Source organism: Flagellimonas sp., assembly GCF_965233845.1.
Taxonomy (GTDB): Bacteria; Bacteroidota; Bacteroidia; order Flavobacteriales; family Flavobacteriaceae; genus Flagellimonas.
The window spans coordinates 2,827,847-2,884,270 of the sequence record NZ_OZ247584.1; the positions used below are offsets into that span (position 1 = coordinate 2,827,847).

General features: G+C 42.1%; 61 protein-coding genes and 2 tRNA genes (2 of these 63 only partly in view). 42 read left to right on the forward strand and 21 right to left on the reverse strand.

Going from position 1 to position 56,424, the window contains the following annotated elements:
• Positions 1–278: the end of a LytR/AlgR family response regulator transcription factor gene (locus ACO6S0_RS12545; RefSeq protein ID WP_422348705.1), read on the forward strand. The gene continues 472 nt to the left of window position 1, outside the view; the window shows 278 of its 750 coding nt (coding positions 473–750); its start codon lies off the left edge, out of view; the stop codon is at positions 276–278.
• A gap of 122 nt (positions 279–400) precedes the next feature.
• Here the strand turns inward: ACO6S0_RS12545 and ACO6S0_RS12550 are convergent, their stop codons facing one another.
• Together ACO6S0_RS12550 and ACO6S0_RS12555 are read right to left on the reverse strand one after the other, a co-directional pair.
• Positions 401–1,117 carry a carbohydrate-binding family 9-like protein gene (locus ACO6S0_RS12550; RefSeq protein ID WP_422348706.1) on the reverse strand — a complete coding sequence of 239 codons (717 nt, stop codon included), beginning with the start codon at positions 1,115–1,117 and terminating at the stop codon, positions 401–403.
• A 28-nt stretch (positions 1,118–1,145) separates the two neighbouring features.
• Positions 1,146–1,703, reverse strand: coding sequence for a YceI family protein (locus ACO6S0_RS12555; protein WP_422348707.1), 558 nt, complete (start codon positions 1,701–1,703; stop codon positions 1,146–1,148).
• A gap of 631 nt (positions 1,704–2,334) precedes the next feature.
• Here ACO6S0_RS12555 and ACO6S0_RS12560 point away from each other — a divergent pair.
• From ACO6S0_RS12560 to ACO6S0_RS12570, 3 genes are all read left to right on the forward strand, one after another.
• On the forward strand, positions 2,335–2,652 hold the full coding sequence (locus tag ACO6S0_RS12560; RefSeq protein WP_422348708.1) for a DUF6660 family protein: 318 nt from the start codon (positions 2,335–2,337) through the stop codon (positions 2,650–2,652).
• A 61-nt stretch (positions 2,653–2,713) separates the two neighbouring features.
• Entirely contained in the window at positions 2,714–4,894 is a 2,181-nt protein-coding gene (locus tag ACO6S0_RS12565) for a TonB-dependent receptor (RefSeq protein ID WP_422348709.1), read from the forward strand.
• Positions 4,887–5,318, forward strand: coding sequence for a Fur family transcriptional regulator (locus ACO6S0_RS12570; protein WP_422348710.1), 432 nt, complete (start codon positions 4,887–4,889; stop codon positions 5,316–5,318). Before ACO6S0_RS12565 ends, ACO6S0_RS12570 begins: the two co-directional genes overlap by 8 nt.
• 668 nt (positions 5,319–5,986) lie before the next feature.
• On the opposite strand, the gene ACO6S0_RS12575 is transcribed toward ACO6S0_RS12570, so the two are convergent.
• Complete coding sequence (locus ACO6S0_RS12575; protein WP_422348711.1) at positions 5,987–6,964, reverse strand: GlxA family transcriptional regulator; 978 nt, start codon at positions 6,962–6,964, stop codon at positions 5,987–5,989.
• Between the two features lie 262 nt (positions 6,965–7,226).
• On the opposite strand from ACO6S0_RS12575, the gene ACO6S0_RS12580 reads away from it, so the two are divergent.
• The 13 genes from ACO6S0_RS12580 (at position 7,227) to ACO6S0_RS12640 (ending at position 14,506) form a co-directional block, all read left to right on the forward strand.
• Entirely contained in the window at positions 7,227–7,553 is a 327-nt protein-coding gene (locus ACO6S0_RS12580) for a metalloregulator ArsR/SmtB family transcription factor (protein WP_422348712.1), read from the forward strand.
• A complete protein-coding gene (locus ACO6S0_RS12585) occupies positions 7,550–8,050 on the forward strand; it encodes an SRPBCC family protein (RefSeq protein WP_422348713.1) in 501 nt (166 codons plus the stop codon). The genes ACO6S0_RS12580 and ACO6S0_RS12585 overlap by 4 nt, the downstream gene beginning before the upstream one ends.
• Positions 8,051–8,056: 6 nt before the next feature.
• Entirely contained in the window at positions 8,057–8,443 is a 387-nt protein-coding gene (locus tag ACO6S0_RS12590; protein WP_422348714.1) for a DoxX family protein, read from the forward strand.
• Positions 8,444–8,643: 200 nt separating this feature from the next.
• The gene (locus ACO6S0_RS12595) at positions 8,644–9,069 is read left to right on the forward strand and encodes a VOC family protein (protein ID WP_422348715.1); all 426 of its coding nucleotides are present in this window, start codon (positions 8,644–8,646) and stop codon (positions 9,067–9,069) included.
• A gap of 3 nt (positions 9,070–9,072) precedes the next feature.
• Complete coding sequence (locus tag ACO6S0_RS12600; RefSeq protein ID WP_422348716.1) at positions 9,073–9,492, forward strand: SRPBCC family protein; 420 nt, start codon at positions 9,073–9,075, stop codon at positions 9,490–9,492.
• Positions 9,493–9,494: 2 nt separating this feature from the next.
• Positions 9,495–9,941, forward strand: a complete 447-nt coding sequence (locus tag ACO6S0_RS12605) for an SRPBCC family protein (protein ID WP_422348717.1) — start codon at positions 9,495–9,497, stop codon at positions 9,939–9,941.
• A 68-nt stretch (positions 9,942–10,009) separates the two neighbouring features.
• The gene (locus ACO6S0_RS12610; RefSeq protein ID WP_422348718.1) at positions 10,010–10,801 is read left to right on the forward strand and encodes a helix-turn-helix domain-containing protein; all 792 of its coding nucleotides are present in this window, start codon (positions 10,010–10,012) and stop codon (positions 10,799–10,801) included.
• Positions 10,802–10,943: 142 nt separating this feature from the next.
• Positions 10,944–11,303 (forward strand): cupin domain-containing protein, encoded by a 360-nt coding sequence (locus ACO6S0_RS12615; protein ID WP_422348719.1) that lies wholly within the window; start codon positions 10,944–10,946, stop codon positions 11,301–11,303.
• Between the two features lie 269 nt (positions 11,304–11,572).
• Positions 11,573–11,896, forward strand: coding sequence for an ArsR/SmtB family transcription factor (locus tag ACO6S0_RS12620; RefSeq protein WP_422348720.1), 324 nt, complete (start codon positions 11,573–11,575; stop codon positions 11,894–11,896).
• A 6-nt stretch (positions 11,897–11,902) separates the two neighbouring features.
• A complete protein-coding gene (locus ACO6S0_RS12625) occupies positions 11,903–12,388 on the forward strand; it encodes an SRPBCC domain-containing protein (RefSeq protein ID WP_422348721.1) in 486 nt (161 codons plus the stop codon).
• Positions 12,375–12,767 (forward strand): hypothetical protein, encoded by a 393-nt coding sequence (locus ACO6S0_RS12630; RefSeq protein ID WP_422348722.1) that lies wholly within the window; start codon positions 12,375–12,377, stop codon positions 12,765–12,767. Before ACO6S0_RS12625 ends, ACO6S0_RS12630 begins: the two co-directional genes overlap by 14 nt.
• 91 nt (positions 12,768–12,858) lie before the next feature.
• Positions 12,859–13,443, forward strand: coding sequence for a YdeI/OmpD-associated family protein (locus tag ACO6S0_RS12635; protein WP_422348723.1), 585 nt, complete (start codon positions 12,859–12,861; stop codon positions 13,441–13,443).
• A gap of 421 nt (positions 13,444–13,864) precedes the next feature.
• On the forward strand, positions 13,865–14,506 hold the full coding sequence (locus tag ACO6S0_RS12640; protein ID WP_422348724.1) for a hypothetical protein: 642 nt from the start codon (positions 13,865–13,867) through the stop codon (positions 14,504–14,506).
• Between the two features lie 165 nt (positions 14,507–14,671).
• Here ACO6S0_RS12640 and ACO6S0_RS12645 read toward each other — a convergent pair whose 3' ends face one another.
• Together ACO6S0_RS12645 and ACO6S0_RS12650 are read right to left on the reverse strand one after the other, a co-directional pair.
• The gene (locus ACO6S0_RS12645) at positions 14,672–15,778 is read right to left on the reverse strand and encodes an alkaline phosphatase (RefSeq protein ID WP_422348725.1); all 1,107 of its coding nucleotides are present in this window, start codon (positions 15,776–15,778) and stop codon (positions 14,672–14,674) included.
• A gap of 304 nt (positions 15,779–16,082) precedes the next feature.
• Positions 16,083–16,628: a PepSY-associated TM helix domain-containing protein gene (locus ACO6S0_RS12650; RefSeq protein ID WP_422348726.1), complete on the reverse strand. Its 546-nt coding sequence runs from the start codon at positions 16,626–16,628 to the stop codon at positions 16,083–16,085.
• A gap of 203 nt (positions 16,629–16,831) precedes the next feature.
• Between ACO6S0_RS12650 and ACO6S0_RS12655 the strand changes: the two genes are divergently transcribed.
• The gene (locus ACO6S0_RS12655) at positions 16,832–17,968 is read left to right on the forward strand and encodes a serine hydrolase domain-containing protein (protein ID WP_422348727.1); all 1,137 of its coding nucleotides are present in this window, start codon (positions 16,832–16,834) and stop codon (positions 17,966–17,968) included.
• Positions 17,969–17,982: 14 nt separating this feature from the next.
• Here ACO6S0_RS12655 and ACO6S0_RS12660 read toward each other — a convergent pair whose 3' ends face one another.
• The 6 genes from ACO6S0_RS12660 to ACO6S0_RS12685 form a co-directional block, all read right to left on the reverse strand.
• Positions 17,983–18,588: a hypothetical protein gene (locus tag ACO6S0_RS12660; protein WP_422348728.1), complete on the reverse strand. Its 606-nt coding sequence runs from the start codon at positions 18,586–18,588 to the stop codon at positions 17,983–17,985.
• 153 nt (positions 18,589–18,741) lie between these two features.
• The gene (locus tag ACO6S0_RS12665) at positions 18,742–19,017 is read right to left on the reverse strand and encodes an ATP-dependent Clp protease adaptor ClpS (RefSeq protein ID WP_422348729.1); all 276 of its coding nucleotides are present in this window, start codon (positions 19,015–19,017) and stop codon (positions 18,742–18,744) included.
• Between the two features lie 20 nt (positions 19,018–19,037).
• On the reverse strand, positions 19,038–19,868 hold the full coding sequence (gene prmA, locus ACO6S0_RS12670) for a 50S ribosomal protein L11 methyltransferase (RefSeq protein WP_422348730.1): 831 nt from the start codon (positions 19,866–19,868) through the stop codon (positions 19,038–19,040).
• Positions 19,869–19,877: 9 nt separating this feature from the next.
• Entirely contained in the window at positions 19,878–20,627 is a 750-nt protein-coding gene (gene tpiA, locus ACO6S0_RS12675) for a triose-phosphate isomerase (RefSeq protein ID WP_422348731.1), read from the reverse strand.
• A 51-nt stretch (positions 20,628–20,678) separates the two neighbouring features.
• On the reverse strand, positions 20,679–21,776 hold the full coding sequence (locus ACO6S0_RS12680) for a BT_3928 family protein (protein WP_422348732.1): 1,098 nt from the start codon (positions 21,774–21,776) through the stop codon (positions 20,679–20,681).
• 70 nt (positions 21,777–21,846) lie between these two features.
• Positions 21,847–22,392: a DUF1599 domain-containing protein gene (locus tag ACO6S0_RS12685; protein WP_422348733.1), complete on the reverse strand. Its 546-nt coding sequence runs from the start codon at positions 22,390–22,392 to the stop codon at positions 21,847–21,849.
• Positions 22,393–22,486: 94 nt separating this feature from the next.
• On the opposite strand from ACO6S0_RS12685, the gene folP reads away from it, so the two are divergent.
• The 3 genes from folP to ACO6S0_RS12700 are packed head-to-tail and all read left to right on the forward strand — an operon-like array spanning position 22,487 to position 24,918.
• The gene (folP, locus tag ACO6S0_RS12690) at positions 22,487–23,320 is read left to right on the forward strand and encodes a dihydropteroate synthase (RefSeq protein WP_422348734.1); all 834 of its coding nucleotides are present in this window, start codon (positions 22,487–22,489) and stop codon (positions 23,318–23,320) included.
• 44 nt (positions 23,321–23,364) lie between these two features.
• Positions 23,365–24,150 (forward strand): diadenylate cyclase CdaA, encoded by a 786-nt coding sequence (cdaA, locus tag ACO6S0_RS12695; protein WP_422348735.1) that lies wholly within the window; start codon positions 23,365–23,367, stop codon positions 24,148–24,150.
• On the forward strand, positions 24,151–24,918 hold the full coding sequence (locus ACO6S0_RS12700; RefSeq protein ID WP_422348736.1) for a DUF3667 domain-containing protein: 768 nt from the start codon (positions 24,151–24,153) through the stop codon (positions 24,916–24,918).
• Here ACO6S0_RS12700 and ACO6S0_RS12705 read toward each other — a convergent pair.
• Together ACO6S0_RS12705 and truA are read right to left on the reverse strand one after the other, a co-directional pair.
• Positions 24,915–26,690: an ABC transporter ATP-binding protein gene (locus tag ACO6S0_RS12705; protein ID WP_422348737.1), complete on the reverse strand. Its 1,776-nt coding sequence runs from the start codon at positions 26,688–26,690 to the stop codon at positions 24,915–24,917. The genes ACO6S0_RS12700 and ACO6S0_RS12705 overlap by 4 nt on opposite strands.
• Positions 26,677–27,429, reverse strand: coding sequence for a tRNA pseudouridine(38-40) synthase TruA (gene truA, locus ACO6S0_RS12710; RefSeq protein ID WP_422348738.1), 753 nt, complete (start codon positions 27,427–27,429; stop codon positions 26,677–26,679). The genes ACO6S0_RS12705 and truA overlap by 14 nt, the downstream gene beginning before the upstream one ends.
• 89 nt (positions 27,430–27,518) lie before the next feature.
• Between truA and ACO6S0_RS12715 the strand changes: the two genes are divergently transcribed.
• The 3 genes from ACO6S0_RS12715 (at position 27,519) to ACO6S0_RS12725 (ending at position 29,881) form a co-directional block, all read left to right on the forward strand.
• Positions 27,519–28,013 (forward strand): metallophosphoesterase family protein, encoded by a 495-nt coding sequence (locus ACO6S0_RS12715; protein WP_422348739.1) that lies wholly within the window; start codon positions 27,519–27,521, stop codon positions 28,011–28,013.
• Positions 28,014–28,015: 2 nt separating this feature from the next.
• Positions 28,016–28,954 (forward strand): MBL fold metallo-hydrolase, encoded by a 939-nt coding sequence (locus ACO6S0_RS12720; RefSeq protein WP_422348740.1) that lies wholly within the window; start codon positions 28,016–28,018, stop codon positions 28,952–28,954.
• 69 nt (positions 28,955–29,023) lie between these two features.
• The gene (locus ACO6S0_RS12725; RefSeq protein WP_422348741.1) at positions 29,024–29,881 is read left to right on the forward strand and encodes a hypothetical protein; all 858 of its coding nucleotides are present in this window, start codon (positions 29,024–29,026) and stop codon (positions 29,879–29,881) included.
• A gap of 82 nt (positions 29,882–29,963) precedes the next feature.
• On the opposite strand, the gene ACO6S0_RS12730 is transcribed toward ACO6S0_RS12725, so the two are convergent.
• On the reverse strand, positions 29,964–30,374 hold the full coding sequence (locus ACO6S0_RS12730) for a DUF4293 domain-containing protein (RefSeq protein ID WP_422348742.1): 411 nt from the start codon (positions 30,372–30,374) through the stop codon (positions 29,964–29,966).
• A gap of 193 nt (positions 30,375–30,567) precedes the next feature.
• On the opposite strand from ACO6S0_RS12730, the gene rho reads away from it, so the two are divergent.
• The 6 genes from rho (at position 30,568) to ACO6S0_RS12760 (ending at position 38,783) form a co-directional block, all read left to right on the forward strand.
• Positions 30,568–32,142: a transcription termination factor Rho gene (rho, locus tag ACO6S0_RS12735; RefSeq protein WP_422348743.1), complete on the forward strand. Its 1,575-nt coding sequence runs from the start codon at positions 30,568–30,570 to the stop codon at positions 32,140–32,142.
• 143 nt (positions 32,143–32,285) lie between these two features.
• Positions 32,286–32,960: a hypothetical protein gene (locus ACO6S0_RS12740; protein WP_422348744.1), complete on the forward strand. Its 675-nt coding sequence runs from the start codon at positions 32,286–32,288 to the stop codon at positions 32,958–32,960.
• A gap of 5 nt (positions 32,961–32,965) precedes the next feature.
• Positions 32,966–33,655: a hypothetical protein gene (locus ACO6S0_RS12745; protein ID WP_422348745.1), complete on the forward strand. Its 690-nt coding sequence runs from the start codon at positions 32,966–32,968 to the stop codon at positions 33,653–33,655.
• Positions 33,656–33,677: 22 nt separating this feature from the next.
• Positions 33,678–34,367, forward strand: coding sequence for a hypothetical protein (locus ACO6S0_RS12750; protein ID WP_422348746.1), 690 nt, complete (start codon positions 33,678–33,680; stop codon positions 34,365–34,367).
• Between the two features lie 246 nt (positions 34,368–34,613).
• Positions 34,614–36,662, forward strand: a complete 2,049-nt coding sequence (locus tag ACO6S0_RS12755; RefSeq protein WP_422348747.1) for an LruC domain-containing protein — start codon at positions 34,614–34,616, stop codon at positions 36,660–36,662.
• A 201-nt stretch (positions 36,663–36,863) separates the two neighbouring features.
• Entirely contained in the window at positions 36,864–38,783 is a 1,920-nt protein-coding gene (locus ACO6S0_RS12760; RefSeq protein ID WP_422348748.1) for an LruC domain-containing protein, read from the forward strand.
• Between the two features lie 56 nt (positions 38,784–38,839).
• On the opposite strand, the gene rpsT is transcribed toward ACO6S0_RS12760, so the two are convergent.
• The 4 genes from rpsT to proS form a co-directional block, all read right to left on the reverse strand.
• Complete coding sequence (rpsT, locus tag ACO6S0_RS12765; protein WP_073175882.1) at positions 38,840–39,091, reverse strand: 30S ribosomal protein S20; 252 nt, start codon at positions 39,089–39,091, stop codon at positions 38,840–38,842.
• A gap of 86 nt (positions 39,092–39,177) precedes the next feature.
• Positions 39,178–39,249: transfer RNA gene (locus ACO6S0_RS12770), tRNA-Glu, on the reverse strand.
• 87 nt (positions 39,250–39,336) lie between these two features.
• Positions 39,337–39,408 (reverse strand) — tRNA-Glu (locus ACO6S0_RS12775).
• Between the two features lie 119 nt (positions 39,409–39,527).
• A complete protein-coding gene (gene proS / locus ACO6S0_RS12780) occupies positions 39,528–41,003 on the reverse strand; it encodes a proline--tRNA ligase (RefSeq protein WP_422348749.1) in 1,476 nt (491 codons plus the stop codon).
• A 95-nt stretch (positions 41,004–41,098) separates the two neighbouring features.
• Here proS and ACO6S0_RS12785 point away from each other — a divergent pair, with 95 nt between their 5' ends.
• The gene (locus ACO6S0_RS12785; RefSeq protein ID WP_422348750.1) at positions 41,099–42,478 is read left to right on the forward strand and encodes a hypothetical protein; all 1,380 of its coding nucleotides are present in this window, start codon (positions 41,099–41,101) and stop codon (positions 42,476–42,478) included.
• Between the two features lie 38 nt (positions 42,479–42,516).
• Positions 42,517–44,016 carry an OmpP1/FadL family transporter gene (locus ACO6S0_RS12790; RefSeq protein ID WP_422348751.1) on the forward strand — a complete coding sequence of 500 codons (1,500 nt, stop codon included), beginning with the start codon at positions 42,517–42,519 and terminating at the stop codon, positions 44,014–44,016.
• Positions 44,017–44,066: 50 nt separating this feature from the next.
• Here ACO6S0_RS12790 and ACO6S0_RS12795 read toward each other — a convergent pair whose 3' ends face one another.
• Positions 44,067–45,518 (reverse strand): T9SS type B sorting domain-containing protein, encoded by a 1,452-nt coding sequence (locus tag ACO6S0_RS12795; RefSeq protein ID WP_422348752.1) that lies wholly within the window; start codon positions 45,516–45,518, stop codon positions 44,067–44,069.
• A gap of 114 nt (positions 45,519–45,632) precedes the next feature.
• A complete protein-coding gene (locus tag ACO6S0_RS12800) occupies positions 45,633–47,441 on the reverse strand; it encodes a T9SS type B sorting domain-containing protein (protein WP_422348753.1) in 1,809 nt (602 codons plus the stop codon).
• 132 nt (positions 47,442–47,573) lie between these two features.
• Between ACO6S0_RS12800 and folE the strand changes: the two genes are divergently transcribed.
• The 10 genes from folE to ACO6S0_RS12850 all read left to right on the forward strand — a co-directional run bounded on the left by folE (position 47,574) and on the right by ACO6S0_RS12850 (position 54,901).
• Positions 47,574–48,254, forward strand: coding sequence for a GTP cyclohydrolase I FolE (folE, locus tag ACO6S0_RS12805; RefSeq protein ID WP_422348754.1), 681 nt, complete (start codon positions 47,574–47,576; stop codon positions 48,252–48,254).
• A gap of 14 nt (positions 48,255–48,268) precedes the next feature.
• Entirely contained in the window at positions 48,269–49,750 is a 1,482-nt protein-coding gene (gene cysS / locus ACO6S0_RS12810) for a cysteine--tRNA ligase (protein WP_422348755.1), read from the forward strand.
• Positions 49,751–49,769: 19 nt separating this feature from the next.
• Positions 49,770–49,997 carry a membrane protein insertion efficiency factor YidD gene (gene yidD / locus ACO6S0_RS12815; protein ID WP_422348756.1) on the forward strand — a complete coding sequence of 76 codons (228 nt, stop codon included), beginning with the start codon at positions 49,770–49,772 and terminating at the stop codon, positions 49,995–49,997.
• A 272-nt stretch (positions 49,998–50,269) separates the two neighbouring features.
• The gene (gene lgt / locus ACO6S0_RS12820) at positions 50,270–51,205 is read left to right on the forward strand and encodes a prolipoprotein diacylglyceryl transferase (RefSeq protein ID WP_422348757.1); all 936 of its coding nucleotides are present in this window, start codon (positions 50,270–50,272) and stop codon (positions 51,203–51,205) included.
• 9 nt (positions 51,206–51,214) lie between these two features.
• Positions 51,215–51,706 (forward strand): DUF192 domain-containing protein, encoded by a 492-nt coding sequence (locus tag ACO6S0_RS12825; protein ID WP_422348758.1) that lies wholly within the window; start codon positions 51,215–51,217, stop codon positions 51,704–51,706.
• Positions 51,707–52,231, forward strand: coding sequence for a GNAT family N-acetyltransferase (locus ACO6S0_RS12830; protein WP_422348759.1), 525 nt, complete (start codon positions 51,707–51,709; stop codon positions 52,229–52,231).
• Between the two features lie 29 nt (positions 52,232–52,260).
• Entirely contained in the window at positions 52,261–53,505 is a 1,245-nt protein-coding gene (locus tag ACO6S0_RS12835) for an ATP-binding cassette domain-containing protein (RefSeq protein ID WP_422348760.1), read from the forward strand.
• Positions 53,506–53,512: 7 nt separating this feature from the next.
• Positions 53,513–54,052: a DinB family protein gene (locus ACO6S0_RS12840; RefSeq protein WP_422348761.1), complete on the forward strand. Its 540-nt coding sequence runs from the start codon at positions 53,513–53,515 to the stop codon at positions 54,050–54,052.
• Positions 54,049–54,567 carry a GNAT family N-acetyltransferase gene (locus tag ACO6S0_RS12845; protein WP_422348762.1) on the forward strand — a complete coding sequence of 173 codons (519 nt, stop codon included), beginning with the start codon at positions 54,049–54,051 and terminating at the stop codon, positions 54,565–54,567. Before ACO6S0_RS12840 ends, ACO6S0_RS12845 begins: the two co-directional genes overlap by 4 nt.
• A gap of 10 nt (positions 54,568–54,577) precedes the next feature.
• On the forward strand, positions 54,578–54,901 hold the full coding sequence (locus ACO6S0_RS12850; protein WP_422348763.1) for a hypothetical protein: 324 nt from the start codon (positions 54,578–54,580) through the stop codon (positions 54,899–54,901).
• A gap of 50 nt (positions 54,902–54,951) precedes the next feature.
• Here the strand turns inward: ACO6S0_RS12850 and secDF are convergent, their stop codons facing one another.
• On the reverse strand, positions 54,952–56,424 hold the final stretch of the coding sequence (secDF, locus tag ACO6S0_RS12855) for a protein translocase subunit SecDF (protein ID WP_422348764.1). It continues 1,497 nt past the right edge of the window; the window shows 1,473 of its 2,970 coding nt (coding positions 1,498–2,970); its start codon lies beyond the right edge, outside the window; it ends in the stop codon at positions 54,952–54,954.

Genomic DNA, 56,424 nt, shown 5'->3' on the forward strand with positions numbered 1-56,424 from the left:
AAGACTATATTTTGCTTTATACCAAAACCCAAAGACACATTATGTACAAATCCCTTTCTAGCATTGCAGAGGAATTACCCAGTAAAAGCTTTGTCAGGGTCCATAAGTCCTACGTCATTGCTATTGATAAAGTAGTGTCCCTTGAAAGTAATCAAATAACCATCGCCGGACACAATATTCCCATAGGTCGGACCTATAGCAAAATAGTTAAGGAGATGATTTTGTCCGGGAATGTGATCTTGCCAAAAAACTTCAAATCCGATAATCCATCCGAATGAGGATTTCCCGATTAAAAACCAATATCCTTTGCATTGATACCAGAACACGAATCGGGAAGACAGTATCAATTGAAGGTAAAATTCACAACAATTGATCATAGAATTTGAGCAAATATGCCAACTCAATTCAAAACCAAGATTCCAAACCTGTCAGGGACATGGAACTGTGGTATTTGGGTCATGGTGCTGTTCCAACAAGCAAAAGTTGCACTATCAAAGGTACATCGCCATTGTTCGCCTTTTGGCTTATGGTTCTGGATGATCCTATACAGGTTAAATCGATATACATTACCAGATTCGTTTGCAGGATAATCCAATAGTTTTAGCGGCAACTTTAAGTCCCCACTCCATTTGTTATTCCCAATATCCCTGGTCACTTTACGGACAATGCCAGAGACTTCAGGGTCGATTTTTTCACATTTATAGTCCCTGTCGGTTTTGTATCTGTAGGTAACCCTCCCGAAAAAGACAGCACCATTGGGGTTTATCTGAATTTCAAGGTACTGTTCACTTGCCGAGGGCCCTTTGCTTATGAATATTTCAAAGGCCTCCTGGGCCGCCAACATCTTATTATCTTCAGTGATTCGGTTATGGCCAACATAGGGGTCGTCCAGACATTCGAACGAAATGGTCAGGTAGGTATCGTCATATTCCATAGTGACTTTGGTACGTTCCTTAATCTTTCGTCCTCCGACCGAATGGTGAAAATTCGGTTCACTAAAAGTGAACGGAATGTCTTTTTTAAGTACAACCCTGGGTAAATCCAAGTCATTGCCCTGCTGGGCCCTACTAGTTAAGACCGCCACAATGCCCCAAACAATGAACATTCCCCTTTTCATCCTATTTATCTTAAAATAAAAATGGAACCTACTGTTGTACCAATTCAAGATTGATACTCAATTCCACCTCATCGCCAAGACTAGGGGTTTCCCCACCTACTCCAAAATCCAATCTGTTCACAGTCCCTATAAGCTTAAGTCCTGCCTTCAATTTTTGGTTGTTTTGGGTGATGATCCCATTTAGTCTGCCCTCCAACGAAATCGTTTTTGTAACACCATGCATGGTCAAGTCTCCTATAAGTTTGAAGGTTTTATCACCTGTTTTCTCAAAAGTTGTTGTCTTGAAGGTAATGGCAGGAAATTTCCCAACTTCAAAAAAGTCAGGACTGCGTAGATGTTTGTCCCTCCCTTCGTTGTTGGTATCGATACTTTCAGCCCTTATTTCTACCGTAAAATCAGGTTCGTCAAAATCTTTGTCGGCTTGGGCAGTAATCTCAAAATCCCCAAAGTGACCTTCCACTTCCGAGATCATTAAATGGGTAATGGCAAATCCAACTTTTGAGTGGGCACTATCTGATTTCCAAATATCTTGGGCATTGATCTGAACTAGTGCTAGGAAGCTTAAGATTACTGGTATGCATTTCATAATAATTAAATTATTTGGTGTTTCTCAATTTATTATCTCACTTTTAAATAACCACAATTTCGCTAAACTTGAATCTTTACTGATTGGGGGTATCTGAATAGTATCCGCCATTTTTCCATCTACATAGTTGGAAAACCTTAGTGGACATTTTAGGTAGATTAAAATTAAAAACTAGGGCATATCGATGCCAATCTGGTCCTTTAAATTCTGCCAACGACTAGAATTTTTATCTAAACTGCTAAATATTTTAAGGTAGAATCGTGTCAAACCTCCTATTGGTTCGTGTTATTGTAATTCTTCGACTAAAAGTGGACTGAACTTTGTAGTTTCAGTTTGCAATTCTCCATTCAATCTTTCGTTTCTGCTTATTAACGTATAATTTAGGCTCAAAAGTGCCTCTTTTCAATAATCCTCGTAACGCACCAAAAAAACCGAACTATTTTTAATGCCCCAAAATTATACTTATGCAGTTACATAAAATGTAAGTCTGCAAAACAATGAAATAACCGCAATTTGTACGGGAATTGATTTTTCGAGGACCAATGTCCATTTTACTTCAACATGACGGCGTTACAGAGGCTTCTGGTAAATTTGCAACCTGGTTGCACGTCTATTCTTCTATCTTTGTAATGTGAAAATCTTAACAGTCATTTTGTCGTGTTACTTTTTGGTACTCAACGTATTTCCTTGCTCAGATAGTGAGCCGGTTGTCAATTCCGAAAATACGGAAGTCCATGTAGATTTTGACCACGGTCAGCACCATGGTGATTGTGATCAGTGTACACCTTTTTGCCAGTGCCATTGTTGCCATTCCCATACGGTGGACTTCGGTGTTTTTAACTTCCGGACCTTAGTTGATTTTAAACCAAAAAGCGCATTCATCTATTGTGTTGGTCTGGGAACTAACTTTACTCTTTCGCTCCTCCAACCACCTAGAGAAACTGTCTGACTCATAGCGATAGAATTATCGTCATTTACCTCTATATAGACAGTTTAACATCACAATTTATATGAATAAGTACATAATAGGCCTTGCGCTTAAATTGGTGTTTTGTACCTATAGTTATGCACAGAACACAATACAAATTAAAATTTTATCAGACCAAAAAAAGGAGCCCTTGTTGGGAGCCACCGCCTATATCGAATCTCTGGAAAAAGGTGCGATCACAAATTTTGACGGAATTGCACTACTGAAGGACATCCCCAATGGTAGATATGAAGTTCGGATTTCCTACTTGGGTTTCGAAACCATGGTATCTTCAATTACAGTGCCGATAAAAGACGAGCTGTTATTTTATTTAAAGGAAACAGCAAATGCACTGGACGAAGTAATCCTACGGTCAACCCGAAGTACCCGTACCATCAAAAAAATACCGACCAGAATAGAATTCATTGGAGTGGAAGAACTGGGTGAAAAGGCCATTATGAATCCAACGAACATTTCAATGGTCTTACGGGAAAGCACTGGCATCCAAATGCAACAGACCTCTTTGAGCAGTACGAATACCAATATCCGAATTCAGGGCCTCGACGGCCGATATACCCAGTTACTGCGTGACGGTTTTCCGCTTTATGGTGGATTTTCCAGTGGATTAAGCATTCTACAAATCCCACCATTGGACTTGCAGCAATTTGAGATTGTAAAGGGAAGCTCATCCACGCTATATGGCGGCGGCGCTATTGCCGGGCTTGTCAATTTGGTTTCCAAGGTGCCCGAAGAATTTCCTCAAATGGACATCATGCTGACCCAGACCCATGCCCTTGGCAGTACCGCTAACATTTTTTACGCAGAAAGAAAAAACAAATGGGGATGGACACTTTATGGCACCGGGCATCATCAAAAAGCGTATGACCCTGACGATGACGAGTTCAGTAATTTGCCACAGACAAGATCCATCAGCTTCAATCCAAGGTTATTTTATTATCCCTCAGAAAAAACAACCATGTGGTTTGGGATTACGGGTACCTTTGAGGACAGGAAAGGTGGTGATATTACCAAAATCAAACTGGGTGAAAATGGAATACACCAATATTCCGAAGAGAACTTATCCAAACGTTTAAGTACCCAAGTTGTCTATGAGGCCCAATTGGATTCGGCACAATCCATTTCCATAAAAAACAGTGTGGCGTTTTTTGACAGGAGTTTGGAAATACCTGATTTGTCATTTAAGGGAAGGCAGTGGAACACTTTTATTGAAGCAACCTATCAAAAAAAGGTCGAAAGGTCGGATTGGGTTTTTGGGGCAAACCTATATACCACATCATTTGATGAGCGGAACAATTCCCTGGAACGAGACCAAAAAGACCTTACCGTAGGATTGTTCGCAAATAACATCCATGACCTATCCGAGAAATGGATTCTGGAAACAGGTTTGCGTAGTGATTATGCCAATAACTGGGGTTTCTTTGCTTTACCGCGGATTTCCCTGCTATTTAAATCAAACAACAGCTTTTCTAGTAGGCTTGGTGGTGGATTGGGGTATAAAATGCCCGATTTATTCACCGAGGAGGCAGAGTTCATTAACTTTAGAAACATACAACCCATAAATAAAGATGTTCTTGAAGCGGAACGTTCCTATGGCCTTAACTTGGATTTCAATTATCAAACACAACTGTTCGACATCGTTAGTTTCTCGGTAAACCAATTGTTCTATCTGACTGCAATTCGAGATGGGTTGCTCTTGAATCCCATCGATGATGAACAATTTCAATTTGAAAATGCATTGGGTGAAATTCAGAGCAAAGGTGCGGAAACCAACATCAAGTTCAAGTACAAGGATTTTAGATGGTTCCTGAACTACGCATTGATCGATACCCGATTGAACTATTTGCCGGGCAACCCCCAAAAACCATTGACGGCCAAGCATAATGCCGGAAGCGTCCTGATGTATGAATCTGAAAAATGGCGCATTGGGTATGAGACCTATTACACGGGAAAACAATTGCTTTCCAATGGGTTGGAAACAACGGATTTCGTGACCATGGGTTTGCTTGCCATGCGTAACTTTAAGTGGGGAAGTGTCTTTGTGAATTTTGAGAATTTCACGGACCGAATACAAAGTCGCTTTACGCCATTGGTATTGCCTCCCCACGACAACCCGACCTTTCCGGAGATTTATGCCCCAACGGACGGGTTTATACTTAGTTTGGGAGTTGTGCTGAAACCTTTTGGAAATGGACATCATGATTAAAAAAACTATGTCGCAATCAGATAAGTGTTTAGAGAAAAAAGGTGTACGACCAACATCTATGCGTCTTTTGGTCTTCCAGCATCTTTCCATTTCCAAAGCGGCCCGCACCCTTACGGATATAGAAAACGCTTTAGAAAGAGCAGATAGGACCACCATTTTCAGGACCCTCAAAACCTTTGAGCAAAAGGGAATTGTCCATCAAATAGACGACGGTTCCGGAATCACAAAATATGCCCTATGTGAAGAGGGTTGCAACTGTGAGCTAGAGCAGGATTTACACTTGCATTTTCATTGTAATAACTGCACTGAAACCGTTTGTTTGACTGAGTATAAAATTCCATATATCAATCTGCCCCATGGCTATGTGGCAGAAAGTGCGAATTTGGTTTTAAAGGGTTTTTGTAACAAATGTAGTGGGCAATAGATGTATTTCAGTTATTCCATCACCCTCAAAAGTTTGCTGTTGTTAATAAAAATCGAAATCACCGGATGGGTGATGGAATGGAAAATCAATTTGTCAATTTCAAACCATGACTGGGTATGTTATTGTCTCACAAATGCCCACAATCCATTAGTGAAAAGTTGGCCGCAATGATTTTTACTAATCAGTTCTGTTCGTTTGGTCAATTGGCTTATTGAGTGTCAGCCCATCAACTAAACAAGCAAGTCTATCAGGAGTATATACCTATCAAACTGAAAGACTGATATTAATCTATTTGACAGGAATTTTGACTCTCCCAACTATCGGGAAATTGCACAAAGGGAAATCATGGATAATCCTGCCATAAACACAAGAAGGAAACTTCAACCGAATTAAAAAACCTCGCAAGATTGATAATTTGCAAGGTTTAGCTGTTTTTTGGACGATAATACGATTTGCATTGATATGACTCCAAACGTCAACAGTGTTGACAGGATTGTAAATGTTCTTATGCTTTCCTATAAAACATGGACTGCAGAAACCACTTAAAAGGACTAACAGTGGCACATCTTGGGAATGTAAAAATGGTATGGTGAAAAAGTCCCCCAAATGGCCTTTTTTAAGGAAAGTAGAATTGACCATTTGAGCAAAATGTGAATGGAAGGGTCAACTTACACATGATCATCCTTGTTGTACTTGTTTCTATATTCAACCGGGGTCAATCCTGTAATTTTTTTGAAAACATTTCGAAAGGCCTTTGAGTCGGAGTATCCTACATCGAACATAACCCCTGAAATGTTCTTGCGGGTGGATTCAAAACTTCGCTTGGCAGCTTCTATTTTGACCCGCTGCAGGTATTCAATGACCGTATTGCCTGTGGCCTGTTTAAAACGTCTTTCAAAACTTCTTCTACTTACGGCCGCCATCTCGACCAAGTCGTCTACAATTATCTTTTCCTGATAGTTTTCCTCAATATAATACTGGGCCCGTTTTACCTCTTCATCATTATGGTCTTTCTGGCCAGTGAACATCATAAAGGCGGCCTGGCTTTCCCTATCAATGTCGATGGCAAAGTATTTAGAGGCCAATATAGCCGTATCCCTATCCGTATATTTCTCCAAAATATAAAGTAATAGGTTCCAGAATGAATTGGCACCGCCACTTGAATAGATACCGTTCTCTTCGGTAATGACACCACCATCTACGATTTCCACCTCAGAGAACCGTTCTTTGAACTCGTTGTAATATGCCCAATGTGTGGAACATTTTTTACCGTTCAACAAACCTGTAGAGGCCAGCAAAAAAGCACCGACGCATAGTGAGGCCACTTCCGCACCGTTCTTGTATTGGTGTACAATCCAAGGGAGGGTTGCTTCGTTCCTTCGTACAGCTTCCTTCATATCGCCAAAGATTGGCGGTATGACAACCAGATCGGCCTGCCCGGCTTCATCCAAAAGCAAATCGGTGGTAACGGAATAGGCCCCGTCCTGAACCCGTACTTCCTTTTTTTGGCCCACCAGTTGTACATCGAACAGCGGTTCTTTCCCAACAGCCTGTAAAAAATGGTTGGCTGTGGTAAACAGGTATCGTGGCCCGGTCACACCCTCGGCCACAGCGGTTTCAGGCACTAAAGTGTATATCGTTTTCATTTTTCAAATGTAGCGAAATCGTTTGGCGCAATCAACCTCCTTAACCGCCGTTTTCACACCCTTCAATTAAATATCACCCCTTATATTTTTACACCATAGAATTAAAAGTTCATTGAATTTCATGTCGGATTTCTTCTATCGCAACTAGATTTCATTTCCAATCTTTAGATTTTGAAAAATAGTTCAAAAAATAGTTGCGTAGTCATTTGGCTTCATATATTTTTGTAGCCAAATGACTTCACTTTAACAAAACGCAAATACGATGAAATTGAGAAGAGACCCATTTCAGGCAATAGCAGACCCTACACGAAGGGCCATCCTTGTCTTGTTGGCCGCGCAGACCATGACAGCAGGAGCCATTGCCAAGAACTTTAATGCGGCAAGACCCACGATATCGAAACACCTACAAGTGCTGAGCGAATGTGAGCTTATAGGCTCCAATCAAAAGGGAAGGGAGATTCATTATGAGCTAAAGGTCGATAAAATGAAAGAAATCGATAAATGGCTGGAACAGTTCAGACAACTATGGGAAAGCCGTTTTAACCAACTGGATAACCTATTATCAAATATTAAAAATCAAAAAAAATGAAAAACGGATTACAGTTCGACTTTATAGTCGATAAAGAAAAAAACACCATCACAATAAAGCGTGAGTTTGCCGCGGAAAAACAGCTGGTCTGGGATTGCTACACCAAGAGCGAACTACTTGACCAATGGTTTGCGCCAAAACCATTTACAACAAAGACCAAACATATGGACTTCACCGAAGGTGGTTATTGGCACTACTCCATGATAGACCCTGAAGGCCCGGAATATTGGAACAGGATGGACTACTTGAAAATTAATCCCATTGACAGTTATTCGGCACTCGATGGTTTCTGTGACGAAAATGGGGAACTCAATCCGCAAATGCCTCGGGCCAATTGGGATGTTACTTTTTCCGACCTAGGCAAGAATGCCATGGTGCAGACCATTGTAACTTATAAATCACTTGAATCGCTTGAAATGGTAATCCAAATGGGCATGAAAGAAGGTCTTGAGTCCACTTTGGAACGACTTGATGAACTATTACCAACCTTAAAATAAACAATCATGAAAAAAAATAAAATCATCTTTTGGCTAGCAACAATTATCATATTCCTTTTTGAAGGACTAATGCCGTTGGGCACCCTTTTGTTCGCCCCTGAATATGCTACTGCGGGTACCAAACCATTGGGATATCCCAACTACTTTGCCCATGCCCTGATTATCTGTAAAGTATTAGGTGCAACGGCCTTGGTCATACCCAAACTGCACCCAACTCTTAAAGAATGGGCATATGCGGGTCTGACATTCAACTTGGTATTCGCCTTTATCAGCCATGCTGCAGTGGACAAGAACATTGGCAATATGGTAATGCCCATAGTAATCGGTGCCATACTTGCCGTTTCGTACATCTACAATCGTAAAATCAAGAATGGCAGACTACAAAACAATTAATGACTACGATTGGAATACTCCCTGAAGGAGTACAAAAACAGTTTATGACAAGAAACGCATACTATTTTGTTGATTGCCATAAAACTCAACATTAATTAAAAACAAATAACATGAAATGAGCCATAACAAATCTTGATACCCACCGAGATGGTTATTGGCGAATTACATCTGACCTTTGAAAAACAATAAAAAATAAACAGATGAAAGTAAATCCTTATTTAAATTTTGATGGAAACGCAGAAGAGGCGTTCAACTTTTACAAGTCGGTCTTTGGCGGCGAGTTCACTGCAAACCTAAAGATGAGTGGTGCTCCTGGTATGGATGGGCTTTCCAAAGAAGAAAGAAATCGTACCATGCACATTGGCCTGCCCATAGGAAAGGATACCATTTTAATGGCTTCGGATACAATGCCTTCCATGGGGCACATATTACGTAAGGGAAACAACAATTATATTTCGCTACATCCGGAAAGCCGCGAGGAGGCTGACCGCCTGTTCAATGGTCTTTCAAAAGAAGGAGAAATCGAAATGCCCATGGAAGACCAGTTCTGGGGCGATTACTTCGGCAGCTTTATCGATAAGTTCGGAGTTAATTGGATGATCAACTATAATGAACAATATACTTAGCAAATGAAAACAACAAAAATCACTGTAAATACTATCGTCGATGCCAATAGGGAACAAGTTTGGAACTACTGGAATCGACCCGAGCACATTACCCAGTGGAACTTTGTTACCGATGACTGGCACTGCCCCAAGGCAGAGAACGATTTAAAAGTAGGCGGCACATTCAAATATAGGATGGAGGCCAAGGACGGTAGTTTCGGGTTCGATTTTGAGGCCATTTACAACGAAATCGTTGACCAAGAAAAAATTGCCTACACCATGACCGATGGCCGAAAGGCCGTTACCACCTTTAATGACGAGGAGGGTAAGACAAAAATCTCAACCACCTTTGACCCAGAGGAGCAGAACCCCATTGAAATGCAGAGAGATGGCTGGCAGGCTATTATCAATAACTTTAAAAAGCACGTAGAACTAAATCCTTAATAATGAAAACACTGTATTTTGAAGAGACCATCAATGCGCCAGTAGAAAAGGTGTATCGATCAATGCTTGACAAGGAGACTTTTCAAAAATGGACTTCGGAATTCAACCCAACATCAAGATATGAGGGTTCTTGGGAAGAAGGCTCAAAAATTCTCTTTTTGGCCGAAGAGGAAAACGGAAATACCATGGGAATGCTGAGCCGTATCAAAGAAAACAGACCCCATGCCTTTGTTAGTATTGAGCATTTGGGCATAGTTGAAAACGGGAAGGAAATCACCGATGGGGAAAAGGTGGAAGCCTTTGCAGGTGCTCTGGAAGAATACACCTTTGTTCCAAAAAACGGGTCAACCATGATACAAGTACGAATGGATACTAACCTAGAGTGGGAATCCTATTTTAAGACCACCTGGCCAAAGGCATTGGAAAAATTAAAGCATCTTGTAGAATAAATGTATAATGTCCGAATCTTGTGCAGATTCGCCAAGTGGTCCGTTAATTCTTAAACTACACAACATTTATGCTGAGCCTAAAAACCATTAAAGGATACAAAGACATAAATCGCCCCAAAAGGTTGATGAAGTATGTTCTTATCTGGTGTTCGAGTGGGCAAGCCACCATAGTAGTAGATGAAAAAGAATTGACGGTCAAACAAAATTCGGTGTTGACCATTACCTCTGGGCAAATACACTATTTCAAAGATATTAGGGACGCCCAAGGCTATATATTGGAATTTACGCTGGATTTCTTCTGTAAGAACGATAGTGATATTGAACTTATCTTTCAAAATGGCCTTTTTTGCCACTTTGCCATGAACGAGGTAATTCCAGTACGGAACCACACTTTTTTGGATGGGCAATTACGAACTATAGAAAAAGAACTTGCCGAGGAACCCTATCAATACTTGATTTCCGTACACTCTAGAATTGAGCTTATATTGGTAGAAATCAACCGTTCCAAAATTCTTCGGGGTGATGAAATTTGGAAGCCCGATGCCCTGTTTCTGAAATTTTTGGAGTTGGTACGCTCCAACTTTGAGCATAACCATTCGGTGAGCCGTTATGCCGAGTTACTCCACACTACTGAAACTAGACTGAACGAACAGGCCAAATCGCATACGGGCAAAACCGCCCAGAAGGTCATATACGGGCTTATCATTTCCGAAGCTAAGCGATTATTGACCTACGAAAAACTTATTGTCAAGGAGGTGGCCCATAAATTGGGCTTTTCAGACCCGTTCTATTTTTCAAACTTTTTTAAAAAGTATACAGGGCAATCCCCGAAAAGCTATCAATCACGATATGCCTTATGAAGCAAAATTTAGTGAGATAGCCCCACGGTCAAAAATGTTTTTTATTTATTTCAAATCTTACATTCTTTTTCCTAAATCCTCTATTCTTTTGGCTCTGTCCTCCCCATACATTTGTGCCATAACAATTTAAAAACACCATAGTATGAGTACAGACATTAATGACTATATCGTAAATAGTGCGAAACTAGAATGGCAACCCCTTGTTGAGCGGGGAAAACACTATGAAGGGGTATTTGTAAAGTCGCTTCGCTATGACGAGGCCACCAAACGCTCCCCTTCCATACTCTTGAAATTTGAACCTGGGGCTTCTTACCCTTATCACAACCATCCGGGAGGAGAAGGGCTAATGGTATTGAAAGGCAGTTGCCTTGTCAACGAGGCCTATCTGGAAGCAGGCGATTATCTTTATACACCCAAGAATTTCAAGCATGGTGTAAAATCCGAAAAAGGATGTGAATTGATGCTTAACATACCGGAAGAAGTTGAGATTCTAGAACCCTAACTCAATGTCAGATTTGCTGGGCGAAGATGCTCCCAGCAATAAATGAACGCTAACCTGTTGGATATGTTCTTCTTAAATTGGATGGGAAGTCATCACAAATAAATGCTAAGGTTGAAAGAAGCAGGGGAAACAGAAATGTTTCTTATGCAATTGCAGTCTAGAATTGTACTTCTCGTTTTTATGAACGGCCTACCTACTGTTTAAAAAAGAGGTAAAAAAATTGCGCAGTTAAATGACTGCATTTATATTTGCAGCCAAATAGCTGCGCAATGAAGTTAAGAAGAGATGTATTTCAAGCCATAGCCGACCCGACCCGTAGGACCATAATCACTTTGGTCGCTTTTCAAGCGATGACTCCAAGTGCCATTGCGGGAAACTTTGATGCAGCAAGACAAACGATTTCCAAGCACATACAAATCCTTACCGAGTGTAATATTTTGGAGCAAGAACAAATCGGTAGGGAAATTCATTATCGGCTTAACCCAGATGGAATGAAGGAAATAGCTGATTTTATTGAGCCATTTAGAAAGTTTTGGGACGGTCGTTTCAACAGACTTGAATCGGTAATGAAGAGGCATCAATCAAAAAAATAATCAAACATGGAATTAAAGACAAAAGTTCGTGCCGAAGATGGTAAACAGGAAGTATGGATTACCAGGAAATTTGATTTGCCCCTGGATTTGCTTTTCAAGGCCTATGTAGAGCCAGAACTTGTGGAGCAGTGGATGAACACCAAGGTCTTGAAACTCGAAAGTAAAAGGCATGGCAGCTATGAGTTTGAAACCACCGACCCAAAGGGCAACAAGCATGGGTTCAATGGAACCATCCATGAGTTTGTGCCCAACCAAAGAATCGCCCGAACCTTTGAAATGGAGTGTACCCCTTTTCCGGTACAGTTGGAATTTCTTGAGTTTGAAGGCCTTTCCGAGGATTCTAGCAAGCTCACCATGCATATTGTCTATAAATCCCTGGAGGACAGGAACAATATGTTAAAACTACCCTTTGCACAGGGAATCAATATGGCACATAACAGGCTGCAGGAAATCGGGAACCAATCAAAAAACAGGAACGATGAAAAAAATTGAAGATCGAAAAGAGGAAATAGCGGTTTCGTTTTCCAACGGGAATTTTGAAACTACATTTCCTTACCTGTCAGAAAGCATCGTCTGGCACATAGTTGGAGAAAACACTTTTAAAGGAAAGCCCGAAGTAGTTGCCCATTGTAAACAAACCGCCGAATATTTTAAAATGGTACAAACCGAATTCATTACCGACGATGTTATGGTAACCGATAGCAAAATTGTGGTAAGGGGCTCAGCGGAATTTTTCAGGAATGGAAAACAGCTTAACCATATTTTGGCCTGTGATGTGTATGAATTCAACAACAAGAAATTGGAAAGTATCCATTCCTATTGTATTCCCATCAAAAAAAGGGATAAAATGAAAGAAACCAATAGAACGTAACAAGCAATAATTGCTTTTGTAAGAGGAGGCGACCTTGGTAACGGTATTGACCTCCCGAAAGAAAATTAGCGTCTATCAAAAATAAGTGGGCATGAATCCAAAAGTAATAGATAGGTTCCTGGACAGGGCCAAAAAATGGAACGATGAAATGAGGTTATTGCGCAAAATTTGTCTGGATTGTGGGTTGGCAGAAGACTTTAAATGGATGCATCCCTGTTATACTTTTCAGGGAAAAAACATAGTTCTTATCCATGGATTCAAGGAATATTGCGCCTTGTTGTTTCACAAAGGAGCCCTGCTTGGGGACGTTGAAAATATTTTGGTACAACAGACCGAAAATGTGCAGGCGGCCCGTCAAATCCGATTTACAAGTAAACAGCAGATCATAGAACTTGAACGGACCATAAAGGCCTATATTTTTGAAGCGATGGAAGTGGAAAAATCAGGGGCGGAGGTAAAAATGAAAAAGACGTCTGAGTTTGATGTTCCAGAAGAGTTACAAGAAAAGTTTAACGAAGACCCAGACTTTGAGACTGCTTTTAAAAAGTTGACCCCTGGGCGACAGCGAGGCTATCTGCTTCATTTTTCTGGAGCCAAACAATCCAAGACCCGAGAATCGAGGATTGAAAAATGTATCCCAAAAATTTTTAAAGGGAAGGGATTAAATGACCGTTAGGTCTAATTTTTCAAATGCCCCGTAAAGCCACGATTTTTTAATAATAATTTCGATATCACTCTTTGGAAAATATGAACTCTGTCCGTTTGAGGTCGCTTAGGAACATAAAGCTCGCCAAAGGCGGCTTTTTTGTTTTCACCGGCTTTGAACTCGTTCAGGTAGTTAAGTCAAAATAAAAAAACCAATCCCGTGATTGCAACTTTACATTTAGACTAACGAGCTCAAAGGAAAACAACTCCCTGTAACTATCGAAAGAGTCATTCCCGCCTTCGCCAAGATTTCAGCACTGTCACGACCAACTCTTATAGGCATATTATGAAAAGAAGGCAGTCTTGTTGGCCAACATGGATAAGGTCCTGCCATAAAACACTAAATGGTGAAAGAAATCGTTTTCTATTTAGAACCTACTTATTGCACTATAATGAAAAAATCACTTCCGTGTATCGGTATCGGTACGTCAAAGCTTTCCATTTTCCTTTTCTTGGTTTTATTCAACTTGGCCTGTTCTAAATCCGATGAAGAACAGCACAGCCCACTGATTGATCTGGGAATGGATGATGCCGAAGTTGAGTCCAGGCTTACCACCTCTCTAGTGGGAGAATCACCTGATGGTGATGGCAATCCAGAAAATGTATGTGCCAATGGCGAAATGCAATTGATGTCTGAAGATCCTTACTGCGGATACGTTGATGTTGGTGAATATGCAGTAAATCAAATTAACTTTTACAGAGCCAAGCATGGATCACCTCCTTATGTCAGGGCCATTGAATATGAGTTATGCGCTGCACGCGAAGCGCGGTTGGCTGCACAAAATGACACCTTTCATTGGAGTGATGGATGTGATTGGCAATCCCAAGGTGCGGCAGGTGGCGGCAGAGGTGGTGATAATTCTGAAGGTACCGTGGAAAAATCCATTTGGTGGGTCCCAAAATTGTTTTACCAAGAAGGTCCGGAAGGTGGACATTACCATGCCATGATGGAGGAAAGAAGCAGACGGGTTGCTATTGGCTACTTTGCCATTGACAGAGATAGACACGGTATCGTGGTCAACTACTATGATTGATTTTGACAAAGTCAAAGTTAAATCTCCAACGAAGGTGGTTGAATTTACCCAACTTGAATTCTAGTTTGGCTGATATGAACTCCCAACAAAAAAACCTTGCAAAATATATGATTTGCAAGGTTTCATTGTCTTTTGTTCAGTTCTTGTAAGTCCCAAACTTCTAGTTTACTTGTCCGCTTTTAGCAGATCCAAAATTTTATGAAATACTTCAAAATTTGAATAGATCCCATTGAACTCCCCGCTTCCCGGGCCATAAGCAAAAACGGGTATCATGGTGGAAGTATGCCCACCAGTGGAGAAGGTTCCCACCACTTGATCGTAGTTGTTTTTATCGGATGACAAAGCAAATCCTCCCGTTTCATGATCCGCCGTTACAACAACAAGGGTATTTCCATCCTTTTCCGCATAGTCAAGAATGACTCCCAATGCCTTGTCAAAATCCTGCATTTCCGTTATGATGTAATTGGCATCGTTGGCATGCCCTCCCCAATCAATCTGCGAACCTTCAACCATTAAAAAGAAATTCTTCCCATCCCTTGAAAGGTAATCCATGGCCATTTTACTGGCGTTGGGTAAAAAATCGCCACGCCCCTCGGACATTTTGGGCATTCCTTCCTTAGCCAAAAGATAAGCCAACTTTTTGTTTGACTGCTTGGAATCATTCAACTTATAAGAAACCTCAAATCCACTGGTACGCAAGCTGTCACTGTAGTTTAGTCCATCCTGTCTTTCTTCAAAAAACCGTTTTCCGCCCCCAGCAAAGAAATCTATTTTGGATCGGTGCATCCAACTGGCAATATCGTCTTCTTGCTTGCGCCATTTAACGTGCGAAAAATAAGAAGCCGGGGTTGCATGTGTAATAGAGCTTGTAGCCACCAATCCTGTATTCCAATGTTCATCCGGTAATACTTCCACTATATTTTTAACGATAAGGGTGTCACTGTCCATACCAATAGAGCCGTTGTACGTTTTAACCCCACATGCATAGGCCGTTGCCCCCGCGGCCGAATCGGTAATGCGATGGCTGCTGGCATTATTTCTGAGCAGGCCAATATGGTCAAAACGTTCAAAGTTGGACCGATCTTGCCCGCCCAGCTCATATAAAGAGGTGATTTGGGTAAGCCCCATGCCGTCCCCTATTACCATAATAACCTTGTTTGGACCTTGCCGTTCCTGTGCTTTTAATCCCATACATGTTAGTAACATAAACAGTGTCAGCACTGTGTTAAAACCAGAAGGCCGTACTATTTTATGGATGGTTTTTCCAATCATTGTATTCGTTTTTAAAAAGGTTAATTAACTATTTATCATTGTTTTTAAAGCGAATAAAAGTAGTTGAATTTAGTTTGGTGTGACTATTATTACCATAAGGATTTCAATAATTTCACAAAACAAAAGATCTGTAACAAGAGGTAGCCTAAACCAAGGCCGCCCAGGCTGTAAGATTGTATCTTGTGGCAATCTTTTTTCAATTTTCAAACTTAGCGTAAAAACCCAAGTACCCTTAAAAGAGACTGGCTGATGATTTTATACCTCTAGCTGAGCCAGTAAGGCACTTGTTGAAATAAAAAATGAACTAAGCGTAAAGTATCAAAAACAACAAGGGAAATAAAATTCCGGCAACCGCAAATTTCCAGCCTCTACTTTTAAAACCGTTTTTCCCATTAGGAATCAAGATGCCGGTAATGGCAATCACCAACATTGCGGCCCCAAAAATATCTGAATACCAAATCCAAAAGGAATTGGTCGATTTGTGGAGGAACATGGTATGTCCAATAAAAGGCACCTTGCGCTTATACTCCAAAACCCCGTGGCCGGTTTTCGTGTCCACATCCAAAATCACATTGTCTTTGTAATACACGCGAAGTGTATTATCCCGCACCCTATGCCCGTCGTATTCCACATCCCATTCCTTGGAGAAAGCTTCAATATAGTCTTGGGAAATATCTACTGTATTGGCATCCAATACAATGGACACTTCTTCACTTTCATAGGTGTAATCCATGGGATACCAATCCTGTCTGTGATTCAATATGATGCCTGAGAAGGAAAATGCTATAATCAACCCCACATAGAAGTAGGCAAAATCCCTATGCAAATTTCTATTGGTAAACTTGTACATAAACAATTGTCTTTTGGTTTGAATCGAGCGCAAAGTAAGCAATAAACCATCAAAGAAAACCTTCCCCATCATTCTCAACATTGTAATTATCTAATATTCTGTATATTGACTTTCAAACCATCGATCAAAGCCCATTCCCGATGTTACATAATGTACAAAACAAAGCCCTCCACATACTAAGTTTAATATGCCTTATTTGTCAAATGGCCTGTTCTTCCAGTGGCAACGAGGCATCCCCTGATCCAAATGCCAATCCGGATCCCGATCCCAATCCGACACCGGAGCTGACCATAGAAGAAAAACTGCAGGCCATCATTGATGAAAAGGTAGGTACGGATGCCGATAAGCTTGTAGGTGTTTCGGTTTCCATCAGAATTGGTGACCAAGAACATTTAAGCCTAACTGGCGGAATTTCCAAGCTGGGGGTTCCCATAACAGAAGATATGCGATTTGGTGTGGGCAGTATCACCAAAACCGTGGTCGCGGCCACGGTGATGAAACTTGTGGATGAAGGTTTATTCACCCTGGAAGATACGATTGCCGATTGGCTAGAGCTTACTTCCGAAAATGTGGATAGTTCCATAACCATTTATCAGCTCCTTACCCACTCTTCGGGCTTAACGGGCTATATGTACAATGATCTTTGGGCCATGGCAGAGGCGGATTTGGAAACTCCCATTCCACAGGCTACGCTTTTTGGGTTTATAGGTCCTCCGGATACTGAACCAGGGGTTGGCCATAGTTATTCCAATTCCAATTATCTTATTTTGGGTTTGATTATTGAAGCTGCAACAGAAAAGACAGTTGGAGAGGTAATGCGTGAGAAGTTTTGGGCTCCCCTTAACCTAAATGCGATTTACTTTGGAACCAATGAACCCATAGAAGGTACTTGGGCCACTCCTTGGCGGGATGGCGATCACGATGGTGTTTTGGAAGACATTGAAGCCGATTTTGGCCCCGCATTTCACAGTATTTTCTATTGTGCCGCCGATGTGTTCTCCACCGCTTCCGACTTATCGCAATGGGCGCAACACCTGTACAATGGCAATGCCGTTTCCGAAGCATCCAGAACAAATATGATGACCGATCATTACGCCATACCGGATGATATCTTTGTAAGCTATGGACTCGGGACCCGTGAAGTAGTATTCCATGGCCGGTCTACCTACGGGCATACCGGAGGTATGCGCGGTTATGGAGCTTACATGTTTTTTGACCCCATTAGCAAAGTCAGTATAGCCATGTTAAACAACCAAAGCCGATCCGATGATGGACCTTTGTTGAGATACGAGTTGGTGAATGAGCTATTGGAAGAGGTCTTTGCCCATTTTAATATTTAGTTGGAGCGCATATCCTATTTCCTGCCTATGGAATCAATGGTTTTCTGAGCTTGTTCCAAGGCCTCCTCCAGCCGTTGGTTTTCTTCTTGGTAATGGGAACGGAGTGCTTCCATTTTACGCTCAAATTCATCTACGGGAACATAATCCGGTTTTAAAAATGCATTGTTCACCAGACTGAACAGGGTGAACAAAAAACTCACCACTACCGCAGAAATAAGTACTATCAATAGGGTTTTCTCCTTTTTCAGCACAGGTGATTTTTCTTTTCCGATAAATTTTTCCCCTTTGGAACTTTTTTTATCACGGGACAACTGATTCAAAAATGTATCCCATTTTTCCTCTTCAACTACATGCATGTCCATAAACCCACCCTCGTCCAAGAAGTTTTGGGTTTTGGAGGTGGAGGCCAACATAAACATGGCTACCCCATTGCCGGCCATAATATCCAACAATCCGCTGTCGTATTCTTGGATTTCCTTAATCAGTTTATGCACAAAGTCCTGGCTATAGTTGGGGCGAAGGAACTCATCGTAAAGCACCTTAACTTCAAAGTAATCCCTTCGCTTCAGGGCATACTCCAAAAAACGGTCCTTTAGTTCGGCTTTGAAAAATTCGCCCATTTCCGGTACAGGGGTTAAAGGTTTGGTGAATTGATCCTTGGAGTAAATTTAAGGTATAGCCCAATGGTGGACAATAGTTACAATGTAAAGAATAGATGATATTTTATCCCTTAGAACACAAAGTAGAATTCTCGTTAAGTGAATTGGAAACACCTAAACGATTTCGGCACTTAAACCTGCTTGAAGCAAGCGGGTACATCTTGGTTTAAGGTCGTTGTATTCACCGGTTTTTACAGTGCACTTGCCATTGTAGTGCACGATCAGGGAACACTGTTCGGCTTGCTCCGGTGTATGTTCACATACGGCAATCAAGGTTTCAATGACATGATCAAAGGTGTTCACATCATCATTGAACAGGACAATCTCACTCTGCTTTACCACTTCTTCTTCCAGAAGCAGTTCTTCCAAAACTTTTTCCTTGATTCCCATGGAACTGATATTACTACATCCTAATTTACATATTTTGCCGAAACCCAGTTGTTCTTTTCTAAATTTTTAACGAATTCCAATCCGTATCTATCACATTTTGAGGATATTACATCCAAATCCTCCATATAAAAGCCACTTAAGTAAAGTTCCCCTTCCGGATTCAAACACTCACTGTAAATGGGAATATCGGATAAAAGTATGTTTCTGTTGATGTTGGCCAGGATAATATCGTATTTCTTTCCCGGTAAAATGGAACTGTCTCCTTGATAGACTTCAATTTTACAATTGTTGCGTTCCACATTTTCCTTGGAGTTCAAAAAACACCACTCGTCAATATCAATGGCATCCACCTGTGAAGCACCCTTCATTTTAGCCAGAATGGCCAAAACCCCAGTACCACAACCCATGTCAAGAACGGATTTCCCTTCAAATGGGTTTTCCAAAATATGTTGCAGCATCATATGGGTGGTTTCGTGATGCCCAGTCCCAAAGCTCATCTTGGGTTCTATAACAATATCAAATTCCACATTTTCGGATGGATGGAAAGGCGCCCGAACCATGCATTGGTCCCCTACCTTGATGGGATGAAAGTTCCTTTCCCATTCAGCATTCCAGTTCTGCTGTGCTATCTCCTTGGATTTCCAAGTAACATTCACCACATCATTATTGAGGGTGGAAATAGCATCCAAAATGTTTTCCCTCCAATCGCTTTGGAGGATATAGGCCAACAAGAGCCCATCTTCCTCCACAAAACTTTCAAAACCCACCTCACCCAATTCCGCAATCAAAATCTCGGTCCACGGCGTTGCCGGCTGGATCTTAAATTGATATTCGATATAAATCGATGACACCTTGTGGGATTAAATAGCCTTGATAATGGCAATGAAATCGTCTGCTTTTAAGGAGGCACCGCCTATGAGTCCACCATCTACGTCGGGTTTTCCAAAAATATCCCCGGCATTTCCTGGTTTTACGCTTCCTCCATAAAGAATGGATACCTCATCTGCAATGTCGGCACCATAGGAATCGGCAATAGTTTTTCGGATAAATGCGTGCATCTCTTGGGCCTGCTCCGGGCTGGCAGTTTCCCCCGTTCCAATGGCCCAAACCGGCTCGTAGGCCAAAACAATATCCTTCCAAGCTGCGGCATCCAAATCAAACAATGCATTCTTCAGTTGACTTTCCACTACGGAAAAATGGTTGCCCGATTTACGCTCTTCCAATTCTTCTCCAAAACAAAAAATAATGGTCATATCCTTTTCCAAGGCAGCCTGCACTTTTTTGGACAATAGGGCATCATCCTCGCCAAAGTAGGCACGTCTTTCAGAATGTCCCAGGATGACAGTGTCCACATAGATGTTCAATAACATATCAGCCGAGATTTCACCCGTGTACGCTCCATTTTCAGCAAAATGCATATTCTGTGCCGCAACTTTAATGGATGAGGATTGTAAGTTTCTTTGTGCAGCCGCCAAATTTACAAAGGTCGGAGCCACCACCACCTCAGCATGGGTGTCCGGTAGTTTAGCGGAGAGTTCTGAAAGCAAAGCTTCGGTTTGCTCCAGATTATTGTTCATTTTCCAGTTTCCTGCTACTATTTTCTTTCTCATCGTGTTTTTGTTTGTTGGTTTTAATTTATTGTTGGTTGTCAGTAGTTATTTTTAATTGAATTCCAGTTCATCAAAGTCATTGTAATGAACCTTTTGGAGTATGGTACCTCGATTTAATACCAATATGGCCGGATTGGATCGTACTATGGTTTTTAAGGTCGTTTCATCTGTAAAATAAAAATCAAAGTTAAGTCCAAATTTGGATTTAAGCGCCTTGGTCTGGGTATCACTTGAGGCCGACATGCCAATGATTTTATATCCATTGGACATTGCTTCGCCAGTAACCTCCGCAACCTTTTTAAAATAATCCGTGTTACTTTTGGCCAGATCATAGGCAACAACCATGACCAATTTGCCCTCTTCCAAAAGTTCCGCCGCAAAGTCCGTCCCTTGTTGTTCAATGGTAAAATCGTGAATGGGGGGTTCATACCCTTTTTGGATTTCCGTGGTCTCCACATCTACAAATTCCCCATCTACAGAAGGGTATTCCCCATTGGTCACCACAATTTTATCCTCGCCGTTCACCTTAAACCTCCATGCATATTCATAAAGTGGTTTGGGAGCATCTTCAGGAACCGACATTCCTTCTTGAATGTTGGCTCCAATTTTATAAGGTCGGAAGTCAACTGATGGGAGATGGTTCAGCACATGATTGGCAAATAAAATACATGCAAGCAAGGAAGCCCCACCTAAAATCCAATTCACTTTGGAACTGAACAGTGGCTTTATAAAGTTTCTACCAACGAACAATATCAGAATCAATCCCAATAAAATCACATCCTTGGTAAATGATTCCCAAGGGGTTAGTTTTATGGCATCCCCGAAGCAACCACAATCCGTCACTTTGTTGAAATAGGCCGAATAGAAGGTCAGAAATGTAAAAAACACAATCATCAACAGCAGGCTCCAAACGGTAAATTTTGGTTTAAACCCAATGAGGAGCAATATTCCCAAAAGCACCTCAACAATGACCACAAAAATTGAAATGGCCAATACCAAAGGCATTAAAAAAGGCAGATCCAACACCCCTTGGCTAAAATACTCTTCCAGCTTAAAGGAAAAACCGACTGGGTCGTTTAGCTTAATGAGTCCGCTTATTATAAATAAGACCCCAACAACAATCCGGGAAATCCAAACCAAATATTTCATATTTCTTTAAAATAAAAATCCAAATACAAGTTCAAGCTCAAGTTCAAGTTCAAGTTCAAAAGACTTTTAGTTATTTGGAATTTTGATTTAAGTGTATCAACGCAAAAACCGCATAGTTGATTATATCCTGATAATTGGCATCAATCCCTTCACTGACCAAAGTCTCTCCTTGGTTATCCTCAATTTGTTTGACTCGGAGCAGTTTTTGCAAAATTAAATCCGTTAGGGAACTCACCCGCATATCGCGCCAAGCCTCCCCATAATCATGATTTTTGTTTTCCATCAAGGATTTTGTGATCGTCACCTCTTCATCATATAAAGCGATGGCCGAATCTTCATCCAAATCGGGTTGCTCGGCCACACCTTTTTTTAGCTGTATCAAGGCCATAATGGCATAGTTGATGATTCCCACAAATTCCGATTGCTCCCCCTCATCCACTTTGCGTACCTCGTTTTGCTGTAAACTGCGAATGCGCTGCGCCTTAATAAATATTTGATCGGTGAGCGATGGGAGACGCAATATGCGCCATGCGGTTCCGTAATCTTTGGTCTTTTTTAAGAAGAGGTCACGACAGGTGGTGATTACCGCATCGAATTGTTGGGAAGTCTGCTGCATCTATTCTTGCTAATTTGCGTAAATTTCGTCCAAACTTTGGGCATTTAAGAAGCCTTGCCAAAGATAATCAAACCCAACAAAGCACCTATTTTTTATGACGATAAACTGCAAGGGAGAGCTTATTGATCTCAGCCAACCCAAGGTCATGGGAATTCTAAACCTTACCCCCGACTCATTTTATGACGGAGGGAAATACAAGGATGAAAAAACCATATTGCTTCAAGTGGAGCAAATGCTGACTGATGGGGCAACCTTTATAGACATGGGAGCTTATAGTTCACGACCTGGAGCTGAACATGTACCGGAAGACCAAGAACTTCAAAGAATGCTTCCCATTTTGGAGTTGATTCTGAAACACTACCCAAAAACCTTCATTTCCATAGACACCTTTAGCAGTAAGGTTGCCAAACACTGCATTGAGTCAGGAGCCGCTATCATCAATGACATTTCTGCAGGAAATTTGGATGATGGGATGTTCCAAACTGTTGCGGACTACCAGGTTCCGTATGTTATGATGCATTTAAAGGGCACTCCCCAATCCATGCAAAAATTGGCCACCTATGATGATTTGATCCTGGATTTGAGGCTGTATTTTGCACAAAAAATTGAAAAAGCCACAAGTTTGAAAATCAATGACATCATCATTGATCCCGGTTTTGGATTTGCCAAAACCACGTCCCAGAACTACACTTTGCTCAGTCATTTGGATCTGTTTCAAACCTTTGGTTTGCCCCTTTTGATCGGGCTTAGCCGAAAATCCATGATCTATAAAGTTCTGGAATCTTCTTCCAATGAGGCTTTGAACGGAACTACGGCACTACATACGGTGGCTTTGCTAAAGGGCGCCAATATTCTACGTGTCCACGATGTGAAAGAGGCCATGGAATGTGTTACCCTGATTGAGGAACTCAAAGCGAATTCGCTCTAATTTGATGTTCTGCGATTTTTGCTAATTTTACAAAAACACTGCGGTTGGATTTTCTAAATTTTATTGAATTTAAGATTACCGATGTCATAGACATCGTGCTGGTGGCCGCACTACTCTACTATATCTACAAGTTGGTCAAGGGCACCGTGGCCATCAATATCTTTATCGGAATTGTGATTGTTTGGGCACTTTGGAAACTTACAGAGCTGTTGCAGATGAAAATGATCAGTAGTATGGTAGGGGGTTTTATGAACATTGGACTTATTGCCTTGATCATTGTGTTTCAACAAGAAATACGGAAGTTTTTGTTGATGATCGGATCTACCAATTTTGCTTCCAAAAGAAATTTCACCCGTCATTTCAAGTTCTTGAAGCAAGAGGCCCTGCCCACGGATACCAATGTGGATGCCGTAGTGGGTGCCTGTGAAAAAATGGGGATGACCAAAACCGGTGCTATTTTAGTGATGGAGCGCACCAATTCACTCGACTTTTTTAAGTCCTCCGGGGATTCCATGAATATTGAAATCACCCAACCCATATTGGAGAGTATCTTTTTCAAAAACAGTCCGCTGCATGATGGTGCGGTCATTATTCAAGATAACTACATAACCGCCACGCGTGTTATACTTCCGGTTTCCAATGACAGGAACATTCCCCTACGGTTTGGATTGCGACATAGGGCTGCCGTGGGAATCACGGAAAAAACGGATGCCGTTTGTTTAGTGGTGAGCGAAGAAACCGGTTCCATCTCCTATATTAAAAATGGAGAATTTGTTCCGTACAAAGGTCTGGATGCTTTGATTGCCATGATCAAAAAGGATTTGGAATAAATGGTTTGTAAAAATTGTAATCAAGCCCTTGTACAGGAAGATCGTTACTGCCGCAATTGCGGTGCCAAGGTTATCCTAAAAAGACTTACCCTAAAAAATGTTTGGGAGGATGTAGGCACGCAAATCTTTAATCTGGACAACACCTTTCTCAAAACCCTAAAAGGTCTGTTCCTCCACCCCCAATTGGTCATTCTTTCCTACCTCTCGGGCATTAGAAAACGGTACATGAACCCTGTGAGCTACTTTGCCATTGCTGTAACACTCTCAGGTTTGATGTTCTTTATTTTACGAAACGTATACCACGTAAATCTTACCAAAAGTAGTTTTAGTGACACAGAAACTTCAGACTTGAATTTCATGTTTGACTACCAAGGGCTCATGTCCTACCTGATCATGCCTCTTTATGCTTTCATGACTTGGCTGGTATTTTCCAGTAAGAAAAAATTCAACTACACCGAGCACTTGGTGGCCAATGCCTACATTATAGGACAAACATCCTATGTTCAGGTAGTGGCCTACATTATAGGACTAGGGTTATTTCCAATACAATTTGACGTTTTTAATTTTGGCTTCCTCCTTGTAATGATCATTTACCAGTTTTACGTGTTGGGAAAAATGCACCAAACGGGATTTTGGAGCACCTTGTGGAGAGCGTTCGTTTACTTTCTCATGTTGATTATAGTAATGATTGGAATAGGGGTTATTGCCATTGTGATCGCACTTATCACCGGAAAGGCAAGTCTTGCAGATTTTGCTCCCCAATCCTAGGCAACCTCTTCCTCTGCCAAAAATTGCGCTTCATAAAGGTCACTGTAGTAACCCCCTTTTTTCAACAGCTCCTGATGGTTCCCAACTTCCACAATTTGCCCGGCATCCATCACAATGATCTTATCCGCTTTTTTGATGGTGGCCAATCGGTGCGCAATAATAATGGAGGTTCTACCTTCGGTAATCTTGTCCGTGGCTTGTTGGATCAACTGCTCGGAATAGGTATCCACGGAAGAGGTGGCTTCATCCAAAATCAAAATGCTGGGGTTGCTTACATACGCCCTTAAAAATGCAATGAGTTGTCGCTGTCCGCTGGAGAGCATGGTGCCGCGTTCCTTCACATTGTACAAATAGCCCTCGGGTAGACTGGAAATAAAATCATGCACACCAATTTGCTTGGCGGCGTTTTCAATCTGTTCCAAGTTCACTGTTTCATCCCGTAGGGAAATGTTATTGGCTATGGAATCCGCAAACAGAAATACATCCTGAAGCACAATGGCAATATGGGAGCGCAAGGATTTTAGGGTATAGTCCTTAATGTTGTGACCATCCACCAAGATCTCCCCTGAATTGATTTCGTAAAAACGATTAAGAAGATTGATGATCGTGGATTTTCCTGCCCCTGTTGCACCCACAATGGCAACGGTCTCCCCGGCTTCAACCTCAAAGGAAATGCCATGCAGCACCTCCTCATCCTGCAGATATCCAAAACGGACATTGGAAAACCGAATGTTGCCCTTAACATCCGCTTTCTCCAAACTGCCTTGATCGGCAATGCGGCTGTCGGTATCCAAAATTCCGAAGACCCTGTTTGCCGCCACCATTCCCATTTGCAGGGTATTGAACTTATCCGCAATCTGCCTAAGCGGCCTAAACAGTAAATCCATCAAGAAAAAGAAGGCAATGATGGAACCTTTGTTATCCAAGCTTACACTATCAATGTTTTGGATGATACCAAAATAAACAACCAAACCAACCCCTACAGAATTGGAGATTTCAGCAATAGGGAAAAAGATAGAGTTGTACCATACCGTCCTTAACCATGCATTTTGATGTTTTTCATTGATTTTTCTGAACTTTTCCTTTTCAATCTGCTCCCTATTGAATAGCTGTACAATCTTCATCCCCGCAATCCGCTCCTGCACAAAGGAATTTAAATTGGCCACTTGGGCCCTAACATCTATAAAGGCGACTTTCATTGCCTGCTGAAAAAGACGGGTGGCAATTAAGATTATGGGCAGGATCGCAAACACGATCAAGGCCAATCTCCAATTCATTATGAGCATCACACAAGCCGCACATAGCATTTTCAGGATATCGGCCACAATCACAAAAAACCCTTGACTAAAAATCTCACCGATCCGCTGCATATCCGCTACCGCCCTGGTGACCAAAACCCCAATGGAGGAATTGTCAAAATAAGTCATCTTAAAGCCCACCATTCTTTTAAAAAGCTTCACGCGGATATCCTTGATCACGGATTCACCCAAAAGGTTAGCATAATAGTTGAACAATAGCTGACTGATTACCTGGGCAATCAAGGTTCCCAGCATGATCAAGACAACAAACAGCAACTGCTCGCTATCTTTATTCGTCAATGGCTCATCTATGATCAACTTCACCAAAATAGGGACGAGCACGGCAAAAGCGGCCGACAAAACAGCCATTATGGCCACCAACCAAAAGATACCCCTGTAGGGTTTGGTGTGTCCAAAAACGCGCTTGAACAAGCCAAAATCAAATGCTTTTCCTATTTCCTCAGTTTTGCTCATCAAAAATATTTTTTGGGTAGGAGATGGCTGTCAAATATAGTCCTTTTGCGGGTACGGAAACCCCAGCTTTGCTCCTGTTCCTACTCTCAATTATATCGTTTATTTTTTCAGGTTCCATTTTCCCCAGTCCCACATCCAGTAAAGTCCCCACCACGGCCCTGACCATATTCCGAAGAAAACGATCTGCAACAATGGTAAAAACCAGCTTGTCTTCTTTCTTTTCCCAAAATGCTTTGCGGACATCACAATTAAAAGTCTTGACATCTGAATTGGATTTGGAAAAGCTCTCAAAATCAGTGTGGGACAATAAGTAATTGGCGGCCTTGTTCATTGCCTTCACATCCAAAGGTTGAAGAATGCAATGTGCAAAATCAGAATAAAATGGATTTTTATCCTGCACCAACCAGTATTCATAGGTTCGTTCTGTAGCATCAAATCGGGCATGGGCATCCAACTTAACGGCAACCAAATCTTGGATGGCTATGGCTTCGGGAAGGTAAGCATTCAGTCTATAGACCAGTTCCTCACGATTAGCCACCTGATCCACATCAAAATGGGCATACATTTCCTTGGCGTGCACCCCAGCGTCTGTCCTGCCAGCTCCCACTACCTCAATGGGCTGGCGCAAAAGGGTAGACAGTGCCTTCTCCAAAACCTCCTGTACGGTAATGGCATTGGGTTGGTTTTGCCAGCCATGGTAAGCCTTTCCGAAATAAGCAAATCGGATGAAATATCTCAATGGGATTCCCTACTTTTAAAATGTTAAAGATACTTGAATCCCATCCAATAGAAATTCTGCGTTTATTTTTTTAGCATATTTTTAGCGTTATGACCAAAATCCTGTTGCTGTCTGACACCCATGGACATATGGATGACACCATTTTAAAGTATGTTGCGCAAGCAGATGAAGTTTGGCATGCTGGTGATATTGGAAGCTTATCCGTTACAGATAGCATTCAAAAGTTAAAACCTTTAAGGGCCGTACACGGCAATATTGACAACCATGTGATTCAAAAGGAATTTCCCGAACACCAGCGGTTTCTTTGCGAAGAAGTGGACGTGTGGATTACCCATATTGGGGGGTATCCCAACAGATACGATCGAAGGATAAAGGACAAAATCAAAAAACGCCCTCCCCAACTTTTCATCAGTGGACACTCCCATATTTTAAAGGTCATGCATGACAAAAAGTTGAACTTATTGCACATGAATCCAGGGGCTTGCGGCAAGTACGGATTCCATCAAATTAGAACACTATTGCGGTTTGTGATAGATGGGGATAAAATATCGGATTTGGAAGTAGTTGAACTAGGAAAAAGATAGGTATGAGGTATTTGTTGGCTTTAACGGCACTTTTAATGTTGTCTTGTGAAACCAAGGCACAGCAGCCAGAAACGCAAAGTCCAGTTTCCTTAATTGTATTGGGCACCGTACAAGATGGTGGCAGTCCACATATTGGCTGTAAACGAGAGTGTTGTGCCGAATTGTTTAAGAACCCTGATCCTGAACGGAAAGTAGTTTCCTTGGGCATTGTGGATCATGAAAACCAGAAAACCTATTTGTTTGAAGCCACTCCAGACATGTCCAACCAACTCAAAGCCTTAAAATCACATACAGGTCTGGACGCGGAAACACCTAGCGGGATTTTCTTGACCCATGCCCATATTGGGCATTATACAGGACTTATGTATTTGGGACGGGAAGCCTTGGGCGCCCATCATGTTCCAGTCTATGCCATGCCCAAAATGAAAGCTTTTTTAGAAAACAATGGCCCTTGGAGTCAACTGGTTGCTTTGGGAAACATAGATTTAATAGAGATGTCGGACAAGCGAAGTGTGGAACTTACTCCCCACTTGACCGTAACTCCATTTACAGTGCCACACCGGGATGAATTTTCCGAAACCGTGGGCTTTAAAATTATTGGCCCTACCAAAAGTGTCCTTTTTATTCCTGATATCGATAAATGGCGTAAATGGGAAGAAAGCATTACCAAAGAAATACGCAAAGTGGATTTGGCTTTTTTGGATGCCTCATTTTTTGACGGCGAGGAAATCAACAATCGGGATATTGCAGAAATCCCGCATCCTTTTGTAATTGAAAGCATGGAACTATTTGCCTCGTTGCCTACTTCAGAAAAAGAAAAAATACATTTTATCCACTTCAATCACACCAACCCTCTTTTGGATAAAAGCAGTACTGCTAGCCAATCTGTTCGCGACTCGGGTTATAAGGTGGCCCAATTTCATCAAAAAGTGAGTCTATAACCATAACAGCTAGGTAAGTATTCGCATAAAGCTTCGTCTAAGGCATCAAACTATTAGACCATTTAGAAAATGAAAATATCGATTTGGAAGCTTGTTGCCCTTGGCGGACTTGCTTTTTTACTTTCCTGTGGAGAAAAAACAAAACAGCAAAAAGTGGAAGTGGAAACCTCCGTTAAAGAGGTCTCCGAGCCAGTTTATGACACCAGCAATCCCAAAACCATTTTAGCCGCGGTAGCTAACGCACATGGTGGTTGGAACGATCTTTGGAAAAAAGGGGACGTTGAGTACACCTATACGTACCACTATCCTTCAACCGGAAAAACAGACCTCTCCTTGGAGCGTTATATTTTTGGTTCCGAAGAATCCTATGGAAAATACAGCAAACACGAAATCAACAACATGCCCAATGCGGAAGGGGAGTTGATCCAGTATTTTGACGGGGACAAAACCGTTCTGGAACTGAATGGCAACATAGTTGAAGATGCGGAGCATTTGGCCATGGCTGATTTTTTGAGAAGAACCAATTATTATTGGTTTGCCATGCCCTATAAGATCAACGACAAGGCCGTAACCGCCAAGTATTTGGGAACAGAGGAATACAATGGAACCTCCTATGATAAAATTGAAGTTTCCTATAATGCGGAAATGACGGGGAAAGAGCAAAACGATGTGTACATTGTACTGGTTAACCCAGAAACGAAATTGGTGGATCGTTTCTATTTCTCCCTGCCCTTTTTTGGTGTTGAGGAACCCGTTATTGTTGCCAATTATGAGTACGAGGATATTGATGGTCAACTGGTGTCTACAAAACGTACATACTTTATGCCAGGCCCCGATGGCAACTATGCTGAGGAACCCGGAGTTGTTCAGACATTGACCAATGTGAAGTTCAACAACGGATTCACTAAGGAAAATCTGAGGCAATAGGGCTTAATGGTTTTCCGACATAAAACAAAAACCCCGGCCTTGGCCGGGGTTTTCTCGCACTAATACTACTAAGATGTTAGGTTTAACGTAAGCGATCAACAGATTTTACAAGATCTTCATCCTTTTTGATGGCTCTGTTGGCCAGAACCAGAAAAACGATAGAAAATACAGGAATCAGCATCCCAATACCCTTCTCAGAAACCGGGGTTTCTCCGGATAAACTTAGCGACCGGTAAACGAAAAATCCTAGTAAAAAAAGGTTCAATATCATATTCAATCTGTTCAACACAAATTGATTTTGCCGGTTTTTAAACATAAAAATTGCAATCAAGGCCAATAGCGCAGAGGCGTAAAAGGCCAAGCTATATCCCAAGGAATCCTTAGCAAAAATCTCAGTGCCGGTTTCATCCGTCCATAGGTGTACTATAAACGGCAGAGCTCCCGCAATTAGTGCCACCAAGGCTAAGAAAATTGTTTGAATTCTTTGAATCATTGCCAAAATTGATTTTGGAAGGCAAAAATAGGTGTCTTTTCGTTAAATGACCCTGTAATGTTGAAAAATAATTTGTATTATTGTGACGTTATTAGCAAAGCACTCACCTCAGGATTCTTTCCTATCGTAGTACCCCAATAACTTTTACTTCGAGATTATTTACGTTAGACAAGTTTAATTTATTCATTATTTAATGTTCGAGATTTCAGATCTAAAGGCTAAAAAGCTTCCTGAATTGCAAGAAATTGCAAAGGGACTCAGTGTTCCTAAATTTAAGACCTTAAAAAAACTGGACCTGGTCTACCAGATACTGGATGTTCAGGCATCCAACCCCAAGGCGGTTAAGGAAAACGTTCCTGAAGGCCAAGAAAAAACAGCTCCCAAGCCCAGAAGGGCCAGGTTGCCACGACCTCAAAAAAATCAAAAGGAGGTAGCTGTTGCATCTAAAGAGACCACTGTTGAAAATGACGCCAAAGAAGCGGTAGAAAAAACAGAAAACCCAGCTCAGAAAAAGGATCAACAGAAACAACACCAACACCAAAAAAACCAGCACAACAAAAAGCATAACCAGCACCATAGAAATGGGCAGGAAAAAAAGAGCAGCAACTTTGACAAGGATTTAAAAAACAGGTACAAAGAGCCAGAATTTGAATTTGACAGCATCATTGAAAGCGAAGGTGTCCTGGACATTATGCAGGATGGATATGGGTTCTTGCGCTCATCGGATTACAACTACCTCTCCTCCCCTGACGACATTTATGTTTCCCAATCCCAGATTAGATTGTTTGGGCTAAAAACAGGGGATACCGTCCTTGGGAATGTAAGACCTCCAAAAGAAGGTGAAAAATATTTCCCATTGATCAAAGTAACCAAAATCAACGGGCTGGATCCCCAAGTAGTACGAGATCGGGTTTCTTTTGAGCACTTAACCCCCTTGTTCCCCAAGGAAAAATTCAAGTTGGCCGAAAGACAAAGCACCTTATCAACACGTATCATGGATTTGTTCTCTCCCATTGGAAAAGGACAAAGGGGAATGATCGTTTCCCAACCCAAAACGGGTAAGACCATGTTGCTCAAGGACATTGCCAATGCCATTGCCGCCAACCACCCAGAGGTATACCAAATCATTCTTTTGATTGACGAACGTCCAGAGGAGGTTACGGATATGCAGCGTAATGTTCGCGGAGAAGTAGTAGCTTCTACCTTTGACAAAGAAGCCACCGAGCACGTGCGTGTTGCCAATATAGTTCTTGAAAAAGCCAAGCGTTTGGTAGAATGCGGCCATGATGTGGTTATCTTATTGGATTCCATTACACGATTGGCCAGAGCCTACAACACCGTTCAACCTGCTTCTGGTAAGGTATTGAGTGGTGGTGTTGACGCCAACGCCCTGCACAAACCCAAGAGGTTCTTTGGAGCCGCGAGGAACATTGAAAATGGGGGTTCTCTTTCCATCATAGCTACCGCTTTGACAGAGACAGGTTCCAAAATGGACGAGGTTATTTTTGAGGAATTCAAGGGTACCGGTAACATGGAGCTGCAGTTGGATAGAAGAATATCCAACCGTAGAATATTCCCTGCCATTGATTTAGTTACTTCCTCAACACGTCGTGATGACCTCTTGTTGGATGAAACCACCATTCAGCGTATGTGGATCATGCGTAAGTACCTTGCGGATATGAATCCGGTGGAAGCTATGGAATTCATGGAACAGCGAATTAAGCAAACCAAAAACAACGAGGAATTTTTGTTGACCATGAACGAGTAAGATTCGTTCCATACAGCATTTTCCATAATCATATAGAAAACCTTTGGGGCTCTCCCAAAGGTTTTTTTTGTTAAGGCATATTAAAGAAAAGACATATCTTTAGTAAAGTTTCCCCATACTATGAATACTAAAAATCCTTACAAATGAAAAACACACGAAAAGTAGGCCATGTACTTTTGGCAGCGATTTTCCTATTTATGGCATCCTGCAAGCAACAAACCAAATCATCGGAGGCTCCCGAAGAAATGCATCAAGAGGAGGCAGAGCCCGTAAAACCACCAAAAGGGATTATTTCCCTGGAAGAGTCAAAATCCCTATATGACAATTATTCCAGGAACAGGGTAGCTTTAATCCAAGAATTTGAAGCACAAAGAAGTCCTGATGAAAAGTTCGACCCTGCCAGGTATACCTCCTTTGACTATGCTACGATCAAACAATATATGGCCTATATAGAACAGGAAGCCAAAGGTGCCAAGGTGGATATCTCATCCATCAGGTTCTATTTTGCCAACTATCCCAATGAGGAAAAATTTCCTGATGGCGATAAAATTGTACATCCTAGGCAGAATTCCATTTTTATGGTTCCCACTATGAAGGTTGATGGAGAGGACTATGGATTTTACATTGGTGAGGATGGGCAAGCGAAACTTATCAAGGACGCCGTTGGTGCCAACAAAGGAATGGGATCCAACGAAGTCAAGAAAGATAGAGCCTATGCTGGTTTTGTCCCTATCGCTCCAAATCCTGCTTTTCAAAAAGGGGGAAGTCTTAACATGAATCATGGAAGTTCTGGCCCACCGCCCAACAACGATTTCTAGTTACCATGCCCCAAGCTTTATTGAACTTTCTTTCGGAACATTTTTATATTCCTTTATATCTGCTAACGTGGTTAATATCAGTATACGCATATAGAAGGTACTTTGATACCGCATTGAAGTACCTTCCCATACTGATAGCCTATACCTTTTTTACCGAGCTTTTAGGTTTTCTAATTAAAGAGAATTATCAATTTCAGTTTTTTTCCGAATCCAGATATGCATGGCATAATGTGATCATTTATAATATTTATCAGCTCATTTTTTTTCTGTTTTTCTTTAAGGTTTATTCCAAAGTAATTATCAGCAACCAAATTAGAACATGGATCAAGTATGGCAGTTATGCATGTGTATTGGCTTATATTGGCAATTCCATTTTTAAAAACCCCTTGCACAATCAACTGGCTTTTGGCCATGTTGTTGGATCCTTTATTTTGATAGCCATCATTGCAGTCTATTTTAGGCAAAAAGTTGAAGTGGAAAATCCTTATCCCAAATGGAGAAATCTCATGTTTTGGGTCAGTTTGGGCCTGGTTGGTTTTTATGTGCTATTCCCAGTAATTCTTATTGTAAGTCATACCAAATTTGATATTTACACCCAATTCTACTACAGAAACATCTTGATGGCATGTATCATAATGATGTATGCATGCTTCAATATAGGGTTCCTTTTGGCCAAGCGAAAAGCTTTCAGATAAATCTTCCTAACTTAGAAGGTAGATGATTGAAGAAATTCAAAACTTTCTTGCCGAAAGCTATTTCATTCCAATATACCTGGCTACTTGGATTGTGGCCATGTATAGGTATCGTAGATATTTTGATACGGTGATGCGGTTTTTTCCCATCTTCATCATGTATACGTTTTTGACCGAACTTCTGGGATATTTTATCAAATACCATGAAGAATATCAATTTTTTTCTGAACCGGAATATTCATGGCACAACGTAATTATTTACAATATATATTCCATTATCTCTTTCTCTTTTTTCTACTACATCTATTGGACGGTTCTTAAGCAACCCAAACATAGGGACATGGTCAAAAAAGGGGCTTTTGTAAGTTTATCGGGGTATTTGATCAGTGTTTTCTTTCAGGATCCGCTGCACTCCAATCTCTATTATGCCGACCTGATAGCATCCATCATCCTAATTCTCTGTGTTTGGATGTACTTTAAGGAAAAAAGAAGCGAGGAAAGCTCCTATCCCCTGTATCGTAGTCTGTTGTATTGGGTAAGTTTGGGACTGGTTATTTTCCATATTTTCTTTCCCCTCATATTCATTGCTGCCTACGAGATGCCTCAATTTTACTTCGCCTTTCACCTACATCAACTCTTGCTTGTTTTAATTGCAATAATGTACTTCCTTTTTATGGTCGGGTTCTTGATCGGGCAACGAAAAGCCTTTAGGTAAGATTCAAAATTTCCCATTGTTTCAAGCGGTTTTCACAACTTCCATATTCCGTTCATCGATTTTTTTATATGATTTTGTAAGTTTTTTCGTTCAAATTTGAATTGATATAAGCCGTCAGCAATTCATCGATATCATTAAACTATTGGTCGATACAAAATCGCTGGAAGCCTAAGACCTTCCAAAAGATGGTTTGTCAAAAATTAGTTTTACCATAATTGGACTGAAGATCCACCAAATAAAAATAAGATGAGACTGCCCCAAATTAAGTTGTCCTCTGTATGTATTCTATTGGCTTTGTGCTTAAATTCCTGTGTTAAGGATAGCTTGGACAATCCTACCAATCCAACTCCTGAGGGAACATCCCCAACACCTGAAGTTGAAGTCCCCATAGATGAACTTGAAATTACAGAACTTAAGATTCCTGCCAATTTTGATTTCGATACGGAAAAAGAGGTAACCCTGACCATCAATGACAACACTCCGAATGCAAAATACTATGTATATGCATACAATGACCAAGTAGTCTTGGGAGAGGAATTTGTGTTTCTAAATGAAGAGGAAGAGGAAGAAACAGGTGTAGAGGTGTCTGTGGACAATCTCAATCATTTGATTTTTAGCGGTATTCCATCCGGCGGAAGCTTGGAGCAGACTTTTGTGATTCCCGCCTATTATGAAAAACTCTACCTTAAACGAAAGGAAGGCTTTAAATTTTCTTCGGCCATTATAAATATTACGGGCAACGCCTTAACGTATAACTATATCCCAGATACAGGGAAAGGTGCATCGGCCAACAAGGCCATGGTTGAGGATTTTCTATACTGTGTTAATGGAAGTGGAGAAATGTTTCAGGTGGATCCGTTAACAGGTGCCTATACATTTATCTCAGATATGCCCATGGGGAGTTGGACCGCTGCCATAGATCAAGAAAACCAGTTGGTGTATTCCATTGGTCGCAGCAATCCCTATCCATTAATGAAATATGACATTGCCGCCGATTCTTGGACCACGGTGGGCGACTTGGGATTGGGTGGGCCACGACTCGACTACAACAAAAACGATGGCCTATTGTATTTTTCCACTCGGGATAAACTCTACACAGTCGACCCGCAAAACGCCAATATCCTGTCCAATTGGAACATTGTGGGCCTTCATAAGAAAAACGGTGGTGATCTTGCTTTTGCCGCAGATGGAACCATTTTCTTATGCTCTTTTTCAGGCCTTTATAGACTGGACGAAAACGGAAATGGAAATTACGATGCTATTCGGATAAGCGGGGAAGATCTCCCATTTTCACCCACTTCCATGACCTTTGACTCCAATGACGAATTGTGGTTGGCGGACAATGGAGGTAGCAGTAACCTTATTGTAATGGATACCCAAACTGGAGGATGGGAATACCGATATGGCCCTGCTTCCACCTCGGGTGTCAGTTTTGGACGAACCATCAATGACCTAACAACTTTTAGAGTATTTGATGAAGTTGCTGTAGATCCTGATACGGATGGTGATGGAATTACCGATAGCAATGACGATTTTCCCGAGGATGCGGACAAAGCTTTTGAGCAATTTACACCCAGTAAGTATGGATGGGGCACAGTAGCGTTTGAAGACCTTTGGCCCTATCTAGGGGATTACGATTTTAACGACACCGCCGTAAACTATAGGTTTGTCGCCGTTTTGAATTCGGACAATATGGTGGTACAACTCGATATCCATTTTGAGGTGAGCTCAGATGGAGCTGGTTTGACCAACGCCTTTGGAATCGAGTTTGAAAGTATTCCACCAAGCTTGGTTGAATCCGTCACGGGAACGGTTCTGAACGAAGGTTTTATCAACGTAGCTGCAAATGGTTTGGAACAAGGACAGGATCGGGCGGTAGTCATCCTATTTGACAATCATGAAACCATGCTCAATATCCCTAGCAAGGTTACCATCAATTTTACTACCCCAATTACCACCAACCAACTGGGAATAGCTCCTTTTAATCCCTTTTTAATTGTGGACCAGAATCGAGGGCAGGAAATCCATTTGCCCAATAGATTTAGAACAAGCTTGGGGGTTAATGATACCACCGTGGAAGGTGTAAACCTTGACTTGGATGGTAATTACAAAACCGATACAGGTTTACCCTGGGCCATTAACATTGTGCACAACTTTAAGCCTCCCAAAGAAAATGTTCCGGTCAATCAAGCCTACAATTACTTTAATCAATGGGCAAATTCTGGTGGAACGCTCTTTCAAGACTGGTACAAAGATTCCACGGGATATCGAAACGAATCCCAACTTCAGGATTAATTCTTACAGTTAAAAACAACATATAAACGCCCTCTTTTGGGCGTTTTTTGATGCAATGTCCCTTATCCATACCTTGCTAATTTGGGGTGGAAAATTAACTACACCACAGCTTTAACGGGTTTTACAACTTCGCAATGTCATTCATCGATTAAATCAATTGTTTTGTAGGTTTTTTCGTTCATTTAAGGAATGTTATGATGGATGAAAAGACCTAGATTTCTTAACATAATTACCATCTCGTTGGTGGTTCTGCTGAACCAAAGCTGTCTAAAGCAGAAATACGACAAATACCTGGAAGCTCTAGCCAGGGATTCTACCTTGGTAGAGGATCCTGTATTGGCTGAGCTAAAGTTTCCGGACAACTTCGATTTTAAGACGGAAAAAGTGGTGGCCATAAGTATTTCGGACAATACCCCCAATGTTGTTTACGAAGTTTATCCGCTAAGTGAGGAACTAACGGAAAGCTTGGATAGCATTACAGGTCCCTTGCCCCAAAGGTTGTTGGAAAGGGAACCTTTCAATGGCACTATTTTAGAAAACCTTACCGTTCCCTCCTATGTGGATGAATTGTTTTTGGTACGAAAGTCCAATAGTTCTGTGGATGACATAACCATCCAGATTATAGAGAACTCGGCGTCCTTTACTTTCAATGGCATCATAGGAAAAAACGGGAAGTCCAAGTCGCAAGCCAACTCTTCTAAAATGAATACGGACTGTTCCAATGTCTATGGTCAAAAGTTTTACGTTGACCTTGGAAATACGGTAGACACGAATGGTTCTGGAATACATACATTATCCAACATCCAGTTTCCCAAAAACAATGCAACGGCCATTATCACGGCTACGGATGTTGATGGAGTGGAATTTAAAAACAGATTTTCCCTGGCAGGAGGTGGATTTTCAACACCGATTTTTACTTTTTATGGTTTCAACTTTTGGATTAGCTCCAAAATTGATACCAATAATGATTCTGACGGTTATGTGGAGTTTGAAATGGACTTTGATACGCCCATCCAGCATGTATTGATGCATGTGAGGAGTGTGGATGCCTCCAGATATGAATTTGTTGGCACCCAACACACGGAAACACTTTTATCTGGGGGTAGTGAACTTGTTTACGACGAGGCAGATAGAATTTTAAGAGATAGTAACCCTGGCTCTCGATCTCACTACTACCGTGATGGTTATGGTACCATCCTTATCTCTGCAACTTCAGGTTCCTTTGACAAGATTGTTTGGCGAAGAACCGATGATCCTGGCACCAATACCCAAAACGACTCCAACTGGTTCACTTTTACCGAGGTGGAGTTATGTAATGATCAGGATGGGGACGGTGTCGTGGATTCTGTGGACGAATTTCCCAACGATGCTACCAAGGCCTATACGGTAACCTATCCTTCGGCTAGTTCCAAAGCTTCCTTGGTTTTTGAAGATTTATGGCCTTTTAGGGGGGATTGGGATTTTAACGATACCTCGATTGATTATTCCATTACCAGAATTTTCAATGCCAGCAATCAAGTGGTTGCCATAGACATTGATTATAGTGTTACTTCTGATGGAGCTGGTTTTGTGAACAGTTTTGCTTTTGAGATCAAAGGACTCAGTCCCAATAATGTTGCTTCCATAACGGGTCAACTTTTAGACCGCGATGTGTTCAGCTTGGACAATAATGGAACAGAACTGGGACAGACCCATGCCGTAATTCCGCTTTTTGATGACCATTCCATTATTGTAAACCAGGAAAACACGGTTAGTATTACGCTTATCAATCCCATATCGGAATCTGCGCTGGATCCTGCGCCTTTCAATCCATTTTTGGTGGCTAACGGGGAGCGGGACAAAGAAATCCATCTTTCCAATCACCAACCAACAGCATTGGGAGATGCACAACCTGAGGTAGAGGGCAATAACGCCGATACCGATGGTAACTATGCAACGGACAATGGCCTGCCATGGGTTATCAATGTGGTGGAATCCTTCCCTTTGCTATTGGAAAAGGAGCCAATTAATGAAGGATATCTATTTTTTGAGGAATGGGGAATATCTGGTGGTCAAAGTAGAAAGGATTGGTACAAAAACCTTCCCGGTTATAGGAACACTTCCAAGCTAAAGCAAAATTAATCCATAAAAAAACGCCCCTAAAAAGGGGCGTTGTTATATTGTAATGAGAAGTAAGCTTACATTGCCGCAACCTTGCTCATCAATTTGCTCTTCAAGTTAGCTGCCTTGTTGTTATGGATAATGTTGCGCTTTGCCAACTTATCAATCATACCAACTACAGTAGGAAGAAGTGTTTCAGCTGCTTTTTTATCCTCTTCATTTCTTAGCTTTTTGATTGCGTTACGAACCGTTTTGTGCTGGTATCTGTTGCGCAAGCGAACTGCTTCGTTTCTTCTGATTCTCTTTAATGCTGACTTATGATTTGCCATTATTTTAATTTAAAATAAATAATGAAAAATTGAAAATTGGCATACCCGCTTTTCATTTTCCATTTATAATTTACAGTTTTCAATAGTAGCCCGTAGGGGAATCGAACCCCTGTTACCAGGATGAAAACCTGGCGTCCTAACCCCTAGACGAACGGGCCGTTTTAATTTCCAATTCAAAATGAAAAATTCTTAGTTGAACCCTAGAAGATTCATAATTTGCCATTTTTAATTTTCCATTGAACTTGTAGCCCGTAGGGGAATCGAACCCCTGTTACCAGGATGAAAACCTGGCGTCCTAACCCCTAGACGAACGGGCCAATTTATTGTTTATGAACGTTTGCCTTTCAGAAATATGTAACCAAATGTCATTCAGGCGGGTGCAAAAATACAACTATTTTTAAGTCTTGCAACAGTAAATTTCTATTTTTTAAACCTTTTAATAAGCCTTGGCAAACAAGACCCTTTGTGTTGATGGCTTGCCGGTTACCATGCACTTACCATCTTCCTGAACAGGGTTCAACGGAATGCATCTTATGGTAGCTTTGGTCTCCTCTTTAATTTTGTCCTCCGTTGCTGTTGTACCGTCCCAATGGGCGGATACAAAACCTCCTTTTTCCTCAATTACTTTCTTAAAATCTTCATAGGAATCCACAGCTGTGATCCGTTCTTCCCTAAAATCCAATGCCTTCTTAAAGATATTTTCTTGGATTTCCGTCATCAAGGACTCAATTTTATCGATGACAGCATCTGCTTGCACTGTTTCCTTTTGAAGCGTATCCCTTCGTGCAACCTCAAAGGTTCCATCTTCCAAATCGCGTTGCCCAACAGCCAACCGCACAGGAACTCCCTTCAACTCATATTCATTAAACTTAAAGCCTGGTTTATGTGTATCCCTTTTATCATACTTAACGGAAATACCCTTTGCCCTTAGTTCCTTTACCAAAGGCTCCACTTTTTCGGAAATGGCATCCAATTGTTCCAATCCTTTGTAAATAGGTACGATAACCACTTGAATGGGTGCTAAATTTGGAGGCAGCACCAATCCATTGTCATCACTATGGGTCATGACCAATGCTCCCATAAGTCGGGTAGAGACTCCCCATGAAGTGGCCCATACATATTCCTGTTTACCCTCCTTATTGGCAAATTTCACATCGAATGCTTTGGCAAAATTTTGTCCCAGAAAATGGGAAGTTCCAGCTTGCAGTGCTTTTCCATCCTGCATAAGCGCCTCAATACAATAGGTTTCTTCAGCCCCTGCAAAGCGTTCGCTCTCCGTTTTGGTTCCCTTAATCACAGGAACACCCATATAATTTTCCACAAAATCCGCATAAACATGCATCATTTGCTCTGCTTCATCAAGCGCTTCTTGGCGGGTGGCATGCGCCGTATGGCCTTCTTGCCACAAAAATTCCGCAGTACGGAGAAACAGGCGTGTACGCATTTCCCAACGTACCACATTGGCCCATTGGTTCACCAAAATGGGAAGGTCCCTATACGATTGTATCCATTTTCTATACGTATCCCAAATAATGGTTTCAGAAGTAGGCCTTACAATAAGTTCCTCTTCCAACTTGGCATCTTCATCTACTATGATCCCGCTTCCATCCTCAGCATTTTTCAATCGGTAATGGGTGACCACCGCACACTCCTTGGCAAAGCCCTCCACATGACTGGCCTCTTTGCTTAGATAAGATTTTGGAATAAACAACGGGAAATAGGCATTCTCATGACCCGTCTCTTTAAACATTTTATCCAGTTGGGCCTGCATTTTCTCCCAAATGGCAAACCCATAGGGTTTTATGACCATACATCCCCTAACACCAGAATTTTCGGCTAAATCCGCCTTTACAACAAGTTCATTATACCATTTGGAATAATCCTCGCTCCGACTCGTTAATTTTTTACCCATCTACAGTAGTTTGGCACAAAACTTGTGACTTAATCTTCAAAAATAGTTCGGTAAAACTAACTATTTTTAGTATGTTCAACAATAAAAATTGTACGATGAAAAAGTCTTTACCCCGCCCCAAAATTCAAATGCTCGCCACATCTCTACTGGCAGCACTTTTTTTAGTCTCTTGTGGTACTTATCAGCAATCTTCCTATTATGAGGATGATGGTATTTATTCCAGTAGCAACCGAGTGGTAGGGGTTGAGAAGAGGAATGCGGAAGCGGTCAGGTTGGAAAAGCAGGAAAGTGATATTTACGGAGATTATTTTGGGCAAAAGGCGCAAGAGTACGATGAAATCCTGGAGGACGAAATCTTCACGGATATAGACAGCTACAGTAGTCAAATTAGTAATGACAGCATTCCTTTAGGGGAACAAACCACATACTTTGCGAATAACAATACCTATAATGGTAATCCCGGTTGGGGAGACAACCCAACCAGCGTATCCATAAACGTCTATGACAACAGCTGGGCCTGGGGTGGTCTCGGTTGGGGTTGGGGTTGGAACGACCCATGGCTCTGGAACGGCTGGGGCTGGGGAGGTTACGGCTGGGGCTGGGGCTGGAACAACCCTTGGAGATGGAACCGTTGGGGCTGGGGCGGATACGCCTGGGGCTGGGGCTGGAACAACCCATGGGGATGGAATCGTTGGGGTTGGGGTGGCTATTATGGCTACGGAAGACCTTATTACCACAGAGGATATTACAACCGTGGATACGGTTACGCCTATAACAGAGGCAGGAGAGGTTATACCAGTTCCGCAATTCCAGGTACAACCTTACGTGGCAGATCTAATCTTGCGGCAAGGCGAAGTGGATATGCCTCCAGATACAGGTCTAGTGCAGGACGTTCCAATGTGAGCAGAAGTGCAGCAACCGGAAGAAGTTCCAGAACCTATAGAAGTGGGGCCACAGCCCGGAGATCGGTTGGGACGGATGCGGTTGCAAGGAACCGAAGCTATAGAACAAGCCGAAGTACACGCACCACACCCAATTATAGAAGTTCAAGAACCTATCGTTCTTATGGTACATCACCCTCTACCAGAAGTAGTGGAACCTATAGAAGTGGGGCTACCCGAAGTGGAGCCAATAGAAGTGGAACTTACAGGAGTGGAAGCGTAAACAGAGGCTCATCAGGATACAGAACCCAAGGAAGAAGCACCCGAAGCTATCAATCATCTGGCAGAACGGCACCGAGGTCTAGCAATTATAGTAGATCCAGCAGCACCAGAAGAAGTTCCGGTAGTTACAGAAGCAGTGCACCTAGCAGAAGTTCCAGAAGTAGCGGCTATAGAAGTTCAGGAAGTTCCCGAAGCTCTAGCTACCGAAGTAGTGGATCTAGGGGAGGCAGCTATAGAAGTTCTGGCGCAAGCCGATCTTCCGGGGCGTCCCGTTCATCAGGGGGAAGAGGTAGAAGTGGCGGAAGACACTAAAATCCCATTGCACTTATTGTATTAACTAAATCAAAGAAATGAAACGATTCTTAACTTTCATCATGGTATTGGCATGCTTTGTTGCCAGTGGTCAAATTATTGACGATGTAGTTCGTTATAGTACGGAAAATACCCTTGGAACCGCGAGATTTCAGGCCATGGGCGGTGCGTTTGGCGCCTTGGGTGGAGATCTATCCGCTATCAATGTGAACCCGGCGGGTTCCGCAGTGTTCAACTACAGCCAATTCTCGGTCAACGGATCCAATTACAATAGAAACAATGATGCCTTTTTTGGTAGTAGCGTTCAAAACAGGGATATTAATTCCGTGGAGTTGAACCAGGCTGGAGGCGTATTTGTCTTCAAATCCTCCGACAGTCCTTGGAAAAAAATCGCCTTTGCTGTCAACTATGACATGGTTCAAAATTTTGACAACGAATTTTTTGCGGCAGGAAATACAACCCAGGGTGTTGACAACTACTTTTTGGAGTTTGCCCAAGGACAGGCTTTGGGCCCTTTAAGGGTTCAGGATGGGGAGTTCATAGAAGATGCCTATTTAGACATCGGCTCCAGTTTGGGTTATGGTGCGCAGCAAGCCTTTTTGGGCTTTCAGGCGGGTCTTATTGAACCTACTGAGGACGATGACGCCAATACGTCTTACTTTTCCAATGCCCAATACAATAGTGTAAATCAAGAATACCTGCAGAGTACCACAGGATATAACAGCAAATTCACCTTGAACTTTGCGGGTCAATACCAAGAAAATCTGTACCTGGGCGCAGCACTGAATTTTCACAATGTCATTTATGACCGATTAACGCTCTTGGATGAAAATGGCTATGACCAAGATTCCCCCGTCCAATTCACCACTTTTGACAATTTCCTACATACGGAGGGATATGGGTTTTCATTTAGCGTTGGGGCCATTGCCAAATTGAACGAGAACATACGAGTTGGCGGAAGTTATCAGTCACCCACTTGGTATGAACTGACTGATGACATTTCCCAACGTATCAATTCCTCTTTGGCGGTTTCTGATATCGATTTTATAAATTTTAATATTGTCAATGCTTTCGAAGAGTATCGCATCAAAACACCTTCCAAGTTAACTGGGAGCCTCGCTGTAATTTTTGGCAAAGATGGTCTACTGAGCTTTGATTATGGATATCAGGATATGTCCCAAGCAGAGCTTAGACCTACAACGGATCCCAATTTTGCATCCCAAAATGATGTCATCGCCAATGAACTGGGCGTAGTCAACAGCTATAGGGTTGGAGGGGAATATCGCATAGACCAGGTGAGCCTAAGAGCTGGATACCGATTTGAGGAAAGCCCCTATGAAAATGGTAATACCGTTGGGGATTTAACAGGATATTCTGGAGGTATAGGGTATAATTTTGGCGGGAGCCGGTTGGATTTGGCCTTTAGCCGATCCGAACAAGATGTCAATGAATTCTTCTTCGATGCCGGTATCAACAATTCTGCCTTGGTCAACAGAATAAACACCAACGTTACCCTGGGTTATACGGTTAAATTCTAACCTTAAAAAGTAAAAAAGAAAACAGGGCTGGGGAAATCCAGCCTTTTTCATTAGCGCACTAGGGAGAAATGTCTTCTTACCGAACGTGCCACCACAACTCCATTGTCATCACGATCATAATCCAATCGGAACCAATAATCTGAAGAGGGCATATCCCTTCCGTTAAAGGTACCATCCCACCCTGCGGTATTCGTTGGGAACTCCTTGAGCAATTTTCCAAATCGGTCGAAAATGAAGATTCTAGGATTGTCCAATTGCTCAACTCCTTCCACATTCCAAAAATCGTGAAAAGTATCGCCATTGGGAGTGAAAAACTTGGGATAACCCACAACCAAAAAATCTATGGGTTCGGAGGTTCCACAACCGTTTACATCATTAATAACAACGGAATTCATTCCCGGAGGAACATCCAGAAAGATTGGATCGGTCTGAAAATCCCCTCCATTCAAAGAGTATTCATAATTTCCATTGCCCACAGGCACAAACTCTACATTATAAGGGTCTGTTTGGTCACTATTGACCAAATCGTCGAGCACCACAATATCTATATCACCCGGTACAGGGGTTGCATAAAAGGTAATTAGAATGTCATCCGTAATTACAGTGGCAAAAGTGGTTTCTATGGTTACCCTGTATCGCCCTGAATTTGGACTGGTTACCGTCCATTCCGTTTGTGCTGGCCCGGTGGCCAAGACGGTTTCATAGGTACCATCATCATCTGCATCCAATTCCCAAGTAATATTGGCAATATTAGGTCCTGCTGGCGAATTCAATGCGCTCAATACAATGTCCGGGTCTCCTTCGCAGGCAATAATGTCCAAGCCCAAAAACTCGTCCCGTAGTGTACAGTCCAAAGCAGTATTTTGATCAGCATCTACCGAACTTCCCGTAAAGGTGAGTTGAAAAGGCTCTGGATCTCCATTAAAGTTGGTGTTGTAATTGTTGATGAACAGATAATACACCTCTCCGGCAATTACATCGATGTATTCATCGTAGGTATTCTGGCTTCCCACCACAAAGGGCGCCCCTTCCCTACCGTCTATGGGATTTACCCCAATTCCTGTAAAGTTGGTGTCGTTCACTTCATAATTGCAACGAATGGGCTGTGCGGAACCATTGCCCACCAGTGTACAGAAATTTTGCCCTGAGGTCTGATCAAAAGGGCCATATAGTGCAAAATCCAACTCGGAAGTAACAATTGTTCCCGAGGAGGGCAAAGCCTCAATATCAAACCCAATTTGCCCATCTGTCCCAGCCCTAAAAACATACCAAGAAGTGTTATTTTCTATATTGGCCGATGCCACACTTCCTTTTTCCAAACAACCTGATTGTGTAATGACCATAGGGTCAAAATCATCGATATCCCCGCTACCATCCGTTAAGGAGTTAATGGGCATATCCGCACAAATGGGTATAGCTGTTCTACAATCCGGAGAATTTTGGGAGGTTGCTACATTGAAGCTTAAAAGAAAACAACAAATAGCGCAAAATAGGGCTCTCATAGAATTTTGGGGCTATAGGGTTATTCTATAATAACCTCTATAACTCCAAAAAAACATGTTTTAGTATGCTTCAACGGAAAAATTGTACAGTTAATCGATAAAATGCAATCCCGACTATCTTCTCAATGAAAAATGGCTTTGCAAATGTTTGGCATATATGCGATTGCCGTCGGTGTCCAAATAGGACAATTTGAACCAGTAATCTGTTGAAGGCAAAGGCATTCCTTGGAAACTTCCATCCCATCCAGGGCTAAATTCAGTCATTTCCCAGAGTAGTTTTCCATATCGGTCATAGATAGTGACCACTGGTGAATCCAGCACCGAAAGGCCTTCAATCTGCCAAGTTTCATTAAGCACATCCCCATTGGGCGAAAAACTAGGCGAAAAGCCAACCACCACAAAGTTTTCCATCACTTCGGAACAACCATGTATGTCACGGGCGGTTACCGTATGGGCTCCAGGTAATACTTCATCAAAAATGGGATTGGTTTGGTAAGGTCCATCATCCAATCTGTATTCAAAGCTACCCTCTGCCTCATTCTGTATAGTCACTGTGTTGTTAGGTTTTATGTCTTCAAAATCAATATCAACCGAAATGATGGGAGTATTGGAAATAGCTGTACTTACCGTTCTGTCTATAGCACAATCCACTCCACCCTGGGAATGGGTAATTGTGACCGTATATTCCCCAGCTTGGGAAACCGTAATGCTCGGAGTAGTTTCTCCCCTGCTCCATAAATAGCTATAACCGGGGTTGGGAAGGGTTTCCCCAATAACAATCCCTGGCGAACCATCACAAAGCGTAGCTTCTGTAGGAAATGTGGGTTCTGGGGTTTCCACCGCGTTGAGGATAAAATGTTGTGAATCATCGTAGCAATCGGGGTTGGTACTGGATGTCAACCGTACATAAACAGTTTCCGATCCAGGAGCCTTTGCATACTGTTTGCCCAACGGATTTGCGCCTGAAGCTGCATCCCCTGAGCTAGCATGATAACTTACGATATACTCATTCGGATTTTGGGTTCCCAGCACTTCCGAATCCTTTGTTTGCAAATCAAAAACCATATCCTGGGTATGGCAAAAACCTTCGTCCATAACAGGTTCAGCAACAGGAATAGGGCTAAAAAAGGCCTGGACATCACTAATAATGGAGCCTGAGGAAGTGGCAACAACTACACGATACATCGCTGATGTTGATACCATCAAAGTTGGGTTGGTCTCTCCTAATATTGGAGCATAGCCGCTTCCCGTATCATTATACCACGTATAGCTTAAAGCACCCGTAGTGGTGGCATCCAAAGTAACCGTATCTCCTTCACAAGCCGCGATAGGAGACCCTAGCAGATTGTTGATAATAGAGCAGTCCAGGGCATCCGTTGGGTTGGTAGTCCATATATCTCCCGTAAATTGAACGGAAAAACCGGAATTGGAGTTGCTAAAATTATTGATAAACAGCATATAGTCTTCTCCGGGCATAACCTGCAACCAGTCCTCATAATGCACGGAGTTGGGATCCCCGGTAGGATCCTCTCCCACCCCTATAAAGCTTTTGGCGTCACTGTTGTCAAAGAAATTACAGCGAATTGGATCTCCCAGGTTGTTGCAGTCACTAGTCCTATATAAAGCGAAATCCCAATCCTCACTGCTGTCGTGCCCAATATTAAATCCCAATTGGCCAGAGGCATTGGTTCTAAACCGGTACCATGCGGAATTGGACTCAATACTGCCCGAAGTGGTCTGTTCCAAACATCCGCTTACCGTAACTCCACCAAAATCGTCAATCCCGTAACCATTGGTACCTCCGTTCACAGGAGTGTTGCTACATATGGGCACAGCATTCCCACAGTCAGGAACAACTTGGGTGTAAGCCATTTGACTGAAAATCGCAACAGCTATAAGCGTCATCGCCGATTTCAATATCATTTGCCATAGATTTTGGGCACTATAAAAATAAATGGGCTTTTCCCTTAACAATAATTTATGTTGTCAAACCGAGGCTAGCAGATGTTAAATAGGGCATTAATGTATATCTTTGCTTTCTTGAAGAAAGAGCAAATGAAACTAGAGCAGGCTTTGGAAGAGCAATATGAAGAAAGAGGCAACGACCATGTTGGCTCATCAACGGAAACCCCAATTAGGGATGATGCTTTTGTGTTGAGCGACGATGAAAAGATTGAACGCATTCAAAAAAGCGTTCGTGAAATCATGTTAACCCTAGGTTTGGACCTGGATGATGACAGCTTGAACGGCACTCCAAAAAGGGTGGCCAAAATGTTCGTACAAGAAATTTTTAGCGGACTTCATCCCAAAAGAAAACCAAAATCCTCCACCTTTAAAAACAAGTATAAATATGGTGAGATGTTGGTAGAGAAGAATATTGTGGTGTATTCTACCTGCGAACACCATTTGCTTCCCATTATTGGTAGGGCCCATATTGCCTATGTTTCCAACGGAACAGTGGTGGGACTTTCCAAAATGAACCGTATTGTGGATTATTATGCCAAACGTCCACAGGTGCAGGAACGAATGAACATCCAAGTTGTGAAGGAACTTCAGCGGGTTTTGGGAACGGAAGATGTAGCCTGTGTTATTGATGCCAAGCACCTCTGCGTCAATTCCAGGGGAATTCGGGACATTGAAAGCAGTACCGTTACAGCAGAATACGGGGGCAAATTCAAGGATGAAGCGGTTAGAAGGGAATTTTTGGACTACATCAACCTAGATACCGACTTTTAACATTCAACACATTCATGCAACTTTACAAAAGCCAGCAACTCAAAGTACACAATTCACTTTCGGGAAAAAAAGAACTGTTTGAACCTATCAACGAGGGCCATATAGGCATGTATGTCTGTGGGCCAACGGTGTATAGCAATGTACATTTGGGGAACTGCCGAACCTTTATGTCTTTTGACATGATTTTCCGGTATTTCAAGCATTTGGGCTATAAAGTTCGCTATGTCCGAAATATTACGGATGCTGGTCATTTGGAGAACGATGCGGATGAAGGTGAGGACAAAATCGCCAAAAAAGCAAAGCTGGAGCAGATTGAGCCCATGGAGGTGGTACAGCGATATACCGTGGATTTTCATAATACGCTACAACAGTTCAATTTTTTGCCTCCAAGTATAGAGCCAACAGCCACTGGGCATATTATTGAGCAAATAGAAATCATCAAGGAAATCATTGATAATGGATTTGCCTATGAAATCAATGGGTCTGTTTATTTTGATGTCATAAAATTCAACGAATCCAACACTTACGGAAAGCTAAGCGGAAGGAAACTGGAAGACATGATTGCCAACACTCGTGAGTTAACCGCCCAGAGTGAAAAAAGAAATCCCCAGGATTTTGCCCTTTGGAAAAAGGCGGAGCCACAACATATTATGCGATGGCCTTCCCCCTGGGGCGATGGCTTCCCAGGCTGGCATTTGGAGTGTACCGCCATGAGCACCAAATACCTGGGCGAGACCTTCGATATCCATGGAGGTGGGATGGATTTGAAGTTTCCGCATCACGAATGTGAAATAGCACAGTCCGAAGCCAGTAGTGGAAAATCCCCTGTGAAGTATTGGTTACACGCCAACATGCTTACCCTTAACGGGAAGAAAATGTCCAAATCCACGGGCAACAACATCTATCCTTCTGAGATTATCAATGGGGAGAACGATATTTTAAGTAAGGCCTACTCCCCTTCCGTGGTTCGGTTTTTTATGATGCAAGCCCATTACACCAGTATTTTGGATTTAAGTGATGAGGCGTTATTAGCCTCTGAAAAAGGGTATTACCGTTTGATGGACGGCATAGACAATGTTTCAAAATTGAGCACTGGTGCCTCTACTGATTTTGATGTAAAATCTTGGCAGCAGAAATGTTACGACGCCATGAACGATGATTTCAATACTCCAATTTTGATCTCACAATTGTTCGAAGCCGTAAAACATATCAATTTGATCAGGGAAGGAAAGGAAAATATTACCGAAGCGGATAAAACTTTGCTCCAAAACACCATGACTACCTTTGTCCATGAAATTTTGGGTATTGAGAACCAAGCTGCAACGGAAGACAATTCCCAAACCCTGTCTGGCGTAGTGGAACTATTGATTGGTCTGCGGAACGAGGCACGAGCCAATAAGGATTTTGCCACTTCGGATAAGATCAGGGATGAACTTATTGCCTTGGGCATTCAATTAAAAGATGGCAAGGAAGGCACCACATTTAGTCTAAAGTAACTGCGCACCCATTTAGGGAATGTCATTAAAGAAAATACTTATTGCCCCCTTTGTGCTTTTGGTACGACTTTACCAATTGCTGATCTCTCCGTTGACCCCAGCTACCTGCAGATATACCCCTACCTGTTCGGCCTATACCTTGGAAGCTTTGAAAAAACACGGTCTCTTTAAGGGCGGATGGCTCTCAGTGAAGCGTATTTTTAGCTGCCACCCCTGGGGCGGTAAAGGGCATGACCCGGTTCCGTAGGTAAGTTCAAGGTCAAAAATCAAGCTTAAGCTCAAAGTTCAAGTTCAAGTTCAAGTTCAAGGAACAGTAACAAGCAACTTCACCTTTCACCCTTTACCCTTAAACCCAACAAGTAGTCACCCAATTCGAACGTTCTCAAATTCTAGCATCCAAATCTCAAATTAAACTGCATGCTATTCACCAAAAAACCTATCAATGATTTATCTCAATTCTAACATCTAAAAGCGTAGCGGTCTAACTTCTTTAAGTATATTAGTCCAAAATTTTACCTTATGTACTTTTTAGGCTTTAACTGGAATCCGGATGGCACTTTGTTTCAACTGGGTTTTGTTCAGATCAAGTACTATAACCTACTCTGGATAGCCGCCTTTATAGCTGGATGGTTTCTGATGAAACGCATCTTTCAAAATGAAAACAAGTCCATGGAGAAATTGGATTCCCTATTTATTTACGGAATCGTCTCCATTATGTTGGGCGCTCGTCTTGGACACGTGATCTTTTACCAGAGTGATTTGTTTATCAAAGATCCGCTCTCCATTTTATTGCCCATAAGTACAGTTCCCGAGTTTCGATTTACCGGTTTTGCCGGTTTGGCTAGCCACGGGGCCACTATTGCGGCCATCATAGGCATGTGGCTTTACACCCGGAAATGGAAAGACATTAAGATGTTGTGGTTACTGGATAGGATGGCAGTCGTATCCGCCATTGGGGCGTGTTTTGTTCGTTTGGGGAATTTCTTCAATTCCGAAATCAACGGGAAGGAAACCGATGCCTCCTCTTTTATGGCCACCCGATTTATTCGTGACAGTCAAGATATGCCAGAAAGTGAAGCTATGCGGGTCACTGGGGAAAAAACCGCCAATGCCGCCTATAAGGCCATTGAAAACGACCCCCAATTTGCCAGCATTCTGGAGTCCATCCCCTTTAGATATCCCGCCCAATTGTATGAAGCCATTGGTTATGCACTCATTTTTGTGCTCTTGTATCTTTTGTATTGGAAAACAGAAAAAAAAGACAAGCCCGGATATCTCTTTGGGCTGTTTATGGTTTGCCTTTGGACGGTTAGATTTATTGTGGAGAGATTCAAAAGGGAACAAGGCGGGATCGAGGAAACCCTTGGACTTCTATCTACTGGACAATGGTTGAGCATCCCTATGATTTTGATAGGATTGTATTTCATGTTCAGACCCAATTCAGCTAAACAATAATCCATTGGAATGAGCAATTGGCGTAATATACTTTTTGTGTTGGTAGGTTCCGTGCTGTTCCTTGGTGCATGTAAAACGGAGTCCAAAAAAGAGATCAAAACCAAGACCATTACGTTTACCAAGGAAGGGGAATTGACCATTTCCAAACCCGAAACGGATTCCATAATCGCCCGTTTGGACATTGAAATTGCGGAAACCGATTATGAGACCCAGACCGGATTGATGTATAGGGAATCCATGGAGCAAAAACAGGGAATGTTGTTTATTTTCCCAAATGTGACGTATCACTCCTTCTACATGAAGAATACCCAATTTCCTTTGGATATCATCTATATCGATGAAAACTTGAAAATTGCAAGTTTTCAAAAAAATGCAAAGCCGTTTGACGAAAGTGGGCTTCCTTCGGAAGGCCCTGTGAAATTTGTATTGGAAATCAATGCAGGCTTGTCGGATAAATGGGGTCTTGAAGTGGGCGATACGGTTGCTTATTCACGAAATTAGATGGACAAACGACTCCTGGAAAACCAAAGTAGTGAGCGACTACTTTTCAGAAAGATTCAACTCTCAGATTTTGATGCTTGGCTACCGTTTTACAACAATCCAAAATCCACGGAATTTTGGGACGGGCTACCCTCGGATCCAATCCAAGCTTGTCAACAGCAGTTTGACCGTATTTTTGAACGATACGAGCACGGGCTGGGTGGTATGAATGCCCTGGTACTGAAATCTACCGGGCAATTGGTTGGTATTTGTGGCCTGTTGGTTCAGACTGTGGATGGAATTGAGGAGTTGGAAATAGGATACTCGATTCTACCTGAATTTTGGCTCAAGGGTTTCGCTTTTGAAGCCGCCAAGAAGTGCAAGCACTATGCATTTCAAAACCGGTTGACCGATACCTTGATTTCCATTATCCATGTGGATAACGTTCCCTCCCAAATGGTAGCCTTAAAAAATGGGATGGTTCTGGACAAGACCACTACCTACAAAGATAATCCTGTACACATTTTTAGGGTAAATCAGGGATAATTTCTAACTTAAAATCCTTTATTTGAGGTATGGACCAACCTAAAAACTACGCCGTACTTACCAGCAACACCTCAAAGACCAAGAATTTGGTCCACAACCTGTTAAATGGTCCATTGCCCAGTGGGTTTGAAGCATTGGAAAACAAATCGGGCTTGCTTTTTTCACGTTCGGAAATCCACCGCTTTATGGATGAGGAAGAACGGCATGATGTAAAAATCCTCACTCAAGACACCCAACAATCCCTAAAGACCATGAGCAGCGGCGAGCAAAAGAAAGCTTTACTCCGCCATTTGCTCTCCCAAAGTCCCGATTTTTTGGTTCTGGTAAACCCTTTTGACAATTTGGATATTGCCACCCAGGCAAGTCTTAGGGAGCAGCTCCTCACCATATCAAAAACCACGGTTTTGGTGCTGGTGGTAAGCAGACTGGGGGATATCCTCCCCATTGCTTCCAACTATTTCAAATTAGAAAATGGAAGTTTAAAAAGTTATACCGGTTCAGACGCCTTTTTTAAGGCCAATCAAAATACCGTCTTGGGATTCCAACTACCGATCCCCCCTCCTATCCAGCAAATCAAAGTGGAGTCCGAAGCCTTGGTGGAATTCAAAAACGTATCGGTCAGTTTTGATGGAAGGCAAGTATTGAACAACATCTGTTGGACCATAAAGCAGGAGGAATTTTGGCAACTTATAGGCCCCAATGGCAGTGGCAAGACCACCCTATTGTCCATGGTCACCGGAGACAGTCATAAAGGGTATGGTAAAGATTTAACCTTGTTTGGGCAAAAAAAGGGAAGCGGGGAAAGCGTATGGGATCTTAAAAGTAAGATTGGCTATTTTACTCCCGCCATGACCGATAAGTTTAATGGATACCATAGTGTGGAAAATATGCTGGTTTCCGGGTTTCATGATTCGGTGGGGCTATACATAAGACCGTCTGACCATGAAAAGCGAGTGGCCAAGGAATGGTTGAAACTTTTGGGGCTGGAACACAAAAAAAGCATGCAGTTTTTGGAACTGACACAAGGCCAAAAACGATTGGTGATGACCGCCCGTGCCATGGTAAAACATCCTCCGTTGCTCATTCTGGACGAACCAACCGCTGGATTGGATGACGCCAATGCGGCTCTGTTCATAGCCCTGGTGAACAAGATTTCCAACGAGAGCGATACCACCATAGTTTTTGTATCCCATAGAAAAGAGGTTGGATTGGAACCCCAATTTGATTACATTTTGGAAATGGGCGAATCCGGTTCTACAGGAAGCGTCAAATAAACCAAGAATGAAAAAGGAAGAAATCATTCAACAATTAAAGCAGAACCATCAAGCTTTTGCAAAAAAATTGGAAAGTCTAGGGAGCGAGGATTTTACCCGAATTCCTGGCCCTAAATGGACTGCAGGGCAACAGTTGGACCACATTCTGAAATCGGTAGTTCCTACAGCAAAAATTTTCAATACAACTCCCAAGGTCCTGGAGGAAAAATTTGGATTGGCCCAAAACCCAAGTCGTAGTTACAAAACATTGGTAGATGACTATCTGAAAGTTCTGGAAAACTTGAGGGATTTTGTGTTACCCGAGCGATTTGTCCCCACTAAAATCACCATTGAAAATCGAGAGCGAACGCTTTCAGAACTGCTAGCAGCAACAGAATCCCTAAATCAAGGACTTCATTTCTTTGACGAAGCAATTCTGGACTCACATGCAGTTCTTCATCCAGCCATGGGTAAGTTAACCTTACGGGAAATGCTGTACTTTACCATATACCATGTAACCCATCATGACCGTCAAATATTGGGGAATTTAGAAAAATACCCAGCATGATTCAATTGAGGGAGGCGCATACAAATGATGCAGCTGTTATTGCTTTGTTGGCTCGGATTACCTTTACCGAAACTTTTGGGCATTATTTTAGGGACCCAACCGATTTGGATCAATATCTCAACCGAACCTTTGGGGTTTCCAAGTTGCGCACTAGCCTATCCAAGCCCAATAATGTGTTTTGGCTGGCCTATGTGGATGAGCTCCCTATTGGCTATGCCAAACTAAAACGAAACTCTCCTTCCCCTTTTTTGAACTTGGATAAGGTTTGTCAACTGCAGAAAATCTATGTATTGAAGGACTTTTTATCCCAAAAAGTGGGGTTGGCACTCCAAGAGATTCTCTTGAAAAAAGCACAAGAAGAAGGTTTTCAAAAAATCTGGCTCTCGGTGCTCAAAGCAAATGAAAGAGCTATTCGGTTTTATACCAAAAACGGCTTTGACACCTTTGGTGACCATGGTTTTAGCATTGGCAAGGAAGATTTTGAATTTCAAGTCATGGCCAAGGATTTATCTTAAATTTGATGGTATGCAGGAAGAGGTTCTAAAAATTTATGATGAAGTTGTAGCCGTCAATCCCAATTTTGAGCGAAAGGGCAAAACCATGCCCTATACCTCCGCCAACGGATATATGTTTTCCCTACTGAATAAGGATGGGGAATTAGGTGTTAGGCTTTCCAAAGCGGACATTCAAGTCTTTGACCAAGCTTATGGGGCGCATCCGTTCAAATCCCATGGGGCCACTATGCGTGAATATGTTCTGATTCCCGAATCGCTATTGAAAGACAAGAGCCAACTCGGAGCATACATCCAAAAAGGTTACGAATATGTTTGTTCCCTACCCCCCAAATGAAAAAGCCATCTGAAAACAGACGGCTTTTTCGACCAAATATAAATTCTCAACTACTCTCTAGCTGAGCCAATTTTCTTTTTCAAGGCATCAAACATAATCGGTGTTGCAATAAACACAGAGGAATAGGTACCTACCAATACCCCCACAATCATAGCAAACATGAATCCTCTTAAACTCTCTCCACCAAATACAAAAATGGCCAAAAGCACTATCAAGGTAGTAAGCGAGGTATTCAATGTACGGCTCAATGTACTATTCAATGCTTGATTGATATTTTGTCCATTGTTCCATCCTTTGAGATTAACGATTTCCCGAATACGGTCGAACACTACCACCGTATCGTTCAGGGAGTACCCAATTACGGTTAGGATGGCCGCAATAAAGGCTTGATCAATCTCCATGTTGAACGGCATGATCTTACCGGTCAATGAGAATATTCCCAGTACAATCATAACATCGTGGAATACCGCTATCACCGCACCCAAAGAGAATTGCCATTTTCTAAATCGTAAAAGTATGTAGAGGAACACCACTGCCAAAGAACCAATAATGGCCAAAAACGCATTATTCTTGATATCATCCGCAATAGTAGGTCCAACTTTTTTGGATTGGACAATTCCAAGAGCCTTGTCAGATGCAGCACTCAAGGTAAACTCATCATACGAAGTGCCATCTGGCAAGTATTTTTGCAGTGAGGTGTATAGTTTATCCTGAATCTCATTATCCACTTCAATTCCCTCAACATCTACTTTGTAAGGAGTGGTAATCATAATCTGATTAGCCTCCCCAAATGTCTTCACATTGGTACCGCTTCCAAACACATCGTTCAATTCCGATGCAATTTCAGATGGATTTACTGCTTTTTCAAAACGAACTTGATACGATCTTCCCCCTACAAAGTCCACACCTTGCTGCAAGCCCGTGGTAAACAAAGAGAACGCTCCAATACCAACCAATATCGCAGAAACTATATAGGCAATTTTACGTTTGCCCAAGAAGTTGATCTTCATATTGGTGAACAAGCTCTTGGTCATCGCCGTGGAGAAATCCAAGGTTCTTCCTTTTTTGGCGATATAGGTATCCACCATCAACCTAGTGATGAAGATAGCGGTGAACAGGGAAGTTACAATACCTATCAAAAGGGTTGTTGCAAATCCTTTAATGGGACCAGAACCGAAAATGAAAAGGATAATCGCGGTTAAACCAGTAGTAATGTTGGCATCCAAGATGGAAGACAATGCATTGCTGAAACCATCTGCCACAGCCTGACCTTTGCCCTTGCCGCGCGCCAATTCTTCCTTAATCCGTTCAAAGATCAGTACGTTCGCATCCACGGACATACCAATGGTCAATACGATACCTGCAATTCCAGGAAGTGTCAATACCGCACCAAGGCTGGTCAATACCCCAAAAATGAGGACTATGTTCAAAATCAATGCGATGTCTGCAAAGATTCCAGCTTTACCGTAATAGAAAATCATCCATAGTAAAACAAAGGCCATGGCGATCAGGAAGGACATGAA

Bases quoted from the DNA above. Each gene is read 5' to 3' on its own strand.
- yidD (WP_422348756.1), top strand. From the start codon at position 49,770: ATGTCATTAAAGAAAATACTTATTGCCCCCTTTGTGCTTTTGGTACGA.
- ACO6S0_RS12635 (WP_422348723.1), top strand. From the start codon at position 12,859: ATGAATCCAAAAGTAATAGATAGGTTCCTGGACAGGGCCAAAAAATGG.
- proS (WP_422348749.1), bottom strand. From the start codon at position 41,003: ATGGGTAAAAAATTAACGAGTCGGAGCGAGGATTATTCCAAATGGTAT.
- ACO6S0_RS12630 (WP_422348722.1), top strand. From the start codon at position 12,375: ATGAAAAAAATTGAAGATCGAAAAGAGGAAATAGCGGTTTCGTTTTCC.
- ACO6S0_RS12600 (WP_422348716.1), top strand. From the start codon at position 9,073: ATGAAAACAACAAAAATCACTGTAAATACTATCGTCGATGCCAATAGG.
- ACO6S0_RS12745 (WP_422348745.1), top strand. From the start codon at position 32,966: ATGCCCCAAGCTTTATTGAACTTTCTTTCGGAACATTTTTATATTCCT.
- ACO6S0_RS12550 (WP_422348706.1), bottom strand. From the start codon at position 1,117: ATGAAAAGGGGAATGTTCATTGTTTGGGGCATTGTGGCGGTCTTAACT.
- ACO6S0_RS12570 (WP_422348710.1), top strand. From the start codon at position 4,887: ATGATTAAAAAAACTATGTCGCAATCAGATAAGTGTTTAGAGAAAAAA.
- ACO6S0_RS12700 (WP_422348736.1), top strand. From the start codon at position 24,151: ATGGTTTGTAAAAATTGTAATCAAGCCCTTGTACAGGAAGATCGTTAC.
- ACO6S0_RS12555 (WP_422348707.1), bottom strand. From the start codon at position 1,703: ATGAAATGCATACCAGTAATCTTAAGCTTCCTAGCACTAGTTCAGATC.
- lgt (WP_422348757.1), top strand. From the start codon at position 50,270: ATGTACTTTTTAGGCTTTAACTGGAATCCGGATGGCACTTTGTTTCAA.
- ACO6S0_RS12790 (WP_422348751.1), top strand. From the start codon at position 42,517: ATGAAACGATTCTTAACTTTCATCATGGTATTGGCATGCTTTGTTGCC.
- ACO6S0_RS12615 (WP_422348719.1), top strand. From the start codon at position 10,944: ATGAGTACAGACATTAATGACTATATCGTAAATAGTGCGAAACTAGAA.
- ACO6S0_RS12725 (WP_422348741.1), top strand. From the start codon at position 29,024: ATGAAAATATCGATTTGGAAGCTTGTTGCCCTTGGCGGACTTGCTTTT.
- ACO6S0_RS12835 (WP_422348760.1), top strand. From the start codon at position 52,261: ATGGACCAACCTAAAAACTACGCCGTACTTACCAGCAACACCTCAAAG.
- ACO6S0_RS12640 (WP_422348724.1), top strand. From the start codon at position 13,865: ATGAAAAAATCACTTCCGTGTATCGGTATCGGTACGTCAAAGCTTTCC.
- ACO6S0_RS12565 (WP_422348709.1), top strand. From the start codon at position 2,714: ATGAATAAGTACATAATAGGCCTTGCGCTTAAATTGGTGTTTTGTACC.
- ACO6S0_RS12680 (WP_422348732.1), bottom strand. From the start codon at position 21,776: ATGAAATATTTGGTTTGGATTTCCCGGATTGTTGTTGGGGTCTTATTT.
- ACO6S0_RS12625 (WP_422348721.1), top strand. From the start codon at position 11,903: ATGGAATTAAAGACAAAAGTTCGTGCCGAAGATGGTAAACAGGAAGTA.
- ACO6S0_RS12825 (WP_422348758.1), top strand. From the start codon at position 51,215: ATGAGCAATTGGCGTAATATACTTTTTGTGTTGGTAGGTTCCGTGCTG.
- ACO6S0_RS12575 (WP_422348711.1), bottom strand. From the start codon at position 6,964: ATGAAAACGATATACACTTTAGTGCCTGAAACCGCTGTGGCCGAGGGT.
- ACO6S0_RS12605 (WP_422348717.1), top strand. From the start codon at position 9,495: ATGAAAACACTGTATTTTGAAGAGACCATCAATGCGCCAGTAGAAAAG.
- tpiA (WP_422348731.1), bottom strand. From the start codon at position 20,627: ATGAGAAAGAAAATAGTAGCAGGAAACTGGAAAATGAACAATAATCTG.
- folE (WP_422348754.1), top strand. From the start codon at position 47,574: ATGAAACTAGAGCAGGCTTTGGAAGAGCAATATGAAGAAAGAGGCAAC.
- ACO6S0_RS12620 (WP_422348720.1), top strand. From the start codon at position 11,573: ATGAAGTTAAGAAGAGATGTATTTCAAGCCATAGCCGACCCGACCCGT.
- ACO6S0_RS12760 (WP_422348748.1), top strand. From the start codon at position 36,864: ATGAAAAGACCTAGATTTCTTAACATAATTACCATCTCGTTGGTGGTT.
- ACO6S0_RS12785 (WP_422348750.1), top strand. From the start codon at position 41,099: ATGAAAAAGTCTTTACCCCGCCCCAAAATTCAAATGCTCGCCACATCT.
- ACO6S0_RS12850 (WP_422348763.1), top strand. From the start codon at position 54,578: ATGCAGGAAGAGGTTCTAAAAATTTATGATGAAGTTGTAGCCGTCAAT.
- rho (WP_422348743.1), top strand. From the start codon at position 30,568: ATGTTCGAGATTTCAGATCTAAAGGCTAAAAAGCTTCCTGAATTGCAA.
- ACO6S0_RS12830 (WP_422348759.1), top strand. From the start codon at position 51,707: ATGGACAAACGACTCCTGGAAAACCAAAGTAGTGAGCGACTACTTTTC.
- ACO6S0_RS12595 (WP_422348715.1), top strand. From the start codon at position 8,644: ATGAAAGTAAATCCTTATTTAAATTTTGATGGAAACGCAGAAGAGGCG.
- ACO6S0_RS12840 (WP_422348761.1), top strand. From the start codon at position 53,513: ATGAAAAAGGAAGAAATCATTCAACAATTAAAGCAGAACCATCAAGCT.
- ACO6S0_RS12800 (WP_422348753.1), bottom strand. From the start codon at position 47,441: ATGATATTGAAATCGGCGATGACGCTTATAGCTGTTGCGATTTTCAGT.
- ACO6S0_RS12650 (WP_422348726.1), bottom strand. From the start codon at position 16,628: ATGTACAAGTTTACCAATAGAAATTTGCATAGGGATTTTGCCTACTTC.
- ACO6S0_RS12585 (WP_422348713.1), top strand. From the start codon at position 7,550: ATGAAAAACGGATTACAGTTCGACTTTATAGTCGATAAAGAAAAAAAC.
- ACO6S0_RS12795 (WP_422348752.1), bottom strand. From the start codon at position 45,518: ATGAGAGCCCTATTTTGCGCTATTTGTTGTTTTCTTTTAAGCTTCAAT.
- ACO6S0_RS12655 (WP_422348727.1), top strand. From the start codon at position 16,832: ATGGCCTGTTCTTCCAGTGGCAACGAGGCATCCCCTGATCCAAATGCC.
- folP (WP_422348734.1), top strand. From the start codon at position 22,487: ATGACGATAAACTGCAAGGGAGAGCTTATTGATCTCAGCCAACCCAAG.
- ACO6S0_RS12720 (WP_422348740.1), top strand. From the start codon at position 28,016: ATGAGGTATTTGTTGGCTTTAACGGCACTTTTAATGTTGTCTTGTGAA.
- ACO6S0_RS12580 (WP_422348712.1), top strand. From the start codon at position 7,227: ATGAAATTGAGAAGAGACCCATTTCAGGCAATAGCAGACCCTACACGA.
- ACO6S0_RS12715 (WP_422348739.1), top strand. From the start codon at position 27,519: ATGACCAAAATCCTGTTGCTGTCTGACACCCATGGACATATGGATGAC.
- ACO6S0_RS12845 (WP_422348762.1), top strand. From the start codon at position 54,049: ATGATTCAATTGAGGGAGGCGCATACAAATGATGCAGCTGTTATTGCT.
- ACO6S0_RS12685 (WP_422348733.1), bottom strand. From the start codon at position 22,392: ATGCAGCAGACTTCCCAACAATTCGATGCGGTAATCACCACCTGTCGT.
- ACO6S0_RS12660 (WP_422348728.1), bottom strand. From the start codon at position 18,588: ATGGGCGAATTTTTCAAAGCCGAACTAAAGGACCGTTTTTTGGAGTAT.
- ACO6S0_RS12590 (WP_422348714.1), top strand. From the start codon at position 8,057: ATGAAAAAAAATAAAATCATCTTTTGGCTAGCAACAATTATCATATTC.
- rpsT (WP_073175882.1), bottom strand. From the start codon at position 39,091: ATGGCAAATCATAAGTCAGCATTAAAGAGAATCAGAAGAAACGAAGCA.
- ACO6S0_RS12645 (WP_422348725.1), bottom strand. From the start codon at position 15,778: ATGATTGGAAAAACCATCCATAAAATAGTACGGCCTTCTGGTTTTAAC.
- ACO6S0_RS12610 (WP_422348718.1), top strand. From the start codon at position 10,010: ATGCTGAGCCTAAAAACCATTAAAGGATACAAAGACATAAATCGCCCC.
- ACO6S0_RS12755 (WP_422348747.1), top strand. From the start codon at position 34,614: ATGAGACTGCCCCAAATTAAGTTGTCCTCTGTATGTATTCTATTGGCT.
- cysS (WP_422348755.1), top strand. From the start codon at position 48,269: ATGCAACTTTACAAAAGCCAGCAACTCAAAGTACACAATTCACTTTCG.
- ACO6S0_RS12730 (WP_422348742.1), bottom strand. From the start codon at position 30,374: ATGATTCAAAGAATTCAAACAATTTTCTTAGCCTTGGTGGCACTAATT.
- ACO6S0_RS12750 (WP_422348746.1), top strand. From the start codon at position 33,678: ATGATTGAAGAAATTCAAAACTTTCTTGCCGAAAGCTATTTCATTCCA.
- ACO6S0_RS12740 (WP_422348744.1), top strand. From the start codon at position 32,286: ATGAAAAACACACGAAAAGTAGGCCATGTACTTTTGGCAGCGATTTTC.
- ACO6S0_RS12665 (WP_422348729.1), bottom strand. From the start codon at position 19,017: ATGGGAATCAAGGAAAAAGTTTTGGAAGAACTGCTTCTGGAAGAAGAA.
- ACO6S0_RS12705 (WP_422348737.1), bottom strand. From the start codon at position 26,690: ATGAGCAAAACTGAGGAAATAGGAAAAGCATTTGATTTTGGCTTGTTC.